Below are 57,135 nucleotides of genomic sequence, written 5' to 3'. Positions count from 1 at the left end.
TTTATTGGGCATGTAGGTCAGGTTGCAATTCAAGATCCTGCATTTTCACCAGTATTCATTATGCCGACCAATGCACCAGGTGTGAAATTATTATGCCGTATGTCAAATGAATACCGAGCTGCTGTTTTAGGTAGTCCTTTTGATTATCCACTATCAAGCCGATTGGATGAAAACGATGCGATTCTAGTGATGGATAATGTGTTTATTCCATGGGAAGACGTATTTATCCACAATGATTTAAAGCAAGCAAATGCATATAACATTGGTTCTGGCTATTTAGAGCGCGCATCTTTACATGGTTGTACACGTTTTGCGGTCAAATTAGATTTTTTAGTGGGCACCTTGGCTAAAGCATTAGAAATTACAGGAGCTGAAAAATTTCATGGTGTGATGTCGCAAATGGGTGAGGTGATTGCTTGGCGTAATACATTCTGGGCCCTATCTGATGCGATGGCAAAAAGTGCACAACCTTGGAATGGCATGATTCGCCCAGATCCACATCATGCTGGTGCATATCGTGTAATGAATCAGTTGGCTATGCCAAAAATCAAAAACATTATCGAGCAGATCGTTGCTAGTGGACTAATTTATCTTAACTCACATGCAGATGATTTCAAGTGTCCAGAAATTCGTCCTTACTTAGATACTTATGTACGTGGTTCAAATGGTAAAGATGCTATTGAACGTGTGAAAGTCATGAAGATGTTGTGGGATGCAATTGGCACTGAGTTTGGCGCTCGTCATGAATTGTATGAGATTAACTATATCGGTAGTAATGATGTCACACGTCAAACCAATTTATTTGCAGCACAGGGTACAGGATTACTCGACTTCTGTAAGGACTTTGCACAAAAAGCTATGGATGAATATGACATTAATGGTTGGACTGTTCCGGATTTAATTAATCCAGATGATGTCAGCATTTTGAAAAAGAAGTAAGCCAAGCATTTGACTGTATAGAGGGATATAACAATGACAGTAGCGAATTTACAGGTGACAACTTTGGGCGAAATGGTGAACATCATTCAAGAAAAGCAAACTGCGGTGGATTTTAGCTCACGGGATTTTCGCAACGCAATGGGGAAATTTGCAACAGGTGTGGTGGTTATTTCATCTTTTCATGATGGCCAACCTCATGCAATGACTGCGAATGCATTTATGTCAGGCTCTTTAGATCCTGCGTTGGTTTTGGTTTCAGTAGACAATAAAGCTACCTCACATCAAAAAATCAGCTTAAGTGAGTCATTTGGAATCAGTATTTTATCTGAAGATCAAATTAACGTCAGTAATCACTTTGCTGGAAAAATCAATGAGAACTTTAGTCCGGAGTTTGACTATTTGAATGGATTCCCTGTGATTAAAGATGCATCTGTTCAGCTCGTGACAAAACTGCAATTTGTATATCCATGTGGTGATCACACTTTATTTGTTGGTCTTGTGGTGAATTTAAAGCAACAGGAAGGGAATAAACCTTTGGTTTTTCACACGGGAAAATATTCAAAAATTGAGAGCTGAGTGCTGTTACGGAGAATGGACTCGACATGGCAAAACCAATAGAAATTGCACAAGTGACCTATGCTGCTCCTGATCTTTCATTGATGCAGCAGTTTATGACAGATTTTGGTCTAGAGTGTGTGGAAAAAACAGATCAAGTGTTGTACATGCGTGGCAGTGGTGAACAACATCATATTCATGTAACACATAAAGCAGAGAAACAATGCTTTATTGGTGCATCAATTGAAGTTGCCTGCATGGAAGATCTTGAAGCTTTAGCAAAGCTAGAAGGTTCCTCAACTGTTAAGGAGTCGACAGAGCCAGGTGGTGGCTATGAAGTAGTGATGTATATGCCAGATGGCTTTGAAATAAAAGCGATTTGGGGGCGCAAAAAGCATAATGATATTACAGAAAGAAAAGCGTTTGATTTCAATCATGCACATGCTAAGCCGCGCTGCAATGAAAGTATTCGTGTTAAATGTAAGCCTGCTCAGGCCATCAAGCTCGGTCATTTTGTGCTGCATGTAAGTAATCATGATGAATCAGTTAGATGGTTAGAAGAGCGTTTTGATTTACTACATTCAGACTACTTTGCGCCACCAGGTGAAGAAGGTCCGATAGTGGGAACTTTCTTACGCTTTAATCATGAAAATGAAAAGGTTGATCATCATGCAATTCTAATATTGCAATCAGATTGGATTGGAGTGCATCACTGTTCATTTGAAGTCATTGATCTTGATGCTGTGATGACTTCGCATGATTACTTGTTGTCCAAGGGCTATCAACTTGATTGTGGTGTTGGGCGACATATGTTGGGTAGTCAAATTTTTGATTACTGGAAAGATCCATTTGGTTTCCGTGTTGAGCATTATACCGATGGGGATGTGTTGGATCAGCATGCAGTGCCAACTGTCTTTAATGGTACTGCAACTGAAACAACACAATGGGGCATGGCACCTACGCTGGAATTCTTCCAGTAGGAGAAACAATGAATATCGAATTAAAGGGCCTGACACGCGAAAAACTCATGCGTGTTGGTACGGCGAATATTGCCAACGTTTTGCTTAAGCGTGGTTTTAAGAATGTCATGATGCATGGAATTTTGCCGATTAACCCAGAGCAAAAACAGCTCGTAGGTCCTGCATATACACTCCGTTTTATTCCGGCACGTGAAGACTTGGATAATATGACTAATTATGCTCGTGAAGATAACAAACATCGCCGAGCAATTGAAGAATGTCCTGCAGGTTCAGTACTTGTGATTGATGCTTTTGGTTGTACCAAAGCATCGAGCATGGGTGACATGATGGCAACACGTTTGAAATATAGAAATGTATCCGGCGTGGTGACAGATGGGGGGTATAGGGACTCTCCAGCAATTCATTCTATAGGCTTACCTTGTTTTCAGAAACATAATGCACCGCCTGCAACCCCTATTGCATTGCACCCAATTAGCTTAAATGAACCTGTTGGTTGTGGTGGTGTGGCCGTATATCCCGGTGACATTATTGTTGGTGATGGAGATGGGGTTGTTGTGATTCCTCAGCATCTTGTTGACGAGGTGGCTGATGAAGCATTAGATGCTGTCGAATATGAAGAATTTGCGGCGATTCAAATTCAAAAAGGACGCTCTATTTTTGAAGTATTTCCTGCGACTTCTGATAGTCGGGCTGAATATGAATCGTGGAAAAAACAAAATAAATAGGGAGCAGACTAAATGAAAATTAATGCTGATACGTTTAAAAGTCTAGAGATCTTGTTGAATACTGCCGAGATTAAAGATGAAGACTGGATTGATTTCCCAGAATACGGCTTTCGCCAATATTTCTTGTGGAAGAACTTAGAAACAGGCGCGACGATTGCTCTCTTGGAATATCAACCAGGTGGGAAAATTCCTGTGAAGCATACTCATGCCTCTAACCAATTTATGTTTTGTTTAGAAGGTGAATATGAATACACGGATGTAGGAATGACTTTAACCCCAGGCTCTTTTTACATGAATCCCAAAGATAACCCACATGGTCCAACGTTGGCGCATAAATTCAGTCGATTAATAGAAATTTATGATGGCCCTCATTACTACGAAAAACCCGTGTTTCATACAGATGAGACTATCGGTGAATTTGTAAAAAAATAAAGTAAAAGGTAAAGGATAATTAAGCATGAATGTATTACAACAAATTAAAAAAGAAAACCAATTGTTTGATACTCAAAAAGTGTTAGAAGCTTTTGGGCTGGATCAAACTCATCCAGGATCTTATGGTCTGAAGTCTGGGTGGTCATCGGTTGAAGGCCGTGATGTAGTCAAAGCAATTTGCCCTGCTGATAATGAAGTAGTTGGACAAATTGCGAGTTCATCTGCGCAAGATTATGAAGAAATTATTGAGCAAGCTTTAGTTTTTCAAAAGAAATGGCGCATGGTGCCTGCTCCTAGACGTGGAGAACTGGTTAATCGTATTGGTCAACTGGTAGAGGCCAACATGGATGCCTTGGCTGGAATCGTTGCCTTAGATACAGGCAAATCCCTGATGGAAGCCAAAGGTGAATTAAAAGAAGTTGTAGACATGGCGACTTTGGCAGCAGGTCAATCTCGTATGATGTATGGTTATACTCAACAGTCTCAACGTACCAAGCATCGTATGTATGATCAATGGTTACCATTAGGAATCGTTGGTGTCATTAGTGCATATAATTTCCCAGCTGCAGTATGGGCGCAAAATGGATTTTTGGCTGCAATTGGAGGAAATGTCGTTGTATGGAAACCAAGTCCGAAAGTACCACTGACTGCAATTGCGATGCAAAAGCTTGCGAATCAGGCTATGCAGGAAATGAATTTAGAAGGCGTATTCACGCTCTTTATTCCGGGTGAAAATGAAATAGCTGAATTATTGATACGTGATACACGTGTCAACATGATTTCATTTACTGGCTCAACTGGTGTAGGTAAAAAGGTAGCTCATATTGTGGGTTCGACCCTAGGCCGTAAATATATGCTTGAATGTTCAGGTAATAATGGTTGTATCGTGGATGAAACAGCAGACCTGAAACTCGCCGCGCGTGCAATTACATTTGGTGCTGTGGGCACTACAGGACAACGCTGTACTAGCACGCGTAGAATTATTGCACACCGCAGTATTATCAATGAATTAACAGATTTATTAAAACAAGCTTTTGACCAAATTAAGATTGGTGACCCGCGTGATCTTGATACTGTAGTAGGACCCTTAATTGATGCTGGTGCAGTACAAGATTATGAATGCACAATTCAACGTGCAGTCGAGTTGGGTGGGAAAGTAATCTATGGAGGGCACCGAATTGAACGACCTGGACTATATGTACAGCCATGTTTGATCACTGATGTAAAGCCTGAATGGGATTGTGTGCAACATGAAACTTTCGCGCCGATTGTTTTTGTTATGGCCTATGATGACTTGGAAGAAGCGATTGAGATTCATAATGGTGTGGCACAAGGATTGGCTTCGGGAATTCACAGTTCAAATTTGAGCAACATTGAATTGTTCTTGTCTGCTGCAGGCAGTGACTGTGGAATTGTACGTGTCAATATGGGTACGACAGGCGCAGATGTCGGTGCAGCCTTTGGTGGTGAAAAGGAAACAGGAGGTGGACGTACTGCAGGATCTGATGCATGGAAAGGTTATGTACGTCGTCAAAGTGTTTGTATTAACTGGGGCAAAGAAACCGCTTGGGATTCAAGAATTACACTTTAAAACAGAGAAAAATAGGATATTAAAATGTTAAAAGAACGCATTATTTCTGAGAATGTTAAAGAACCAGCACCAGGGATGTGGTCTAACTGCTTAAAAGTAGGGAACCAAGTTTATATTTCTGGGATGACAGCTCGACAAGCAGATGGTGAAACTGTACTAGGTGAAGAATATGAGCAGTCACAGGTAATCTTTCAAAAGATTAAAGATTTAATCGAAGCAGCAGGCGGTACGATGGATCACATTGTTAAAATGACAATCTTTGTGACCAATATTGCCAATAATAAAGCTGTATGGAAAGCGCGCCAAGAGTTTTTTACAGGTGATTTTCCTGCTTGTACTTTGGTTGAAGTGAAATCACTAGCTAAACCTGAAATCCTTTTAGAAATTGAAGCTATTGCAATTTTGAACTGAGTTTCTTTTTGGGGAGGGGGATCTCTCCTCCCTTTTTTTTAGTAGGATCAGATCATGACACAGAATACAATATTTCCACTAAAACAGCATTCATTAGTACCTATCGCAGGACACTCACAGAAATTTCCGATTAATCGTATTTTCTGTGTTGGGCGTAACTATATGGCGCATGCAGCAGAAATGGGAATAAGCATTGATAAAAGCACTCAGCAACCGTTTTATTTCTTGAAAGATTCATCTACCTATGTTCCATCTGGAAGTAAAATTCAATATCCATGTAAAACCCAGAATTATCATCATGAAATTGAGTTAGTTTTAGCCATCGGTCGTGCTGGTAAAAATATTCAAGCAAAAGATGCTTTTGAATACATTTATGGTTATGGCTGTGGTTTAGATATGACACGACGTGATATACAACTCAAAGCACGTGATGAAGGTAAACCATGGGATTTCGGTAAGAACTTCCCAGAATCAGCTGTAATGTCAGAACTTGTACGAGCTGAAGATATTCATGTGGATGTTAATCAAGTAGATATTACATTAACTGTGAATGGTAAGACGGTACAGCACTCTAATACCCAGCATTTTATTTGGAATATTGGCGAGATTATCGAAGACCTTTCTAGCTATTATGAATTGCAACCAGGCGACCTTATTTTTACAGGTACACCTGAAGGTGTTGGACCAGTAGTTCCTGGGGATTTATTAGAAGGAGCCGTTGCAGGGATCGCCAATATAAAATTAGAAATTTGCTAAATCAATATCAGAATAAGAGTCCACACTCGTGGGCTCTTATTGATCAAAATGTGGATATTTAGGATCAAATAAGTCTATATGAGTTAGAAAAATGGAAATTATAAATCGATTTTATCATACATATGAAAGCGATTTAAATGCAGTTAGGGAAAATGGACTATTCTTACAATATGTGGAAAAACAAGATTATATTATTGCAAGAGCTGCAATTTATCAAAATCCAAGAGCCATTAAATTTCTTAGACACCAATTTGTAGACTTGTGCATCTATGCTGTGTCACAAAATGGAGATCTTATACAATATGTTCATGATAAAACTGATGAAATTTGTTTATCAGCAGTAAAAAAAGAAGGCTTGGCATTACGGCATATAGATAATCAGACGGTATCGATTTGTTTAGAAGCAGTTCGACAAAATGGTTTTGCGCTTAAGTATGTTAAAAACCAAACATTTGAAATTTGCAGAAAAGCAATTTTAGCAAATGCACATGCACTTAAATATGTGAAAAACAAAACCAAAGAATTGGTGAACCTCGCACTGAAGCGGGATGGGTTAGCTTTGGAGTGGGTGTTTGATCAATCTGATGAAAATATTTTTATAGCGATTTCTTCAAATCCAATGTCTATTCAATTTGTATTGAATCCAAGTGAAGCATTATGTCTATTCGCAGTTAAAAAAAGGCCATATGCAATTCAATATATCCAGAAACCTAGTGACCAAGTGTGGGAATTGGCAATATTGCAGAAGCCTAATGTGATACGTTTTTTAAACTATTATAATGAAAGTATTATTAAGTTGGCGATTTCAAAGAATCCAGATTCTATGAAATATATTAAAAAAGAATTTTTGAATTATTTAAAATTAATAAGTGAATAAAAAATATAGATTTAAATTGTGAGATTATAAATCTCACAATTTAGAGTTTTTTGAATGGTGAATTGTATTTTTATAAACTGTATCTTCGAGAATCTTAATAATATTTTTTTGTGATGGGGTAAGATTTCTTTCTGTATACCAAACTAAACCAATATCTATATAAATGTTTTTCATTTCAAGTGGAAGAATATCAACTAAATTGGCTTTCTTAAAATATTCTGCTACTTGTCTAGATAAAAAACCGATAGACTCAGTTTCTTGTAATACGCCAATGTTAGTTAATGTTGATAAGGATTCTACATATCTTTTGGAGATGTTAACGTGATTGAATAATAAGAACTCTTCGATGACAGTACGTGTGGTCGCAAACTCAGGCGGTAGTACCATTGGATAGTCAGATAAATCGCTCCAATTTAGATTCATTTTTTTTGTTAGAGGATGTTTGTTTTTTACAACTACAACGATTGGGTCTTTATATAAGTGCTTGGTTCTAAACTCAATTCCTAAAGGTTTCGCAGTCAAATTACCAATAATAATATCTAATTCGCCTGTGCGTAAAAGAGAAAGTAAAACATCAGAACTTCCTTCTCGGGCACTAATGCTAGTTGAAATCATTTCGTTTTCAACGCGTGCAATAAAATTAGGTAATATTGAAAGTGAAGCTGCTGGCAAAATGCCAATTGAAATTCGTGTTGCACGCCCCTCACTAATGGCGACTAATTCATCACGAGCAGATGCAATCTCGTTTAAAATCTTTTTTGCATGCTTGACTAAACAAATCCCTGCTTCTGTCGGTAACATGCCTCTTGTAGTTCGATCAAATAATTTGACATTTAACCCTTCTTCAAAATCAGCTAAGGTTTTTGAAATTGCAGGTTGAGTAACATTTAAATAATTAGCTGCTTTACCAATATGACGAATTTCATCTAATGTTACCAGTAATTGTAAATGTCTCAATTTTAAATTAGATCGGAGATATTGATCTATTTTTGCCATTATTTTCCCTAATTTAGAATTCTATATTTAACTTGATCATAGATTAAATTTTTCTATGAGTAAATGTTATTTATATCCTTTTTATTATAAATATAAAATTAAATCTAAATAGACATGATTGTATTTTTAGTCAAAATGAAATTTCACTATCAATAATCATGGACGTATTATGAATTTTAATAATAGACATAAAATTTTGAAAAAAATCCTTCTTGGTTTAAGTCTTTCTATTGCGAGCACCCAAATTTTTGCAAATTTTTGGCAGACAAACCATTTTGGAGCAACGTGGAGTAACCAATATAACGAGCCTGCGAATCCAGATGACGTTTCGAAAACTATATTAAATTATACACACTTGAGTGGAGATAATTTTGGTCGCAACCTATTGGTCGCTAATTTGTATCTTTCCGATGATAAAGATCCTAAGGCAAATGGAAAAGATGGTGCAACTGAATACTACGTATTTTACCGTAGATATTTGTCATACAATGCTTTCTTTCCAGACTCTGCCTTAAATAATGAAATAGTTCGTGACATGAACCTCACTTTACGTGTCGATAAAGGGTTAAAAAATTCGGCACTAGAGCCAAATCCCACTAAAGCACGTGTTGGTTTAAGTGCGGATCTGAAAGTTCCAAAAGGATATCTTGAAATAGGTGCTGATTGGTACTATGAAAGTGCTAATAATAATTTCACAGGTGGGCGTTTCGCATTTGACCCAACTTATGCAGTTTGGACGAGTTTTGGTTTACCTGTTGGTGAAAAAGGTTTTGTTGATGGCTTTGTAGATTTTATTGGTGCAAGTGGACCAGGATATTTCAATGAAGAAGCTAAGCCTTCAACGATGGTACAAATTAATTATTTATACGATGTTGGTGCCAAATCAGGTTTGAAAGTTGGTGTGGGGTATGAGTATTGGCGTAATAAATATTTAATTGATAGTCAAAAAGATGCATTTAATCATGCAACACATAGTGTACCTTATGTCATCGCACGTTATTCTTTTTAAGCTTTATTCATAAACGAGGGTAATGATCTAAAAATGTACGATCTTCATATTTAAAGATCCTTGATCTTAGATTCTCTAAGTAAGTATGTGCTGAACCTCATCGCTAAGTTTTAACGGGGGGGGCGGCGAGGAAGGAACTCTTCTATTTGGGTCACTTTATATGGGTAGCTCTTTAAGCATATCACCTAAATAGGCATACTGATCCCATTGCTGTCCCACAATTTTTCACAAGAGGAAGCTCATTTGAGCTTCCTCTTGTTTTATGGGTATTTTATTGGGTGAAAATAAAGCTTTTAAATGAATAGCCACCAAAATTCTAGACACACATAACCATCTTTGGACTGCCACCACTCTCCTAGACAAATTTCGTCTATTCTTTTTGCATAGGAGAGAACATTATGAGTGGACAACGATACACCCCAGAATTTAAAGAAGAAGCTGTTAAATTGATTACTGAACGTGGATATTCTGTCACTGATGTGGCAGAACGTTTAGGTGTATCACAGCACAGCATTTATAAATGGCTAAAGGCCGTACAGCCTTTACGCAACAACCCTGATGAACATGAACTACTCGAAGCAAAGAAAGAGATCCTTCGTCTTAAAAGTCAGCTTAAGCAAACTGAAGAAGAGCGGGATATCTTAAAAAAGGCCGCAAGGTACTTTGCAAGCCTGCCCGAGTAAAGTATCAGTTTATCCTTGAGTACAGCCATCAATTTAAGATTAAGACGATGTGTCGGGTTCTTAAGATTGCTCGTGCTGGCTATTATGCCTGGCTACATGAACCCGAATCAGGCAAAACAATTGAAGACAAACGGTTATTACAACTGATCCGTTCTTCTTATGATGCCAGTTATGGTATCTATGGTTATCGTCGCATCACGCTGGATCTTAAAGAGCTAGGTGAAAGCTGTGGACCGAATCGTGTGCTGAAGATCATGAAGAACAATGGCATTGCCGCTGTTCGAGGATATAAGAAGCATAAAAGCTATGGTCGTGGTCGTCCTCAGATTGTGCCACCTAACCATTTAAATCGAGAATTTGTTGTAAACACACCTGATACCTCGTGGGTGACTGATATTACCTACATCCGCACTTGGCAAGGCTGGTTATATCTGGCTGTGGTTCTCGATTTATATTCAAGGAAAGTCATCGGTTGGTCAATGAAACCTACGCTTGCCAAGGATATCGTTTTGGATGCCCTTTTAATGGCGGTATGGCGACGCAGACCCAATGAACCTGTGATCATACACTCAGACCAAGGCTCACAATACAGTAGCGGAGACTGGCAGAAATTCTGTCAGAAGCATAATTTAGTTCCGAGTATGAGTCGTCGTGGAAACTGTTGGGACAATGCTGTTGCTGAATCCTTTTTTAGCAGCTTAAAGAAGGAAAGAATTAAAAAGAGGATCTATAAAACACGAGAAATGGCGCGTGCAGATGTATTTGATTATATCGAGATGTTTTACAATCGAATCAGGCGTCATTCGCATCTCGATGGGATGAGTCCAGAAGCCTTTGAGGCAGCTTCAAAATGAGGCCGTCTCGTGTCTAGGATACTGGGAGCAGTCCAGACATTTTAATTCATGAAGTTTTAAGTGATAAAGGTAATCAGCGCTTATCTAAAGATTGGCAAAAATATATGCTCGATGCGCATACAACAACTACGCAACTCGCAAAAATCGCAAACATTATTAAACCAAAGAAACTCGTGCTCAATCACGCAATTTTCTTTGGTGAAAGTGAAGAGTCATTAATTAAAGAAGTGACTGACCATTACAAAGGCGAAGTAATTCTTGCTGAAGACAGCATGGTTATTGAATAATCTCATGGACCACATGATTTACTCAGTGCTGAGCACTGAGTAAATCTCACAAAAGAAAGTTACCACACTTTATTTTCACCTGATAAATCGCGGTAATTCTTCCTAAAAATAATAGGTTCTAAAATTAGAAATTATATTTTTAACCTCCGGAAGATCTTGCTTCTATGAAAAAGATTTTGTGTTAAATTTGGTTGGGGGCTTGTCTAAACCCAAATTTTTGATATTTTTGTCTGAGCTACCGTATAAGCTTTGCTAAATACCTAGTACAACCTGATATGGTTTAAACCCCTCCAGTACAGCTTCGGCAACCAACTGAATGAAAGGCTCAGTTTTTCTATAAGCCATCCATTGATCTAACGCTTCATAGTAGGCTAAGCGATTTTCGACTGTAATAACGCAAGGAGGGTATCCAGCTTTGAGCAACTCAAGGTTCATCAAAAGACGCGATGTACGTCCATTGCCATCAATGAATGGATGGATGCCTACAAAATCCGCATGTACTTTAGCTGCACGTTCAATGGGATGAAGCTTATGTGCCTCTGAGTTGTACCAATCGACTAGCTGAGTCATTTTGTCATTGAGCAATGTATAGTCCGGTGGTGTAGTTGTAGCACCTGAAATCAATACGTTTTGCTGGCGATATCGGCCAGCATTATCATCATCAATATTCTTTAAAATGAGTTGATGGATATTGCGAATTTGCCATTCAGAAAAAGGTTCTTCCTTTCTAATAATGTCTTCAACGTAATAAATGGCATTTCTATGGTTAATTGCCTCGAAGTGCTCTCGTAAAGCTTTTCCACCGACAGTAATGCCTTCTAGTACAACTTTTGTTTCTAATAGAGTAAGTGTATTGCCTTCAATAGCATTGGAATGATAAGTCCATCGTACAATAAGGTCTTCTTGTAAATTTTTTACTATCGCAGGTGATAGGGGACGATGCTGATCTAATTTATTTTTTAAATCATCAATAATTTCAAACATTACCTTGTCCCTGAATGTGTCTAAAAGAATGATACATCAAAAAAGAATATTGAAGAAACGATATGTTATATCATTACTATTTATGGTGCTTTTAATATTGATATAATCAGTACACCATTTCAAATCCTGAATTAGGATTTGAACAAGATTTCTAAGTGATTCAATACACTAAATCTGATCTGGGTCAAAATTTGGTCAATAAATTTCAAATTAGCAATTTGAAAAAAGTAAATAATATTTATACGGTATTTTTTACGGTAAAGCTCAATGGTCTTTTGTTTTTATCAATATAAAACAATATGATAGCAGCAGAGTTCGGTGCGCGCTGAGCGCACCATCTTCTTCTTGTTTAACTACATCCGATACAATCTAAAGAATATTAAAGATTCAAACTTATCCCATGAAATTATCTGATGATGTCTAAAGGCATGGGAAGATACCCTAAATTTTTATGATTACGATATTATCCCGTTCCTTGCAAAAATATACCGTAAAAAATATGCTTAAATGAGTTATTACTCTTACAGAATCAAAACTCAAGCAGTGGGAATAAAAAAGTATTTCTAAAAATTCAATACCCCTTTTTTGTCATTCTCTTGATTATCATTATATCGTATATTATTTAAATCTAACGTACTGTTATTAAAACGTATCAAGGGAAATGAGTGGAATTAAAACAGTTTAAATACTTTGTCTCGATCGTTGAATCTGGGAGTCTGGGCAAAGCTGCAAATAAATTAGATGTAGGAACATCTGCGCTCAGCCAACAAATCACAAAATTAGAAGATGAACTCTGCACAAGACTGTTGCAAAGAACATCTTTAGGGGTCACACCAACGCCAGCAGGACTCGCATTTTATAAACAGGCACAATTGGTACTTCGACATTCACAATATGCGGTTGAAGCCGCGCATTCATCTCGTTTAACCGGTCATGTCAGTGTGGGTTTTTCCCCGAGTATTGCATCTGTGCTTGGTATTCCATTTATCAAACTGATGGATGAGCGTTATCCCGATATTAAAGTACATTTGATCGAAAGTTTATCGGGAAATTTGGCCAATTTAATTAATTTACGTCAGCTCGATATCGCGATTATTTTTACTAATGATGTGGCGGAGCAGTGGGCCATTCAACCCTTACTGAAAGAACAGATGTATTTAATGCTAAACCCTGAGTTGTTAAAGCAACATGGCATGGGGACGTGTTTACAGAGTCAAATGATTGACTATGAGCAGGTACAAAAATTGCCTTTGGTCTTGCCGAGTCCACGACATGGTCTGAGAAAGTTTTTGGCACAAAAAATTGATTTATCCAATGTGGTCTATGAAGTCGATGGCTTACATCTGCTCATGAACTGTGTCAGTCATGGCAATGTGGCCACTATTCAGCCGGGCAGTGCCTATTTTCAGCATTTACGTGAGCATTTATGCTTATTAAAAATCATCAATCCCGATCTCGAACGGGTAAATTATTTGGTCAGTTTGGCAGAAGATGAGCTGTCACCGGCCAGTCTAGCGGTTAAAGTGGCCATTAAATCCTGTATTAAGCAATTGATTCGTGAGGATTTATGGCCTAGTGCAGAGTTGTTAGACTTTTAGCCTATTTAATTTTACTAAATACCTATTTAACCCTAGCCCGTTACCTGGATTTCCCTTTTCGAATTACATTGTCGCAAATTCGAAAGGGAAGACATCGAATGCATGATGTAATTGTGATTGGTGGTGGGAATGCTGCCTTATGTGCTGCGTTAACAGCGAGAGAGGCTGGCGCATCGGTATTGCTTTTGGAAGCAGCGCCTAAAGAATGGCGAGGCGGAAACTCCCAGCACACACGTAACCTAAGATGTATGCATAACGAGCCTCAAGATGTTCTTGTAGATGCATATCCTGAAGAAGAATATTGGCAAGATCTACTGAAAGTGACCGCAGGGAAAACCAATGAACACCTTGCGCGCTTAGTCATTCGTTCAACTGCAACCTGTCGTGACTGGATGCGTAAACATGGGGTGAATTTCCAGCCACCACTTTCGGGTGCATTGCATGTTGCGCGAACCAATGCCTTCTTTATGGGTGGTGGTAAGGCGTTAGTGAATGCGTATTTCCGCAGTGCACAAGATATGGGTGTTGAAATTCGTTACAACACCAAAATCATTGATTTAGAAATTGAAAATGGTGTCTTTAAAGCGGCGATTGCTGAAGATGGTACGCGCTTTGAAGGAGCATCTTGTGTCTTGGCCGCAGGTGGTTTTGAGTCAAATCGCGAATGGTTGAAAGAAGCATGGGGTCAAAACGAAAATGGTGAATGGCCTGCCGACAACTTCATTATTCGAGGTACGCGCTTTAACCAAGGTAATCTGCTGAAATTTATGATTGACCAAGGTGCAGATATTATCGGCGATCCATCACAATCACACTGCGTAGCAGTAGATGCGCGTGCGCCATTGTATGACGGTGGCATCTGTACCCGTATTGACTGCGTGTCTTTGGGTATTGTGGTGAATAAAAATGCACAGCGTTTCTATGATGAGGGCGAGGACTTCTGGCCGAAACGCTATGCCATTTGGGGTCGCCTCGTTGCGAAACAACCAAATCAAATTGCTTACTCGATTATTGACTCTAAATCTGTGGGTCGCTTCATGCCACCTGTGTTTGAAGGCACAAAGGCAGACACCATTGAAGAGCTGGCAGAGAAGCTGAATCTGGATGTTGCGACCTTAAGCAAAACGGTACAGGAATATAACCAAGCCTGTGTCAACGGTGAGTTTAATCATACGGTTTTAGATAACTGTCACACAGAAAATCTAACGCCTGCGAAAACCCATTGGGCGGTGCCATTAAATCAACCGCCGTTCTTTGCGTATGCATTACGACCTGGGATTACCTTTACCTATTTAGGTCTGAAAGTTGAAGATGATGCAGCAGTACGCTTTAACGACAAAGCAAGTCCAAACTTATATGTGGCTGGAGAAATGATGGCCGGTAACGTTTTAGGACAGGGTTATACCGCAGGCGTGGGTATGTCGATCGGGACAACGTTTGGTCGAATTGCAGGTCGCAACGCGGCTAAAGCTGCATTCAAACAGGGAGTTTAAAAATGAATGCAAATGTAAAAAATATCATTCCTGTTGTGCAGCTGACCGACAATGAAGAACAAGTCAAACAAGCCTTACAAATTTGTAATGCTTGTCGCTACTGTGAAACGTTTTGTGCTGTCTTCCCAGCCATGACCAAACGTTTGGAATTTACCCAAGCGGACATTCACTATATGGCAAACCTTTGTCATAACTGTGGTGCATGTCTACATGCTTGCCAATATGCACCGCCACACGAATTTGGCGTGAATATTCCACAAGCGATGGCGCAAGTGCGTTTAGAAACCTACCAAGAGTTCGCTGTACCTGCTGCATTTGGTTCAATTTATAAGAAAACTGGCATTCCATTGGTTTCTGCAATGTCCGTATTGTTCTTCTTATTGATGTTGGCGGGCGTGTGGATGAATGGCACAGATCTGTTTGGTCAATACCAAGGCAATTTCTATGCAATCTTCCCGCATAACTTCTTGGCAGTATTGTTCGGCTCAGTCTTTATAGTCGCATTCATTCTACTCGGTTTAGGGATTGCGAAATTCTGGAAGCAAACCTCGAAAATTATTCCTGAAGGCGTGGCACAGCCCGATATTTTACAGGCCTCTAAAAACGTCCTGACTTTAAAATATTTAGATGGGGGACATGGTAAAGGCTGTAATGAAGAAGATGACCGATATACGCAAATTCGTCGTGTCTTCCATCATTTCACCATGTATGGCTTCTTACTTTGCTTCGCTGCGACGAGTGTTGCGACACTTTATCACTACTTCTTAGGTTTACAGGCACCGTATGCCTATACCAGTTTGCCAGTCATTCTAGGCACCTTGGGTGGTATTGGTCTGATTGTTGGTCCTGCCGGTTTGTTGTATCTGAATATTAAACGTCATCCACTGCATGGTGATGTCAAACAAAAACCAATGGATCGTGGCTTTATCTTTTTACTTCTCTTAATCAGTGTAACCGGTCTATTGCTACTGGCGTTCCGTGATACGTCTGCGATGGCACTGCTTCTGATTATTCACCTTGCAACCGTAATGACATTCTTCTTGACGATTCCATTTGGCAAGTTCGCACATGGTTTCTACCGTAGTGCTGCCTTGTTGAAGTTTGCGGTTGAAGAACGTATTGCCAAGCATCGAGCTAAAGCAAAGTAAACACCCAAACCAACCGATGACCTTTTTGGTCTAGGTCGGTCTTAGGTAAACATGGACATACATCAACAAATAATTCAGCAATAAGGATAGTTTGCTATGAAAAAATTGAAATGGTTAGTACTAGCATGTGCCAGCGTGACACTGGTGGGTTGTGGTACAGGAAATGCATCAAAAGAACCAGGTCAGCCAAAACGTGCAGAATGTATTGCACCTGCTAAGCCAGGTGGTGGTTTTGACATGACCTGTAAATTGTTGCAATCAGGCTTTAAAGAAACTGCGGTCATGACGGATCCAATGCGTGTGACCTACATGCCAGGTGGAGTGGGTGCAGTGGCTTATAACAAGATTGTGAACAATGATCCTGCCAACAACAATGCTGTGATTGCCTTTTCAACAGGGTCATTGTTGAACTTAGCACAAGGTAAATTTGGTAATTTCACTGAAAAAGATGTGAAGTGGTTGTCGGGTATTGCTGTTGACTATGGCTTGGTTGCAGTACATAAAGATTCGCCGCTGAAGACCTTAGATGACCTGATGAAAGCACTACGTGAAAATCCTAAGAAATTGAGCTTTGGTGGTGCAGGCAGTGTCGGTGGTCAAGACTGGATGCAAACCGCAATTTTAGCTAAAAAAGCAGGCATTAATCCTGCCGATATGAGTTACGTGGCCCTAGAGGGTGGTGGTGAAGTTTTGACTTCACTGTTAGGCCAGCATATTCAAGTCGGTGTAGGTAATGTCAGTGAAGTAGGTTCACACTTACAAGCAGGTTCAATTCGCGTATTGGCAGTTTTCTCTAAAGATCGTTTAGAAGGGAAATTTGCAAACTTACCAACAGCGATTGAACAAGGTTATGACCTTGAATGGCCTGTGATCCGTGGTTTCTACATGGGACCTAAAGTAAGTGATGAGGCGTATGGCTGGTGGAAAAATGCCTTTGATAAAATGATGGCAGATCAGAAGTTTGATGCGGTACGTGAAAATCAAGATCTATTACCATTCGAAATGACAGGCAAAGAAATTCAAGCCTATGTCTACAAGCAAACGAATGAAATGCGTCAATTATCGGAAGAATACAAATTATCAAAATAACAAACAGACTGAGTTAGGACCCAGGTTCTAACTCAGTATTTGTTTAGAGGGAAGATGATGAAATCTGAACGCATTCTTACAGCCATCATTGCAGTTATTGGATTGGGGTTATTAATCTACGCTTGGAACTTTGAAGCACCGATTTCTTATGACCCTGTTGGGCCAAAAGCCTTTCCAATCTTGTTAATGGGGTTAATCACCTTTAGTGCTGTGTATTTAACGGTTCGTCCGGCCATTATGTTTGAACCTGTTGAACTCGGTTGGACCAAGCATTTGCTCGGTAAATTGGTGATGTGTGCTTTAGCACTTACCATCTACGCGGTCATCTTTGAGTTCTTCGGCTTTGTGATTGCCACACTGTTGGTGACCATAGCATTGGGCAAACTTTTTGGTGGGAAAACAATTCCAACGGTGATCACAGGTGTGGTACTGAGTTTCAGTACGTATTACCTGTTTGATCGCGTACTGGATGTTCCATTACCACTTGGATTCTTCGGTTAAGGATAACACCCATGGATGTATTAAATTTTCTCATGATGGGTTTTGAGGTTGCCTTACAACCTCAAAATTTATTGATTGCTTTTATTGGTGCGTTTATTGGAACTGTAGTCGGTCTATTGCCTGGCTTAGGTCCAATTAATGGCGTGGCGATCCTTTTACCGTTTGCGTATGCCTTAGGTTTACCTGTAGATAGCGCGCTGATTTTATTGGCAGCGGTGTATTTGGGCTGTGAATACGGTGGCCGTATTTCTGCAATTTTGCTGAATGTTCCTGGTGATGCCGGTGCGATTATGACCACCTTGGATGGTTATCCATTGTCACAACAAGGTAAAGCAGGTATTGCATTATCACTGTCCTCCGTCAGTTCCTTTATTGGAAGTACCATTGCATTTATCGGGATCGTATTATTTGCACCAATTTTGGCGAAGTGGGCGGTTTCTTTTGGTCCTGCAGAATATTTCGCCTTGATGGTCTTTGCGATTGTCTGTCTGACAGGTCTAGTGAGTACGCAACCGTTTAAAACCTTAATTATGGCATTGATGGGTCTTGCACTCTCAACCGTAGGTATGGATGCGATCACAGGGGTTTATCGTTTTACCTTTGATAGCGTCGGTTTAAGTGATGGTATTGCTTTCACAACTGTGGTGATTGGTCTATTCAGTATCAGTGAAATTCTACTGTTACTTGAGCGTACCACTTTAGGTAAAGTTGTTTTAGAACAAGGTAAACGTTCTTTATTTAACTTTAAAGAATTCATGAGTACGATTGGTACCATGATCCGTGGTTCACTCCTTGGCTTCTTCTCAGGGATTTTGCCAGGTGCAGGTGCGAGTGTTGCCAGTGCAATGGCGTATACCACTGAACGTAAAATGGCAAAAGACGGCACTAAGTTTGGTAAAGGTGACTTACGTGGTCTGGCAGCACCAGAAAGTGCCAACAACGCAGCGGCTTGTGGTTCATTCGTTCCAATGTTGACGCTTGGTGTTCCAGGTTCGGGTACAACAGCAGTCATGATGGGTGCCTTGACGATGTATAATATCACCCCAGGTCCTCAATTATTTGCTGAACAACCGACACTGGTATGGGCACTGATTGCATCGCTAATGATTGGTAACATCATTCTCTTGGTGTTGAACTTACCCTTGGTTGGCTTCTTTGCACGCTTGTTAAGTATTCCGAGCTATATCCTGATTCCAATTATTGCAACAGTAAGTTTCGTGGGTGTTTATGCGATCCATAGCACGATCTTTGACTTATTACTGTGCATGGGCTTAGGTATTATTGGTTACATCTTACGTAAGTTTGATTTCCCACTTGCACCACTGATTCTCGGTTTTGTATTGGGCGAGCTTATGGAATCGAATTTGCGCCGTGCATTGTCGATTTCTCAAGGTGAACTTAGCATCTTGTGGAGCAGTGGTATCAGCATGGGTCTTTGGACAATGTCAGCACTTCTGTTAATCCTTCCATTTGTACGTAAGTACTTATTTATCAAAAAAAATCGAGCTTAACTTAACTTGACAACAATAATGATCAGCCTGTGCTGATCATTATTGATTAGGACTATGAAAACGATAATATTAAATGCCAAAGGATTGGCTATTGCTCTGATTGGGGCAGTTCTCGCGAATTATCTGCATATTCCTTTGCCATGGCTGCTTGGGCCATTGCTGGCTGCATTATTCATGGGAAGTATCGGAAAGCCATTGTCCTGCCATCCTCACTGGCGCAAAGGAGGGCAGATCATTATTGGCATGGCACTCGGTTTATATTTTACCCCAGCCTTGGTACAAGCAATTTCTGCGTATTGGGGTTTTATTCTGCTCGGTATTCTGTGGTCGCTAGTACTTGGTACCATGCTGGCAGTGTTGCAATATCGGATCAATGCACTGGACTGGGCTACCGCATGGTTTTCTTCCGCGATTGGTAGTGCCAGTGAAATGGTCAATATTGCCGAGCAATACAATGCCCAAGTCGATAAAGTAGTGGCTGCACACAGTCTGCGGATTGTGATTCTGGTAGTGCTTATACCGATTTTTATGGGACTGTATTTTCAGGTTGAATGGTCTGATCTGATCGTGCTGGATACTGAACGTTATGGATTAGTTCAGGTTCTGCTACTTTTCTTACTGGCTGTATTTGCCGGCATAATCTTTCAATATTTCAATCTACTTAATGCCTGGATTTTAGGTCCACTAACGATCATTGGTCTTTTTTCATTTTTTGGCATTTTACAATTTCGCTTTCCAGAATGGTTTATTGCCTTGGGTCAACTTTTTATTGGCTGGTCATTAGGCAGTAAGTTTCCATTCAGTTTCTTAAAAAACAGTAAAAAATTTATCGGGCTGACTGTTCTATTCAACTTATTGGCATTGGTATTGTCCATTATTTTTGCCTTGTTGTTGATTCGCTTTAGCCATGCCGATGCCCAGATTCTGATTCTAGGGCTATCTCCTGGTGGAATTGCGGAAATGTCCTTAATGGCAAAAGCCTTGGGACTAGCTGTGCCGATTGTGGTGGCATTTCAACTCTCTCGACTCATTTTTGTCATTCTCACCACCCGTTATTTTTATCGTTTAAGTCGAAGATTATTTTTTTAGATATTGCTTGGATTAAATCAGTGGAGCACGCATGAATAGCAGTGTTTATGAAAGAATTTCTTATGCAGATAGTCTGTATAGAGTACAAAAAGATGGCTTATTTTTAAAATTTATTTCAAGTCAAAATGAAGAGATATGTTTTGAAGCCATTAAAAATAATCCGAGAGCATTAAAATACGTACAGTATCAAAATGAAGAGATGTGTCTTCATGCGGTTTCGAATTGTGGTGACTTACTTAAATATGTGCATGAGCGGACTGAATTAATCTGTCTAGAAGCCTTAAAAAATGAAGGCTTAGCCATTCGATATATTGATACACCCAGCTTAGAGATGTGCATGACTGCGGTGCAACAAAATGGTTTTGCACTGAAATATATACGTCAGCAAACTGAAAAAATGTGTCAACTGGCGGTGAAAAATAACCCATATGCGATTCGTTATGTGCAAAATAAAACAGAAGAAATCTGTCTTATCGCTGTGAAAAATGATGGCAAGACCTTGCAATATATTCATCAACAAACAGAACAGATCTGTGAGATTGCGATTCAATCCAATGCTGAAGCAATACGCTATGTCCATCAGCCGAATCCAAATATGCTCAAATCAGCAATTAAAAAACGTCCCTATAGCATTCAATTTATAGGCGAAGAGCATGAAGACTTATGGAAATATGCCATCAATAAAAATACAGCCGTCATTAAATATTTAAAAAATTACAATGAAAAAATTATGGCGTATGCCATTCAGAAAAATCCAACCTCGATTAAATATATTCAAGAGCCTTCTGAATATTTATGCAAACTCGCAATCTCTTTGGATTATGAATCCATAGCCGTCTTTAAGAATCCAAAAGAAAGTATCTGTTTATTTGCGCTGTCTAAATCAAAAGATGCGATTCATTTTATCAAGAAAAAATATTTGACCGAGAGTCTTAAAAATAAGCTTCTCGGGATGTATGGAGGTGTGATTTAAAAAAACATTCAAAGTTCAATACGGATATCATTTACAAAGGACAGACATGAAAATCAAACATCTTAGTTATACAATTTTATTTGCAAGTTTATATGCGACGGGCACACATGCTGAACAAGCGACACAAGCTGAACTACAGCAACTTAAATCAGAAGTTGCGGAGTTAAGAGCCATTTTAAATCAAGCTCAACCCGTGAAACAAAATGTACAAGCACCAGTAGATCCAAAGTCAACACCATTTAGCAATTGGCAATCGAAATCAGGCGCATCGGTAAACTTATACGGATTTATTCGTGGGGATATGGCCTATCAATTTGAAGGTGGGAAAAATATTTTTAACAGTCCTCACACGGTTGCTTTAGAAGGATCAGCCGATAAGCATTTAACTGAAGATCGTTTCGATACGACTTTAACCACGACCCGTATTGGTCTAGATTTCAGTACCCCTGTAGATGATGAAACTTTAAAAGGGAAAATTGAAATTGATTTTAGGGGCGGAGACAAAAAGGACACGGTTCGTTTGCGTCATGTTTATATGACGTATGGCGATTGGCTTGTCGGTCAAACCACGTCAACTTTCTTGTCAACAGAAACAGCACCAGAAATGCTCGATTTTAATACAGCATTGGGTGGCGGTACGACACGTAATCCAATGGTACGTTACTCAGGTCAGTTGAGTGAGGGCAATCAGTATTTCGTCAGCTTAGAAAAAGGTAATGATGAAAACCGTTTACCTTTATTGGCAACCAAACTTAAGCATGATTTATCCAATGGTCAAGGCTATGTGACTGCACGTGGATTAGTACAAGAAGTTCGTGTGCGTGATCTTGATGACAAAACTGAATTAGGTTGGGGCGCTGCACTTGGACTTCGCTATAAACTCGCTGAGCCATTGACCTTGAATGCCAATTATTCACATGTTTCAGGCGACAATAAAATTTTATTGGCAAGTTCTGATAATAGTCGTTATTTGACCGATCAAGCGGAGATTGAGCTCATTGATTTTGACGCATTCCAAATCGGGATGACTTACAAAATCAATCCAAAACTCAGAAGTACTGTGGGTTATGGAACGCTGGTCTATGATGACAACAACGATAAAGCCAATAAAAAGTTGCAACAGGGCTGGGTGAATATGATGTATAACCCAGTGAAACCAATCACTTTGGGTGTTGAATATGTTCAGGGTGAACGCAAAACCATGAATGATCAAAAGGGTGATGACAGTCGTTTAGAAATGATGGTTCGTTATAACTTCTAAGTCAAAATAACCATTTTTCAAGTCGAAGCGAGCGGGGGAGATTTCATTCGCTTTGACACTTTCTTTCACATGATTTATAAATTCAACCTGCTCATCTCTATTCAATCAGTTTAGAGATTCGGTAAATCTTCCCATTGATTTGACTTTGAAAGCACATGTCAAAGTTAGGACGAATAAGTTCACCATCGACATCAATATACTGTATATATGCCAGTGGTGAATGGCTGATGGAAGGAGGGTTCTGTAGTGTTGCTTGAATATGATAAGCAACTCCATACTGATCCTGAACACTGATATTTTTTTGAATCATCGTATAAATCCTTAAATAATCATTTTTCTATATAGACTGGATGTTGGTTGATACGCTGACTTAATTTGAACAATTGATGACATGTGTCATAAAAACTTCGACCATCTAAATTTAAATCCACGATAGTGCCTGATTGAAGTAAAACTCTTTTACCGACTTCAATATTTTTAAAACCTTGACGTGTATTTTGCTGTTTATTTAAAGGAATAAGAGAAACCAGGATTTCAGTGCCATTGGCTGCTTTAGCAATTAAATTATTAAATTGATTCATTGTATTACCTATTATTTTAATGTTTCTTCTATTTTTGAAAATAGAATAAAACCAGGGATTTAAAAAAGGAGAGGCAGCCTGATTGCAGGCTCCCTCTGATGAATGTTGTCGATTAAAGAGCGACAATATTCACAGCATTCGGGCCTTTTTGACCTTCAACGATGCTGAAAGAAACCTGTTGGCCTTCAATTAAAGTTTTGAAACCTGAACCGCTAATTTCACGGAAATGAGCAAAAACATCTGGGCCTGATTCTTGTTGAATAAAGCCAAAACCTTTAGTTTCGTTGAACCATTTTACTGTGCCAGTAACTGTATTAGACATAAAATAACCTTTTGAATTTTAATATTTTTCAAATTTAAAACGAAAATATGATGAAAATAGGAAAGAATTGAAATGATAATCTGAAAAAACGAATGCTTATAAATAATTAAAAACGACGAAACTTAAAGAAAATAGAATAACAATACTTTGTATTTGATAGTCATCATACAGCTTATATCAAAATATTCAATAAAAATTTAAAATATTATATAAATAAATTATAAGAGGTTGCTTATTAATACTCTTATTAAGACAGTTCAACATATAAGAAAGTGAATATCTAAACTGTGATCGCGTAGGTATTAGAAAATTGAACCAGCTATAAGCTTAAAGATTTGAAAACAAAAAGAGCTATCTGCAAAATTCATTCATAAAAGTTGAGGCAAGAATTTTCTTATAAGAACTTTATTACTCTTAAAAGTATTTAAAGCTGCTTCTCAGCATTTCATCCAATACAGACCTTTCCTTAAGCATTAACTGATCTATACACGGTGTCACAAAGCGCTACAAATTCCACCTATGGCCCATAGTATTTTAGTAGGGCGCCTAATAAGTGATATAACTCCTTTGAATGTGAGTGAAAAATCGCCGTTATTTAAATAATAGAAGATAAAAAACAAAAGCTTAAAGCCAAATTTGTTTTTTATCAAAAGGGTAATAATAAGGAAGTCACATGAAAGAGACCAAGAGTGAGCTAGCAGGTACTGATCGTCCGGATTTGAAAAATCATAATGAGAAAAATGCCCAGCTTGATGCGTATCGCCGTGATGCAACCGGGCAGGCTCTGACCACCAACCAAGGGGTGAAAATTTCTGATAACCAGAATAGCCTGAAAGCTGGTACACGTGGTGGGACCTTGCTGGAAGACTTTATATTTCAGGAAAAAATGACCCATTTTGATCATGAGCGTATTCCTGAGCGTATTGTGCATGCCCGTGGTGTTGCGGCACATGGTGTATTTAAGGCTTATCCTAGTAATGAGCGTTTTACCAAGGCTGGATTTCTGACCGATACGGAGCGCGAGACGCCTATGTTTGTGCGCTTTTCTACTGTACAGGGCCCACGAGGTTCAGCAGATACAGTACGTGATATTCGTGGTTTCGCGATGAAATTCTATACTCAGGAAGGGGTATATGACCTGGTGGGAAATAACGCACCAGTATTCTTTATACAGGATGGAATCAAGTTCCCGGATTTCGTGCATGCCATGAAACCTGAACCACATACAGAGATTCCTACTGCACAGACCGCGCATGATACATTCTGGGATTTCGTTTCTCTGGTGCCTGAAACTGCCCATGCGGTGATGTGGGCAATGTCTGACCGTGCTATTCCACGTAACTTACGCTCAATTCAGGGCTTTGGTGTCAATACTTTCCGTATGATTAATGCGGATGGTGAAGCAGTCTTTGTCAAATTTCACTGGACACCAAAACAAGGTCTGACCCAATTGACCTGGGACGAGGCACAAAAACTGGCAGGCCGTGATCCGGATTTTCACCGCCGTGATTTATATGATGCAATTGAGTCAGGCAACTATCCGGAATGGGAACTAGGTGTGCAGATCGTACCTGAAGCCGATGAGCACAAGTTTGATTTTGACTTGCTGGATGCGACCAAACTCATTCCTGAAGAGCTTGTACCAGTTACACCAATAGGTAGCTTTGTACTCAACCGCAATGTTGAGAACTTCTTTGCAGAAACCGAGCAGGTGGCATTCTGTCCGGCACATATTGTTCCAGGGATTGATTTCTCGAATGACCCGCTGCTACAGGCACGTGTGTTCTCCTATACCGATACTCAACTGATTCGTCTGGGTGGGCCGAACTTCCACCAGATTCCAATCAACCAGCCAGTTTGCCCGTTCCACAATAATCAGCGTGATGGTTACCATCAGCGTGCGATCCACCGTGGACAGGCATCTTATGAACCAAATTCGATTGACAATAACTGGCCAACGGAAACTACACCAGCAGCATTGAATGGCGGTTTCGAAAGTTATGCAGAACGTATTGATGGACGTAAGATTCGTGAGCGTAGTCCATCATTCAGTGATCACTTTACTCAGGCACGATTGTATTACCGCAGTCTGACACCATATGAGCAACGTCATGTGGTAAATGCTTATGTTTTTGAGCTGAGCAAGGTGCAACGTTTGTATATTCGTGAACGTGAAGTGCTAGAAATTCTGTGCAATATCGATCTGGATCTGGCTCAGCAGGTAGCAACCAAACTCGGTATCGTCATTCCGCCTGAAAAACTGAATGTGGAATTGCCGCAAGTGACACCATCTAAACGCATTTCTCTAGAGGCTTTCCCGGCACCAGATATCAAGGGCAAGAAAATTGCTGTTTTGGTACATGACAAGGTGAATCAGTCGAATGTGGATGCAGTATTGGCTTGGGCAAAAGAGGAAAGTGCCATTGCTGAGGTACTCGCTCCGACACCTGCACCTGTATTAAGCAGTAATGGTGCAGAAGTAATGGCAGATGGTATGCAGCGAGGTGAGCCATCAGTGCTTTATGATGCCGTTGTCATGGTGGATGGTGATAACTATGATCTGGTTCTGAAAGATGGTGCAGCGAAGCATTACATTATTGAAGCTTATGTGCACTTAAAACCAATTGTACTCTTGGGTGAAAAAGCTGACCTGATCAATACTTTAGGCCTGGTTGCTGATGAAGGTATGCTTTCACATCAAGACTTCAAATCAGTTGCTATGGAATTAAAGCAACTGATGATGAAACACCGTGTTTGGGCGCGTGAGCCAGTATCAGAAATGATTCCGGGTTAAAACATTCAAACCATAAAAACTCCCTCAATAGAGGGAGTTTTTATTTGAGACTTATATTTTGCATTAATCGGATGATATCGACATTTGTCTATTTTTAATTTTAGAAAGACTCGTTTATGTTTCAGCAAGCGGCCAGCGGCGGTTTACCGAATTACCTGCATTGTTGTAATGAATGACTTTGGCATAATTCCCCACAGCGGTAGCATTTTCAGGAATATCTTTGGTGACCACACTACCTGCACCGATCGTGGCATTGTTGCCAATTTTGACATCATCAATAATGCAGACATTCGGTCCAATATAAACATTATCTCCGATATAGGCGGCCTGTTTGCCACCATTGGCACCAATGGTCGTAAATTGCGACAGATTCACATTATTGCCAATGACTGTAGTGGGGTTGACCACCAAAGGTCCACCATGGCCGATATATAATCCATAACCGATTTTTGTGCTGCAATGAATGTCGATGCCGTATTTCTTTTTCTTATAATAAAAAATAGGGTAGGCCAATTTCGCAATAAATGATTGGGCAGAAGCCAGGCGCAACCAGAAGCTGAAATTAAAGCCGCGGTTAAACAGATAATTTTTAATGAGAGATTTTGCTGAAGTATTACCGCAATAGCGATACAGATCACTGAGAATAAGTTGCCAGATCATGACTGAGCATCGAATAGAAGAAACAGCGTATTTTGCGCTGAAATGAATAAATTCGGAAGTCTGCAAGCCTAGCGGATTTAAAAAAAATCACAATGCAAAAATTGTATGAATCTACTTTTAGAAATGTAATCAAGGCTTGCACCGACATTAGGTGTAGCCTATATTAAGCTTACGGTAGGTCAAAAAACCATGCGACGCTACCAATAAGTTGGACGGATCAATGACAGTTAGTTGAGCTCGAACTTTGGTTCAGGCAATAAATCTAGCACTAGCCATCCAACACAGAGCCCGCAGCGATGCGGGCTTTTTAATGCCAGGCTAAATTTTTAATACTGTTTAATTTTATTTGCAGAATACACATAAATATCAGACTATTCAGCTGATTCGGCATTACATCCCATACCAAAAAAATATCTTGCTAAAAAATCTTACATTTTCATTTGGAAGCCTTTTAAATAAGTATGTTATAAGAATTCAGACGACTAAAATTAATAAATCCAATTTAAAGGGAGGGCACCGCAATGACAGAAGACATGATTGATGTGCAAGTAAAAAATCAGTATGGAAAAATCCTTGATGTAAAAGCATTATTGCGTGCTGGTGCCCAGCATAGTGATTCATCCCAACGCTTAGACCAACAAGTCGAATATATCGTGGTGGATGACGAAATTATCCGACCAACGATTGAACTGCTATTTGCTAGTGAACATACCGACTGTATTTACCGTATTTTAAATCCCAAATAGGGACTGATTTTTTAAAGTAGAAATATAAAAGCGATAGCTCATCTAAGGATGAGCTATTTTTTTAAATCATATTTTCAGACGAGCTGATTAAAAATAAATGCCAGCAGATGATAACGGACTAAGGGATGAGGATCGGATACTTCGCGACTATTTATACGGATTTGTTGGAGTACCTGCCCTAGGTCATGTTTCTGTACAAGAACATATTCTTTAGACAGAGGATCGGGTTGAAGCCTGAGCTGACGATTTTGAGACTTTAAATTAAAAGCATTCAGGCATTGATCTATGCTAGGATAAAGCTGAAATAGGGCTAGGGCTTGAGTGTTATGTTGATGAGCATATCGCATAATTTAGATTCTATTCTTAGTTGTTATTATGCACCTAGCTTAACGCGATTTTTAACTAGATGCCTGAATAGGAGATAGTTCAAGCATCTAGTTAATCACTTGTGAATATAAGCTTAAATTTAAAAACTTTTCAGGATGACATTTACATCATAACGACCAAATTCTTCCAGGATCTGCTGAAGCGTTTGTTGTCCCAGTGCATCTGAAGCTGCAATTTGTACTTCCTGGTTGGTCTGGCTGTCAAAGCATTCAATCGTCTGAATCAACCATTGATGTTCATAGGCAGTTTTTTCAATCAGTATGCGACGTGGTTGCAGCGCATCACTGATCTGGCGTGGCAATACATAAGTGATTGCCAACTGAATATGTTCTAGTTCATCGGCAGCACTGATAAAAGTAATAACCCAGTTTCCCACCTTGCTCAGTTGCATGGGATTATCAAAGGCATCAAATTCTAAATAATATTGCATCTACAGAACCAAAACTGATTGAAATAGACTGTATATGGCGGTCTCTTGATGTTTTTTGCTATTCTGCTTAAGTCGGAAACTTTCTATGGCTCAAGGTTGGTAGATTAAAATATTGAATATAATGAATAACATAATATTAAAATTAAGTACTCTTTAAGTAAATAAAACAATCATTTAAGAGTTTAAAAGACTAAATTTTCACTCAGAATTTTGCTGGATTTTTTCATAGCTAAAATTAATTTGCTGCAGCTTCTGATGCAACTCGTGTGGATGAATGCGACTTTCTTGTAATGACGTCAGCCATTGGATCTGACAGAGTTTTAAGCTGGATAAATCCTGTGCCTGTAAAATATTATGGATTTGCTGTTTCGCTAATAATCCGCAATATTTTTGCAGTGTTACTACCATCATCTCTTTAAGGTCTGTAAAAGAAAGTGCTTCAAGGGCAGGTGGATGAATAGTGGTTGATTCATTTAGATTTTTAGAGGGCTCTGGCACAGCTTCAATACTGGATAATTCCTGATGAACTGCAACAGGCTCAATCGTATTGAAAATTTTTTGATTCATTGATGGAGACGGTGTGGAATTTAGCGGGCGATGAATTTCAGTGTGGGCTAAATCAATTTTGTGATCTGCTTGTACATCTGTCTGATTTTCATGGTTAGATGGCGCAACTGCAGTTGGAATAATTAAACCCATTTCACACAATTGATCTAATAATTCAGGACGAGCGAGGTGCTTTCTGAAGCTTTCATTTAATAAGTCAAAATCTTCACTACCAATTAATACCAGTAATTGACGTTGGCGTGCTGTCAGAGTCAATGACCGATCCTGCAGCACATTGATACCACGTTGAGTCTTCTGAAAATGCAGCATACCTTAACCTGTCAGCACTAAAAATTAAGGTTGAGCATAATCTTTGAAAATTACAATAATATGAAGAATATATAAAAAAACTGGGACTGTTCTATGCCATTACAAGTTGACAATCGCCGTATTTTCCAATGCTTTACGTAGATAAGGATCCAGATCTTCCTGACGAAGCAGCCATTGAACATAGTCAGCAGGCAGTTCGGCAATCGCTGTACCACGGTGCTTACCAAAATTGATGGTACGTGGAATACGCGCATCTTCAGAAGCTTCATAAAGTTCTTCAATACTGCTGATTTTCAGGTGATGCACAATATGCATCAGGATATTCGCTGTCAGAATAATATCCATATCTGCACGATGCGCTTTACGGATCATTTCACGGGCACGGTCGCTGCCTCGCGTGATCATATAGATCAGGGCAGAGATATTGTGTGCTTCAGCATCTGGCCATACGCGACGAGCCAAAGCGAGTGTGCAAATAGCTTTAATATTGGATGAATCTACATCGCATTTTTCTAAGGCGCGAATATCATAATCAATATTATGACCAATGATATAAGTAGTTTCTTGCGGAAGTTCAAAGCTGCTGTAATGTGGCTGTCCTTCCAGATCTGATTCCAGAATATGATGCACAGCCATGGCTGCAAAAGAAATCGGCTCATCACAGCGATAGAGCTGGTCAAACAGTCGGCTTTTATCCAGGCTGATTTTATGATCCAGGATATCTACAGGCGCATACGCAATTTCAATCGGCTGACCGTTTAGTGTATGGGTTTCAGTGTCGAGAATGATGGCCTGCATGGACGTGTACCAGATAAGAGAAGAAAGACAGTTAATATGAACTATAAAGGACGGAAAAGATTGACTACAAGTCCAAGAATTATAATTTATTATGCAAAAATGAAGATCAAACCATCTTTTTTGATTTTTCTGACAGTTTTAACCCGATTTTTTTTAATACGACAGAGGGATGGTCATATAAATAATAAAAGGGAATAGCTTTAGGTGAAATACTGCTTTGCTGCTTAGTAGGAATAGCAAACACAGATTAAATTTATTCCAAACATTTAAAAAGTGGTGTGAATAAAGAGTTTGGCGATTCTGGAGCATTCAGTACGCTGAGAGAAAAGCTATTGTTAAATGGTATTCGGAGTTCTAAGACTATCTTTAAGAAAAACAATTTATTTTAGGTATTTATCTATAATTTTTTATACAACTGATCGTTTCCTAAACTCAAAAAAAAGGAGCTTAGTCTAGGAAGAAATAAAGCGTAGACAGCATTCATCAACTAAAAAACATACTATGTATATTATAAAGTTAAAGTAACTAAAATGTTCACAAACAATTCAATAATTTGATTTTACTGTATTTGGCGCAATTTTCCGAAGAAATGAATTAAATTTATGGAAAACTGGGTAAAGTTCCTAGTCGAAAATGTCAAAGTTCATGCTACAATACGCGCCAATCTTAGCACGGCTTAAAAGCCCTAATTTAATAGGACCTCGCTAATGTTTGCCAATATCTCTATTGCTGAATTTGATCCAGAAATCGCTCAAGCAATCTCTAACGAAGATGCTCGCCAAGAAGCGCACATCGAGTTGATCGCTTCTGAAAACTATTGCTCTCCAGCAGTAATGGAAGCTCAAGGATCAAAACTCACTAACAAATATGCAGAAGGCTACCCAGGCAAACGCTACTATGGCGGTTGTGAATATGTAGATGTCATTGAACAATTGGCCATTGACCGTGCTAAAGAGCTTTTTGGTGCTGATTACGCTAACGTTCAGCCACATGCTGGTTCTCAGGCAAACTCTGCAGTTTACCTGGCGCTTCTTAACCCAGGCGACACAGTATTGGGTATGAGCCTGGCTCACGGTGGTCACTTGACTCACGGTGCGAAAGTAAGCTTCTCTGGTAAAACTTATAACGCGATTCAATACGGTCTAAACCCGGAAACTGGTGAGATCGATTACGAAGAAGTGGAACGTTTAGCTGTAGAACACAAACCACGTATGATCGTGGCTGGTTTCTCTGCGTACAGCCAAATCGTTGATTGGCAGCGTTTCCGTGAAATCGCGGACAAAGTTGGCGCTTACCTGTTTGTTGATATGGCTCACGTAGCTGGTCTGGTTGCTGCTGGTGTTTACCCAAGCCCAGTTCAAATTGCTGACGTAACAACGACAACGACTCACAAAACACTTCGTGGTCCACGTTCTGGTCTGATCCTTGCGAAAGCAAACGAAGAGATTGAGAAAAAACTTCAATCAGCTGTATTCCCAGGTAACCAAGGTGGTCCTTTAGTTCACGCAGTAGCGGCTAAAGCGATTTGCTTTAAAGAAGCAATGGCGCCTGAATACAAAGCTTACCAACAACAAGTTGTGAAAAACGCGCAAGCAATGGCTGAAGTTCTAATCGAACGCGGTTATGACGTTGTTTCTGGTGGTACGAAAAACCACCTGTTCTTGTTGTCTTTAATCAAACAAGGCGATATCACAGGTAAAGACGCTGATGCTTGGTTAGGTGCTGCTCACATCACTGTGAACAAAAACTCTGTACCAAATGACCCACGTTCTCCATTCGTAACTTCTGGTATCCGTATTGGTACACCAGCAGTAACTACGCGTGGTTTTGGTGAAGCAGAAGTACGTGAACTTGCTGGCTGGATCGCTGACATCCTGGACAGCAAAGGTGACGAAGCTGTGATCGCTGCGGTTAAAGAAAAAGTTGCAGCTGTATGTGCAAAATTCCCTGTATATGCTAAATAATTTTAGCTGAAGCAGAAAAAAGCTCCCGATATGGGAGTTTTTTTTATCCTTGAATTTTCAATTCAATACATGAAATAGCTTAGTAACTTAACCATCAATCGTTATCAGGAAAATCAGGAATTCTGCTTTAACAAATCGTTCTTTAAAGCCGGAATACTGTAGAGTAATCATATTGATCTATGGCTTGCTAATATCGGTAATTAAAAATAAAGCGCTGAACGTCTTCACTGATACTGGTCTCCGTTTCCATATTTGAAAAATGCTTGAGTACATAATCCATTGGAAACATGATCTGTCCATGAAGCTCAATGCCATAATAATATTGCGAACTGGCAAATTCGGTACCTGGCGTTAAAGACATCATTTTGAGTTCTTCAAGACTCAGCCAATGTTCGCTACAGCCCAATTCAGAACTGATAAAATAGCCGACCTGACTGGTGATCAAGAGTACAGTATTCAGTTTTTGAACGGTCTTGTGAAAGTCACTTGCCAAAGTTCCTAAATGTTTCTTAAATGCCTGAAAAAACTGACCAAGACGATGCAAACTTTCTGGAGTATTATCAAAGTTAATCGTCTGTAATGTCTGACTGACATAAAAGGTACGTTCAGAATCCGGATGATGCAGCTGAACACGCAGACCTTGCATGAAATCCGTGATACTGTATGTTGAGGTAGATTGTGCAACCGCCATCTTATTCTTCTTTTTATTTCGTTGTTATAGTTTTAAATATATTGCAAATATTTTTTAAATCAAGAATTTAATTTTAATCTATTTATGAAGATTCATTGAATTGCCCGATCAGGAGAGAGTGCATGCAAAAAACCAAGCTTATTTTGTCGGAACAGGATCTAAACCGTCTGGAGACTATGCTTGAGAATCAACCCAAACTGACTCCAACCATGCAGCAGCTAGAGGATGAGCTGGCACGGGCAGAGGTGGTTAAACCCCAAGATATTCCTGCCAATATAGTTACCATGCATGCACGCGCCTTGGTCACCATTGCTAATCAGACCAAAGAGATTATGCTGGTCTATCCGCATGAATTTAAGGGCGAGCCAGGACAGCTGAATATTGTAGCGCCTGTTGGTGCCGCGATTCTCGGGTTGGCTGAAGGGCAAACGATTGAATGGCCGCAACCGGACGGTGAAATAATGAAAGTCAAAATAGAAAAGGTGTTGTATCAGCCAGAACGTGAAGGGGACTATTTATAAAGTCGTTCTGATCTCTTGCATAATAGAAAAGCCCCATATCAAGGGGTTTTTCTATTTGGTTTTGATGTTTTGTAATTCTATTAAGATAACTCAAGCTTAAATCCAACAATATCTTCAAATTAATATGAAAAATTCTATGACTTAAAGGCATTCCTTTGCAAAATGCTACATGTTATGTTGAAGTAAAACACGTACTATAAAAATCGGTTCAACTGAGTTTAAAGGGTTATGTCACAAATAGATGTTTTGATCCCGATCCAGGATATTGCAGCAGATCCGAGTGAGATTTTAAGCATCAAGCGTAATGAGCTTGTCCCTTTGCTCAGCGATCAGTACAGGTTGAATCACTATGCCGATCAGCTGATTCAGGCCCAGGCAGTCCTTTTAAATGGGGTTGATCCACAACTCACGCAACAGCTCAGTCAGACCATTGAGAAGATTATTCAGGCGCTGGCAGATTCCAGGAAATATCTGAAGCAGCGTAAGTTCAATGCCTTGCAAAAATGGCTGGGAATTGATCTGGATTATGGCTCCAGTCAGGTTGAGTATTATAAAAATCTGGATCGCTTGCTGGATCAGGCCAGTCATCTCAGCCGTAAACTACAGATTGAAATTCAGAAATCCCAGTCACGTTTTCAACAGCTGACCGGGTTACGTGAACAGATGGCCAAATATATTCTGGCTGCAGAAGAATTCCTGCGGGAATATCCGCAGTTTGTAAAAAACCAGCATCCACTGGATAATTTCTCAGAACGTCTATCCAAGAAAATTCATACTTTAAAAACCCTGCAAGCCAGTAATGATATTGCCATTACTCAGATGCAGCTGTCTCAACAGCTTTCCTTTAGCCTGCTGGACCGGTTTAAGGAAGCACAGCAGGTACTGATTCCTGCCTGGCAATATCATGTCAAACAAAGCAACAGTAAACACTCGACAAGTGATCTGGAAAAACTTGATAATAGTCGGGAAAAGCTAATTAAAACGTTAAGAAAATCGCTCGAGAAACCCTCGAAAATATAACAAGATAAGGTGAACTATGACCAATCCTGATACTGTGAATCTGCCTGTCAAAAAAGAGAATGAAATTGCTGAACAGAAATTTCAGCAAATGGACCTGAAGGAATTGGGCTTGCAGCCTGAGGATTTTCAGGAAGTACTGGCAGTGCGCAAGGAATTGCAGGAAATGAGTCATAATGCCGTGGCAGAATACGGCAAGAATATTGCCAGTAAAACTGCGACCTATACTGATGAACTACTCAATCTGGTTCAGAACCGAGACCTAGATACAACCGGCCAGAAACTGAATCAGGTGGTTCAGGTGGCACAGCAACTGAATGCCTCCAGTATTCTAAGTAAAAACAAAACCTCAGGTTTCTTTGGTAATCTGCTTAACAAGTTCAAAGGTGCTAAACAGAACTTTGATAGCCATTTTAATACCACCAAAGAACAGATTGATGTACTGGTCAAAGAAATTGAGACTTCTCAATCTGGCCTGAAAGCACGCGTATCGACTTTAGATAAAATGTTTGATGGCGTGCAGGATGAATACAAACAGCTGGGTATTCATATTGCGGCAGGGCGTATCCGTGAACATGAATTACAGCAGGATATTGCTGCGCTGACAGCATTACCCCAAGATCAGACCACCACGCAGAAAATTTATGATCTGAATCATCTGGCCAATAATCTGGAAAAGCGGATCAGTGATTTGCAGGTATTACAGCAATCCGCGATGCAGACCTTGCCTATGATTCGCATTATTCAGTCCAATAATCTGATGCTGGTCGACAAGTTCTATGCCATTAAAAATATTACCTTACCAGCCTGGAAAAACCAGATCAGCCTGGCGATTTCTCTGCATGAACAAAAGAACAGTGTTCAACTTGCCAACAGTATTGATGATGCGACCAATGAGTTACTGCGCCGTAATGCTGATCTGTTGCATCAGAACTCCATCGACACGGCTCGTGCCAACCAGCGTTCAGTCATTGACATAGAAACACTTGAACATGTCCAGAATACCCTTATTAATACAGTTAATGATGTGATTCAGATTCAGAAAGAAGGCATGCAGAAACGCACTGAGGCAACAGCACGTTTAAAAGCTTTGCAAGATAATCTGAATTATCTGGTCATCGAATCGAGTGCAGACAGGTCGGAATAATCTTTAAGACCTGTCCCCGGATCTATTAGAGGAGTCAGGTTTGCCACCATTAGATGAGTATGCTGTAAATCCTCGCGAGATTGAGCAGGGCGTCGTTGCACTAAAAAAGCGTCAGAACCGTCTGACTTTACTTGGTGTAACGACTACCACCGTTGCTATTGCATCCTTGATTGGCCTGTTTCTACATCAGGAACTGGTCTATGGGTTCTTCGGACTCAGTACCGAAGTGCAGCAATTGCATCTACCGGTCAGTGTCGATGCCAATTTAGCCAGTATTGGTGATAGTCCAGACTATTTCTTTAGCCTATTAAGCTGGTTTGGCTGGCTGATTTTGAAATTGTTTGCTTCCTTCATCGGTGCATTCTTTGTCGTACACTTCCTGAAAAAAATCCGTTATTTCTATGTTCGCTTTCAGTCCTTTGTGATGAAATTTGTAGGCTGGCTGATTGCTTTTATCCTGATCTGGGGTGGACTGAGCTATTGGCAGCATGACCTGAATGGTGATCATGATGATGCATATCAAAAGGCGGTGTATTACGACAGCAATATTAATGACAGTGATATTGCCCGTTATTTAACGGATGCGGAAGATGTTAAAGCACCGGTGAAATCTTATTTGCTCGCCCAGACCGCTTTATTGCATGAACCAGCCGATTTATCAGCAGCCCGACCGCATGTTCTGCGACTGATTGAAGCAGAGAAAAGCGACAGACAATTTGAGCAATATGGTTTCAAGGCGGAGCAGTTGTGGACCATGCAACAGCAAGTCTATGGCAAGACCATGACTCCGGCAGCTGAATCGGTCAGTACTCAGGTACAACAAGCCAATCAGTTGACCGATATTGTTCAGGTGGTCATCAGTATTATAGTGGCTGTATCTGTGGTGATGAGTTTGATGTTCTTTGCATTGGCCAATGCCATTAAAAAACGTTCATTGCGGATTGAACAGCGGTTGCATTAAACCGATCAAGCTCCAGTCATGGAGCTTTTTTCATGGATTTATCTTTGTTGCGCGAAGTGGGTGAAACAAAGCTATTTAATGAAATAGCGATACGTCAATTTATTGAAATTATATTGAAAATAGCTCAATAATCTAAAAAAACGATCATTTGTATAAAAACAAACTGTTTTACCTGTATTTTGATTTATCCTATTATTCTTTCATCGAATAAATATTTACTCCTTTGGAGACGTTAGCTATGTTAGATCAAAATACAACAGCTCAGTTAAAAACCCTTTTAGAACGCCTTGAAGGTCCAATCGAACTGGTTGCAACGATAGATGCTTCGGATAAATCTGCAAAAATCAAAGAACTTGTAGAGGAAATCGCTGCACTGTCTGATTTGGTGACTGCCCGTTTTGATGGTACCAACAAACGTGCACCAAGCTTTGGTGTGGCAAAAGCCGGTGAAGAACCACGTGTGTACTTCGCAGGTCTGCCAATGGGTCATGAGTTCACTTCGCTGATTCTGGCATTGCTGCAAACTTCGGGTTATGCACCGAAAGTATCGAATGAAGTTCTTGAGTCGATCAAAGGTCTAGGAATCAAGTCTGACTTTGATGTGTTTGTCTCTTTAAGCTGTCATAACTGTCCGGATGTGGTTCAGGCACTCAACCTGATTGCGATCTATAATCCAGGCACAACAGCAACCATGATCGATGGTGCTTTCTTCCAGGAAGAAGTGGAAGAACGTAAAATCATGGCGGTACCAATGGTGTTCCAGGACAATGAACACATCGGTCAGGGTCGTATGACTTTGGAAGAAATCGTGGCGAAACTGGATACCGACTCTGCTGCCAAAGATGCGGAAAAGCTGAATGCCAAAGAAGCATTTGATGTACTGATTGTCGGTGGTGGTCCTGCGGGGAATACCTCTGCCATCTATGCAGCACGTAAAGGCATCCGTACCGGGATCGTGGCTGAACGCATGGGCGGTCAGGTCATGGATACCATGGATATTGAGAACTTCACATCAGTGCAAAAGACTCAAGGTCCTAAGTTTGCTGCCGAGATGGAAGCACACGTCCGTGAATACGGTGTCGACATCATGAACCTGCAACGTGTATCTGACATCAAAGGTGCGGATGAAACTGCCAACGGTCTGGTTGAAGTGACCTTGGAAAATGGTGCCAAACTTGAATCAAAAACCGTGATTCTGTCGACTGGAGCACGCTGGAGAGAGATGAATGTTCCAGGTGAGCAGGAATATAAAACCCGTGGTGTTGCGTACTGTCCACACTGTGACGGCCCACTATTCAAAGGCAAACGTGTTGCGGTGATTGGTGGTGGTAACTCGGGTGTAGAAGCTGCAATCGACCTTGCTGGTATTGTTGAGCATGTCACCCTGGTGGAATTTGATACCAAGCTACGTGCGGATCAGGTACTGCAGGACAAATTGAACAGCTTGCCAAATACCACGGTGATCAAGAATGCGTTATCAACAGAAGTGGTTGGTGATGGTTCACAGGTGACGGCTCTTAAATACAAAGACCGCGCGACTGATGAAGAACATACGGTTGAACTGGCAGGGATCTTTGTACAGATCGGTTTGTTACCAAACACGGATTTCTTAAAAGAAACTGCTGTTGAACTTTCCAACCGTGGCGAGATCGTCATCAATGACCGCAACGAAACCAATGTGAAAGGTGTATTTGCTGCCGGTGACTGTACCACAGTACCTTACAAGCAGATCATCATTGCAACGGGTGAAGGCGCGAAAGCATCCCTATCTGCATTTGATTACATCATTCGTTCGGGTCAGTAATAAAGGAAAGCACCTGGGTTCCCCAAAACCCAGGTGCTAGAACATCAATCGACTCTCTTTCTTATTTCCTTTTTACAGGAACTCCGGACGCTAACACCAGAGTTCCTTTTTTTATATTTGCGTTCCTTTATTTTAGATCAGCCAAAAGCATCCCCAATTGCTTCTGGCTGTTCTTTTCCTCTGCGCTGTTTTTGTTTTTAATTATTATTATGCCTTCCCCAAGGTTGTGCTTTTGATGAGCATAAAACATGCCACCTTTTAGTTTTATTTAAGAGCTGAATAAATTCAGTCCCTTAAATTTCTCCATCAATTGTTCTTTTGTCTCCACATGTTCCGGATGAGGCACAATGCACTCAATTGGACACACAGATACGCAGGTTTGATGATCATAAAAACCGACACATTCCGTACAGCGATTGACATCAATTTCGTAGATCTTGTCGCCTTCATAAATGGCATCATTCGGACACTCAGGCAGACACATGTCGCAGTTGATGCATTTATCTGTGATCAAGAGTGCCATTTTAGCCTGCCTGATAAGCGAGTGAAGATGCGGAAATATCAGCAGTCGATGTCGGTAAGTTACGGATCAGCAGGGCATAACTCATATCCACATCTGCTGGAATCGGAATTTCGACGATATGACCTGAACCTTTGGCATCTTCAATCTGATTGCCTTTACGGTCTTTGATTTCAGTCAAAGTAAAAGTAATGTTGCCCTTTGTGGTCATCAGTTCCAGTGAATCGCCGACTACAAAGCGGTTTTTCACATCAATCTTGATGTAATCACCATTGCGTTCCAGCACTTCACCACAGAAAATTTGATGATCAAAACTGGAAGAACCATTTTCATAGTTCTGATATTCACTATGTACATGGCGGCGCAGGAAACCTTCGGTATAACCACGGTTTGCCAGACCTTCTAACTGAGTCATTAAAGATGGATCAAATGGTTTACCAGCCAGTGCATCATCAATAGCTTTACGATAGATCTGTGCGGTGCGCGCGCAGTAGAAATAAGATTTCGTCCGACCTTCAATTTTCAGTGAATGCACACCGACTTTGGTCAGGCGTTCTACATGCTGAACTGCACGAAGGTCTTTGGAATTCATGAAATAGGTGCCATGTTCATCTTCTTCAGCTGCAAACATATCTTCATCGTTACGCTGCAGTAGAACCGGCTCGTCAAACTGGTGTTGCGCTACTTTATGGCTTTCATCCATATCTTTGGAGCAGCAGCCTGAATCCAGACTTTTCACTGGAATCACATCACCTGTGACATCTTCTTTGGCATCCAAAACTTTGTATTCCCAGCGACAGGCATTAGTGCAGGCACCTTGGTTGGCATCACGTCTATTCATATAACCAGACAGCATGCAGCGCCCGGAGTAGGCCATGCACAGCGCACCATGCACGAAGACTTCAATCTCCATATCTGGTACTTGCTGTTTGATTTCTTCAATTTCTTCAATCGACAGCTCACGTGACAAAATCACGCGAGTAAGTCCCATATTCTTCCAGAATTTTACTGTTGCCCAGTTTACCGCATTGGCTTGTACAGACAGGTGAATGTCCATATGTGGAAAATGTTCACGGACCAGCATGATCAGGCCTGGATCAGACATGATCAGTGCATCCGGTTGCATCGCCACTACAGGTTCAAGATCACGGATAAAGTTTTTCAGCTTGGAGTTATGTGGCTGGATATTCACCACCACATAGAATTTTTTGCCAAGATCATGTGCTTCTTTAATACCTATGGCCAGATTGTCATGATCAAATTCATTATTACGAACACGCAGGCTATAACGCGGCTGGCCGGCATAGACTGCATCTGCACCATAAGCAAAAGCATAGCGCATGTTTTTCAGTGAGCCAGCAGGTGAGAGAAGTTCAGTAACAGGGGTTATACTCATGATCAAATCGAAAGACATATAAAAAGTACGGCTTTTATTTTATTCATCTAAAAACAAGATTCAACCAAGTAAATCACTCGGAAATCATGGTTTTTGTTGATATTTTCAACATTATCTAATAGGTAAAACTGAAATAATAGGCAGTTTATTGACCTTCAATTTCAGACCGTTCCAAGGTTTTCAGGATCTGACAATGGTTAATCGTAGTCGGCGTATTACAGCTATTTCTTAGCTCGGAAAGCTGAGTTTTAAAAGCTGCTAATTCTTTCATTTTAATGGTAATATTCTGTAGATGCTGGTCAATGATATTGTTGACTACTGTACAGTTCTGCTCGGGATTTTGCTCCAGTTCGATCAAGGTCTCAATTTCCTTTAAGGACATATCCAGGTCACGACAGCGCTTGATAAAAATCAGCCTTTTAAGCGCTTCATTATCAAAATAACGATACTGATTATTTGCTCGAAAATTCGGCTTAATCAATCCTTTTTTCTCATAAAAACGCACTGTGTCTGTACTTAAATGTGACTTTTTGGCGATCTGTGAAATCAGATACAAAGACATATACACCTCGGGCTTGACCTTGGAGTTACTCCATAGTTTCTAATCACTGTATCGTATTTCGTATAAAAATACATCGGAGAATAATATGGTCTGTAGCTGTAGTCATGAACCGGCACCCATCAAGCCAAACAGCAAGTTTAGAATGGCTTTATGGATTGCCTTATGGATTAACCTCAGCATGTTTCTGGTAGAGCTGGTCGGTGGAGCCTATGCTCATTCTTCAGCTTTATGGGCCGACTCGCTAGATTTCTTTGGGGATGCAGTGAATTATGGGATTTCACTGGCTGTATTAGGTGCAAGCCTGTACTGGCGAGCCACTGTAGCCTTAATTAAGGGCCTGACCATGGCAGTCTTTGGTCTGGTGGTGATGGGGAAAGTTATCTATGCCTACCTGCTCGGTATTCCTCCTGAAGCCATCACGATGGGGATTATCGGAGCAATCGCTTTACTGGCCAATGTGATTACGGCTGTAATTCTTTATGCTTTCCGCGATGGAGATTCAAACATGAAGTCTGTGTGGCTGTGTAGCCGAAATGATGCAATTGGCAACGTAGCAGTCATATTTGCGGCCATTGGCGTATTTGGAACCGGCAGTTTATGGCCCGATATGATTGTAGCCATGATTATGGCTAGTCTGGGATTAACTGCAGGGTATCAGGTGGTGAAGCAGGCATTACAAGAACGTCGTACAACTGCATGATAAAAATTAATGCTAAATAAAAAAACCGGGCATAAACGCCCGGTTTTTTAGATTCAAGGAATCTTATTTTTCAACGAATGCACGTTCAATCACGTAATCGCCTAGAACACCCATACGTGGAGATTCTTTCAGACCGTGTTGGTCAAGAAGGGCAGCAACGTCATCAAGGAATGCTGGACTACCGCATAGCATTGCGCGGTCAGTTTCAGGGTTGAAACGTGGCAGACCGATTTTCTCGAACAATTGACCAGATTCAATTGCAGTCGTTACACGACCTTGAGTATGGAAATCTTCACGAGTTACCGTTGGGTAGTAAACTAGTTTCTCTTTCGCACCCAACTCACCAAAGAATTCGTGGTTTGGAATTTCGTTCAGAATCAAATCTTGATAAGCCAGTTCTGAAATGAAACGCGTACCGTGAACAACGATAATTTTTTCAAAACGTTCATAAGTTTCCGGATCACGAATCACAGAAAGGAAAGGGGCAAGACCAGTACCAGAAGAAAGCAGGTACAGGTTTTTACCAGGATTCAAGTCATCCAGAACCAGTGTGCCTGTTGGCTTGCGAGACACTAAAATCTCATCACCAACTTTTACTTTTTGTAGAATAGAAGTAAGTGGACCATCTGGAACTTTAATCGAGAAGAATTCCAGTTCTTCTTCATAGTTTGCACTTGCAATTGAATATGCACGCATTAAAGGCTTGCCATTGACCTCAAGGCCGATCATCACAAACTGACCGTTTTTAAAACGTAATGCAGTATCACGAGTCGTTTTAAAAGAGAATAATGTGTCATTCCAATGGTGGACGTGAGTAATCTTTTCGACGTTAAAAGCAGCCATTAAAGGTCTCAATAAGTTATCAAATTAGAACAGGTTGCTATTCTAAACCAAATTCATTCTCGATAAACTGAATATATTTAATTGAGCTTATCAGAAAAAGTGATTATGAAAGAACTGACTATACCTGTAATTGGTATAATGAAATCTCCTTATAAAGAAAAATTTGGTATTCCTCGTCAGCCCAATCTGGTGGAAGTGGAGTCTTATATTGAAATGCAGGGTCCTTATAATGATCTGCTGGCTTTTGAGGGGATTGAGGAGTTCAGTCATTTATGGCTGCTCTGGCAGTTTCATGACAATAAAAACCAGGAAAACAGCAAGTTCCGTCCACAGGTACGTCCACCACGTTTAGGTGGAAATCAGAAAATAGGGGTGTTCGCGACACGTAGTATGTATCGTCCTTCACCCATTGGTTTATCCGTGGTAAAGCTTAAAGAAGTGCAAAAAGTCGGCAAAACAGTCCGTGTTTATGTGACGGGCAGTGACCTTTTAGATGGCACTCCGATTGTCGATATTAAACCTTATATTCACTATTCCGATGCTGTGATAGATGCGCAAAGCGGTTATGCTCAGGAAGAGCCGGTACGTAAATATGTGGTTTGGTCAGAACAGGCAGAGCTGGAAAGAAATCAGTTAGTCAAAATGAAAGGCCTTTCGGAACAGATCATTCAGGAACTGGCAGAGGTTTTATCCCTTAATCCGCGTCCAGCCTATCAGGCGGATCCGGAGCGAATTTACGGTATGCGCTTTGCAGATTTCAATATCAAATTTATTGTCAATCAAACTTCTGTCCTGATTGTCGAGATTGAGTGATGGCTAAAGGGTTACGGTACTTATTACTTTATTTGCTCAAATGATTCTAAAGCTTTAGGGTCCACCATAAAATCCCGATCAAAACTGCCATATGCAGGATCTGCACCGGTACAAAATACATAGCATATTTGAATCCGCCTGACAGGGCGGCATTTACGGATTTTGCTAAAGCATGGGCTGCAAGGCCTATCAGTAGGGCCTGAATCAGCCGTGTATTGCTCGGGTCGCCCTGAATCACGACACTGGCCATAGCGGCATGGATCTCAAATAGTGAAGCCAGTAGAGTGCCTGCCAGCAAGCCGGCATCGCCAAGTACTAATTCCAAGCCATAAATCGCAGCCTGAATTAGCGTCAATGTGACAGCAATAATGACCGCTTCTTTTAGGCTGAAAATCCGGCTATCTTCTTCTTTTTCATAATTTTCTGGTGGTTTGGCTTTTCGCAACAATAGAAATGCACAGGTAGTCAGAATGGCCATTGCAACTAAAGAAGGAAGCAAAAGAATTTTAAGCCAGCTAAAAGATACTCCTCCGACCACAATGAACAGTAGCAATAAAGTCGAAATACAGGACATCAGTGCGGCACCGGCATTGGATCGGGCATCCATCTCACCTTTACGGACCTGTAGACCCAATTGGGCGATTGTCGCTGTGCTAGAAACAAAACCAGAAGCAATGGATGAAAGCATCAGGGCATTTTTTGTAGAAAGTAAGCGTTTGGCAATATGCGCCAGCGCTTGTACCACTAGAATTAAAGTTAGGAGTTTCAAAATCAGGTAGGGATTAAGCACCTTGCCCCACAGCGGTGTATCGGGTGTCAAAGGTAAACCAATCAATACCAAGGCCAGTAATAGCAAACCATCACGGAACTCAGCTTCAGTAATCCATTTTCCGGCAATGTTGTGCATAGAATGTTTGGCCATCAGGATCACGGTGATGAGTATTGCAATTCCGGCAGCCAGCGAAATATTCCACAGACAGATTGCTCCGATAAAATAGGTCATCACAAATGCGAGTTCGGTGGTAATACCAGGATCATCCGGCTGATTGCGGATAGAGGAAATCACCATGCCACCAATAATCAACGCGCCTACCAAACCGGTGATCATTCCGAATAGAAAGCAGATGGCTCCCAATAAGGCACAGATGGCAAATGAACGTAAGCCAGCAAAGCTGGGTTGTTGCTCCCGCTGTTTATGCCGCTCTCGTTCCAGGCCTATCAATAGGCCACAGCCTAATGCTGAAGTCAGGATAGTGAGCAGTTCCTGAAAGGAACTGTCATTCATAGGCACTGCGCTAAAATCCATATCCGGCCTCAGCTGTGAATAAGTAATTATTTTAAAAAGCTATCTCTAAAATATAGGCGATAAGCTAAAGGACGAACAAGAGAAAAAATGTGCGAGATAAGATAGTAGAAGAGAGCGGCTATATTCAAGATTTACCTCAGGCAGCAGAAACAGGCAGATGACACAGCAGGATAATGCGAAAAATAGCAAAAACTTGTTATAGTGAAGGCAAGTTTGGGGACCTATAACAATGAAATTTGACTTTGAAATTGATACCGCGTGGTGTCTGGAGCAACTTTTTAAAGACGGTAAGATTACTGACCGTGACCGTATGCTGATACAGACGACGCATCGTCAGCGTGAGCAGCTGAAATGGCATCCTTTACAGTGGATTGCCAATTTTAATCTGGTTGACCGTTCTCATCCCCAAAGCACACTTACCCTAAACCGTTTATGTCAGTGGCTGTCGGAAAAAACGAATCTGCCATTTTATATTATTGACCCTTTAAAAGCCGATGTTCAGGCACTTACTACGGTGATGTCACAGGAATATGCCTTGCGTAACCGTATTCTTGCTGTTGAAATCCAGCCAGACAAAATCCTGATTGCTACCGATCAGCCTTATAAAATGGAATGGGTGTCGAATCTACAGCAGAATATCAGCCCGCGCCGTATTGAACGGGTGCTACTGAATCCGGAACAGTTGCAGCGATATATTGTCGAGTATTATCAGGTTAGTCGCGCAGTCAGTGGATCACAAAAATCCTCGGCTTATGACCGTGAAAATAAGGGTGTAGAAGCACTTTTACAGTTAGGTGATTCGCAGAATCCGGATGCCAATGACCAGCATATTATCAAGCTGGTGGATTGGGTGCTGCAATTTGCTTTTGAGCAGGGTGCCAGTGATATTCATATGGAACCACGCAAAGATACCGGGAAAATCCGTTTCCGTATTGATGGTGTGCTGCATACCATTTATAAAATGCCAGCCAATACGCTTACTGCCGTGATTTCACGTATTAAAATTCTGGGCCGGATGAATGTGGCAGAAAAGCGCAAGCCGCAGGATGGCCGTCTAAAAACCCGTACGCCTAAAGGACAGGAAACGGAACTGCGTTTATCGACCTTACCCACCGCTTTTGGTGAAAAACTGGTAATGCGTATTTTCGATCCGGAAGTATTGGTACGCAGTTTCCAGCAACTGGGTTTTGAAGGCCACTTGCTGAATGAATGGAACACGCTGACCAGTCATAGTCATGGCATCATTCTGGTGACTGGGCCTACAGGCTCGGGTAAAACGACTACGCTGTATTCAACTTTAAAGCAGCTGGCGACCGAAGAGGTCAATGTCTGTACCATTGAAGATCCGATCGAGATGCTGGAGCCAAGCTTTAACCAGATGCAGGTGAATACTGGGATTGATCTGGGCTTTGCCGATGGTGTACGGGCATTAATGCGTCAGGATCCAGATATCATCATGGTCGGTGAGATTCGTGATCAGGATACTGCCAATATGGCCATTCAGGCTGCCTTGACAGGTCACCTGGTTTTATCCACGCTCCATACCAATGATGCACCGTCGAGTTTAACCCGTCTGCATGATCTGGGTGTACAACCGTTCCTGACTGCTGCAACGATTCTCGGTGTATTGGCTCAGCGTCTGGTACGTAAATTGTGTCCACACTGCAAAGCAGAAGGCTTTATGGATGAGCAGGAATGGCAGCATTTAGCAGCAGATTATCCATTGGCCCGTCCAGAATTTGTGTTCCGTCCAGTAGGTTGTGAGGAATGTCGTCATACGGGTTATAAAGGGCGTATAGGGATCTATGAATTTATGCCACTGAGTTTGGCAACCAAACAGCTGATTGGCGCAGATGCCAACTTGAACCAGTTACGTGCTCAGGCGAAAAAAGAAGGTGTAGAGCCACTTAGAATTGCGGGCGCACGAAAAGTCATTGAAGGTGTCACTACGCTAGAAGAAGTACTACGTGTAGTGCCATTGAATTAACTTTTAAAACACATTTTTGAAAATGAAGTTTTCTTAAGATTCAATTCATCTTCAGCTGTTTTAATAGCTTCATCGAAACAAGACAGCCTAAAAGGTACTGAATATGAAAAATATGACCAAAGCATTTGTAGCAGTGGCACTTATTGGTTCAGCAACAACTGCGACTATGGCAGAAAGTACAGTAAACCAAAGCGCTTTTGCCAAAACCGTAACTGTAAAACAAGCACTCACCATGAAAGATGACAGCAAGGTACAGATCAAAGGTCATGTGGTGAAATCAGTAGGCGACGAAAAATATCAGTTCCGTGACAACACAGGCAGCATCAATGTCGAAATTGATGATGAGTTATGGCAAGGCAAACCGATTTCTGCAAAAACATCAGTAACCATTATTGGTGAAGTAGATATCGATTACAAACCAGCGAAACGTGTTGAAATCGACGTTGATGAAGTGCGTTTCAATTAAGGCATTGGCGATAGCCGAATGACCTGACTAGAGAAAACCACATGCAATATTACAAAAAGCATGTGGTTTTTTTTGTTTAAAATTCATGATTATATGTTGAAAATAAGGGAGAATTCAGCATGCGTATTCTTTTGGCGGAAGATGATGCCTCACAGGCAGAAAGCATTCAGACCTGGCTGGAAATGGATGGCTATGTAATTGACTGGGTTGAACGTGGGGACCATGCCATTCTGGCGCTTGAACAGCATCAGTATGACTGTGTGTTACTGGATCGTGGTTTACCGCGAGCCAGTGGGGATCAGATTCTGACGACGCTACGTAAACTGCAGCAAGATACGCCAGTTATTTTTATTACTGCTCGAGACAGTATTGATGACCGGGTAGAAGGACTTGATTTAGGTGCCAATGATTATCTGGTCAAACCTTTTAGCCTGGAAGAATTGTCTGCACGAATTCGCGCCCAGATCCGCTTGCAGCAAAAAAATCTGAGCCATGTGCTGACTTGGGAAGACCTGCAGCTGGATATACAGGCTAAAACTCTGATTAAAGCAGGTGAAGTGGTGAACTTAACGGCCAAAGAGTTTCAGATTTTGCATAAATTGATGCAAAAGCCAGAGCATGTAGTGACCCGGGAACAGCTGGAAGAATCTCTCTATGCCTGGGGGGATGAAATTGAGAGTAATGCCATCGAGGTTTTTATTTATCAACTGCGCAAGAAAATTGGCAGTCAGATGATCAAGACCATACGTGGGCTGGGTTATCGTATGCATAAAGCTGAGGGATAGGTCAATTATGGCTCAAAGGATTTCACTGCAACACAAGCTGATCAAGAATGCCATGTATAGCTCCATTTTGGCGGGCTGTCTGGCCTGGTTGTTATTACTGGGCATTTCTGGCTATCAGTCTATGCAGATTCATGATGAACTGATGGAAGATATTGCGGAACTTTTACTTGGCGATGTGACTCAGTCCCAAGGTCACAATGTAGATGATATCAGTGAAGAGTTTGAGATCCAGTATCGACTTTGGCTGGATCAGGACCAGCTAACCACTTCCGAAAAGAACAATCTGTTGCAACATCAGTTACGTCATCAATCAGGGCTGCATTTTCAGTTTGAAGATGGACAGTTATTAAGAACTTTGATAGTTGAAGATAACGGGCTTAAAGTTCAGGTCATACAGCCAGTATCTATACGCTTTGAACAGATCTGGAATAGTATTTTAGGTTTTGGTTTAATCCTTCTAATATTATGGCTGGTGAAATGGTTGTTACTACATCTATTGATTAAGCGTCAGTTAAAGCCACTTAACCGGATTTCACAGGATATTGCCTCCAAATCCGCCCAGGATCTAAGTCCAGTTCAATCACCCGAACCGCAAATTGCTGAGCTACAACCCATCGTCAGTCAGTTAAACCGGATGCTGGCGCGGGTAGAGCAGTCCTTGAGTGCAGAACAGCGCTTTACTGCAGATGCTTCGCATGAACTCCGCTCACCCTTATCAGCGATTCAAATGCGCCTGCAGGTGTTAAAACGCAAATATCAGACTCATGAGACATTGTCTCAGGATCTGGCGCAGATTCAGAAAGATGTCAGTCGTGGTACTCAGATTCTGGAAAACCTCTTACTGCTGGCTCGACTGGACCCTGAACAAAATCATAACCTGCCACAACAAAAGGTGGATTTGCCTGAGCTTATTCAGGATGCTTTAAAAACACTCACGCCATTCGTAGAAGAGAAACAGCTGGACCTAAAACTTGAGCTAAATCCTGCTGATATTTCAGGGAATGCCGAGCTAATTTTCAGTTGCCTGCGAAACCTGATCGACAATGCCATCAAATATACGCCGTCTGCAGGTACAATTTTGATCCAGTGCCAGCATCAGGCGGATAAAACAGAAGTGGTGATTGAAAATTCAGGAGAGGGAATTTCTGAGGAAACTTTACAGCGACTGGGGGAGCGTTTTTATCGCGCTTTGGGCACTAAAACCCAAGGATCAGGTCTGGGATTATCCATCTGCCAGAAAATCATGCAATTGCATCATGGTGATATTCAATTTATGGCTTCTGATCTGGGCGGGTTAAAAGTCGTATTGCGCTTTTAGATCTAGAGTCAGGAAATAGTCCAAATAAGAAAAAAAAGCAGTACGCGCTGATTCATACTGCTGATGACCACGTTTATTATTGTGTGAGTTATTTTATTTATTTAGTGAGAATGAGACGATTATTTCGGGTCAAGCGTAGGCGGTATTCTTCACCGGCATGCATGATGCGAATTTCACGTCCGAGAGCAAACAGGTTATTTGAATGCAGCATTGGTAATGCATGATGAGCGTCATTGTTACGTGTAAACAGGCTAAAAGGTGCGTTCATTCCATCGACTCCGTGGTATGTGCTTGGATTGATTTAAATGATAATTATTATCGAATAGAGCTGTCAACGCTTAAATTTGCAATTCCTAAAAAATCCGCTATCACTTACAATTTGTAATATTTCCAGCCAGTTTATCTTCGTATGTCCAAAGTAAATATTCATGTCGCGATTGCCTTGTTATTTCACCAAAATCAGGTTCTGGTTGGCTGGCGGGAAGCGAAACAGCATCAGGGAAATAAACATGAATTCCCTGGCGGCAAAGTAGAAGAAGGTGAAACACCGCTGCAAGCCTGCCGTCGTGAGATCCAGGAAGAAGTCGGTATTGATATCGAGCTTTGGCATTCTTTCGATTTTATTTGTCATGAATATGAAGATGTGATTGTGCATCTGCATTTATTCCATGCCAGTGTAGCTGAAGCACAGTTAGCCCAGATTCAGCAACCCTGGAAGTGGTATAGCCGCGAGCAGTTACAGCAGCTGAATTTTCCGAAAGCCAATGCGGTGATTTTAAAAAAACTGTTATGGCCACAGATGATTAAAATCAGCAGTGATCTGGCAGATCTGCATCAGCTCGACAAAGTGCAAATGCTGTATTGGCGAGTTGACGCCAACGCAGAACATGCCGAGAAATTGGCAACCCTGCTAGCAGAACAATTATCCCAATTGATTATTAATCATGACTTATATCTGCTGCTGGATGAACAACAGCAACAGAGTATTCAGACTTTACATCTTAAACAGGCACAGTTGAATCAACTAAGTACAAGTGATCTGGTTATAGGGAAACGCTATATTGCTGCGTGTCATGATCAGGCATCTGCACAACGGGCAGAACAGCTGGGTTGTGAAGCAATTTTTCTGAGTCCTGTGCTGCCAACAGCAACTCATACAGAAGTAGAGCCACTGGGATGGACTGCCTTTGAGCAGATTGCCAAACAGATTCAGATTCCTGTGTATGCACTTGGTGGAATCAACAAAGAAGATTTGAGTCTGGCTCAATCCCATCATGCTTACGGGATCGCAGGCATTCGCGGGATATAAGTAAGTTAATTACTAAAAGTAATGGTTGCTTAAAGAGCGCTTAATGCCTTCTGTGCTTTTTGAATGGTTTGTGGATTCTTTTGCAGCTGACCTGCTTTGAGAATCACCCGCCAGAGCTGCTTTTTCATGGCATTACTTTGTGCATAGCTAAGGCCGCGCTGCGCAAACGCTTGCGCATTGGCGGGTTTATTCTTGCGGTTCGCCAGCATCCCTAAATACAGATAGGTTTCAGGAGACTGCGGTGCCAGTCGCTGTGCCTGTGTAACATAAGCTTCAGCCTGATCAAACTTTTGTGCTTTATACGCTGTCTGAGTCTGCTGCATCAATTTCTTGAAAGCAGGTAACTGACGGCCATCATCAAACTGCTGTGGTTTAGGTTTCTGCTGCGGCACGACCACTTTTTGACGTTTGATTTCAGGATGATCATAAGGCGTAATCACTACACCATCAGATTTCTGCACCCGTGGTTTTTCAGGTGCAGGCTTGGCTGGAGCAGATGGTTCCTGCTGTATGGACTGACAACCGACTAAAGCAACTAAAATTGAACCAATCAGGATTTTTTGAAACATATATCTCACTCAATTAGGGTGAATAACTACCGCTTGAGATAATACGTGTATTTTGTGAAGAATCACGTTGGTTTTCCGTTTCAGTTTCTTCAATCCAGATCCCAATTTCATCACTTTGATCATCAGAATCTTGAGGTTCTTCTGAATCAATCGTATGTGGGGCAGGGGCATAATGCGATGCGCCACAAGCAGTCGCCTGATTTGGCATGCTGTGACGAGTCAACGGAATATACATGGCACCTTCACAGCCTTGAGCAGACAAATGACCTGTCGCGCGATCGACCCATTGCCATTGTACCTCACCTGGTTGATGCAGATTCACTGGCTTCTGGCGTAGCTGCTTCATGACACTGGTCCATACCGGTAGCGCACCAGAGGACCCGGTCAAACCAGTAATCTTATTGTCATCCAGACCTAACCAGACCACAGCTAGGTAATTACCAGAATAGCCTGCGAACCATGAGTCACGGGTATCATTGGTTGTCCCTGATTTACCAGCCAGACCAAGATTGCGTGGCAGGGTATTATAAGCAGATTGGCCGGTACCGCTGCTCATGACCTGCTGTAAACCGTTGTTCAGGATATAGGCATAAGCCGGATCAATGGTCGGCTGAACCGTCAAGCCATAGCGATCGACCAGACGACCATTGGCATCGACCACTGAACGAATGGCTTTGACCGGATATTTAAAACCGCCAGTCGCGAAATTGCCATACAGACTCATCACTTCCATAGGTGACATATCTACCGCACCCAGATAAATGGAAGGGTAGGACGGAATATCAGAAGTCACACCAAATTTCTTCAGATGATTGATAAAGGTCGACATACCGAATTCCTGCGCCAAACGTACCGCGGACAGGTTATAGGAATTTGCCAGTGCCTGAGACATTGGAACCACACCATGTGGGCGGCCACTATAGTTTTTTGGTGTCCAGTTCTTACCATCACTTTTAATACTTAGTTCGCTATCTTCGATCGGGCTGCCCCAATGATAACGGTTCGATTCAATCGCGGTCAGGTAAATCACAGGCTTTAATAATGACCCGACCTGACGTTTGGCATCCAGGGCGCGGTTAAAGCCAGTAAAGTCCTGGGTCGAACCAACTGCGGCAACCAGTTCACCATTTTCTGGATGAGTGACCAGCACCGCACCTTGCAGATCTTTTAAGCGTTTCGGATTTGATCTGCTTAAGTTCGCCACTGTATTTTTGAAGCTTTGCTGAATACGGGTCTGTGCCAATGGATCTAAAGTGGTAAAGATGCGTAGGCCCTGATTGGTAATGTCGCCTTCCTGATATTCGGTACGCAACTGACGACGCACAATATCCAGGAAGTCAGGAAAACGTGCCGGACCCAGGGTTGGTTTTGTAATGACATTGAGAGGGCGTGCCTTCTCGGTTTCGTATTGGTCTTGAGTCAGATAACCCATGACCAGCATATTGTTCAGCACAATATCACGACGTCTTTTCGCCGATTCAGGGTTACGCCATGGGTTATATAGGGAAGGACCTTGTACCAGACCAACCAAAAATGCCTGTTGGGCAATATTTAATTCGCGCAGCGGTAGACCAAAGTAGAATTGGGAAGCCAGACCATAACCATTAATAGAATAATTGCCGTTTTGACCCAGGTTCACTTCATTTAAATACGCTTCTAGAATTTCATCTTTGTCATAATGTAATTCAATCAGCATCGCCATAAAGGCTTCATTGACTTTACGCTTGATGGTGCGTTCTGGCGTCAGATAGAAGTTCTTAACCAGCTGTTGCGTCAAAGTTGAACCGCCCTGACGGGTACCACCGGTGACATTACTGACCACTGCTCGCGCCAGGCCACGGATAGAAACACCATGGTGACGGTAGAAATTACGGTCTTCAGTGGCAATCAGAGCTTCAATCAAAGGTTTAGGTACTTTATTGAGTTTAATCAGCACCCGGTCTTCATTATGCTGTGGGTAAATCCCGCCAATTAATAAAGGTTCCAAACGGGCAATCCCGGACGTAGAGGGCTTAGTCGCACTCACATCAGTAATCTGTTCGCCATTGAAGCTGACTTTCAAAATCTGTTCAGGCTCAACCCGGTCACCAAAATCAAAACCACGGGTATGTACATATAAAGTATCACCAGAAGTCACATAACTTCCGGACTTGGTATAGCTTTCAGCACTCTTATATCCGAGCAGTTTAAGCTCTTCCTGAAGATCCTGTTGGCTGACAGGTGCATTGACATAGATTTCCATCGGACGCGCAAAGACTTTCGCAGGAATGTCCCAGCGCTGGCCTTCAAATTTGTCACGTACAATATTATCCAGACGAATCAGATAGATACTAAAGGCAACAAATGCAGAAATGACCAAAACGGAAAAGATTAAGGCAATAAACCCCAAACCACGTTCATACTTCATAAATGATGATAAGAGTCTGTAAAATTCTGCTAATCATGCGAAGCTTTTAGGGAATTTGCAATATTTAAAGAGAAATTGATTAAAAAATGTCAATTAAAAAATACACTTAGTCTGCAGAATATTATTTCTGACTTGTTCTACTTATACATAAAAACAAGGGAAAATTGTCAACGAGCCAGAGCTTAATGCTATTATAGTGACGATTCGTAGCGGAGCGACGAGACTGGTGCTAATTTCACATAAGACATTTCGAAATATCGGGTTAGTAGGACGTCCTGATAAATCTTCAGTAGTTGAAACCTTATGTCTTATTCATGATCATTTGTTGAACTTGGGCCTGCATCCTGTGTTTGATGCAGATACCGCTGCATTGGTACCTTATGAAAATACTCAGACGGTAAGCCGCGCCTTGCTTGGTGAGGTGGTCGATCTGGTTATTGTGGTTGGTGGTGATGGTTCATTGCTCCATGCTGCCCGGGCACTGGTCAAATATAATATTCCTGTCATCGGTGTGAACCGTGGCCGCTTGGGCTTCCTGACGGATATCAAGCCAACAGAAGTCATTTTTAAGCTGGATCAGGTACTCAAAGGTGAGTTTCAGCTTGAACGACGTTTCCTGTTAGAACTGGAAATCCGTTCTAAAGGAGAAATCATTCATGATGCGATTGCTTTGAATGATGTCGTGCTTCATTCTGGTAAATCGGTGCACATGATCGACTTTGAGCTGAATATTGATGGACAATATGTCTATCGTCAGCATAGTGATGGTCTGATCGTATCGACACCAACAGGCTCAACTGCTTATGCACTGTCTGGTGGTGGTCCAATTGTGCATCCAAGCATGGATGCGATTGTGCTGGTACCTATGCATCCGCATACCCTGTCATCTCGACCGATTGTGGTCGGAGGGCATAGCGAAATTAAGCTGGTGATTCGTAAAAATCGCGTGATGCCGATGGTCAGTGCCGATGGACAGCACAGCGTCTCTTTGAATGTGGGAGATACTGTCCACATTCGCAAGCACCCATTTAAACTGCAACTCTTACATCCACCGGGTTATGACTTCTATATGGCGTGTCGAACCAAACTCGGCTGGAACCAAGACTTTGATTATCAGAATCGGGATTAAATCATGAATATTGAACAAATGCTTTCTATGCTCAATCCTGAGATTGTAGACCGACTGCGTACTGCGATTGAAATTGGTAAATGGCCGAACGGTGTGGCATTGACGGAAGAGCAGCGTCAGACGTGTATGCAAGCCGTGTATGCCTGGGAAATTAAACATCTGCCTGAAACTGAACGTAGTGGTTATATCGACCGCGGTACCAAAGAAGAAGGTGAAGAATGTGATGATGATCATCACAAGAATGAACCGGAATTCAGACCCATTCGTTTCGTTTAATTGAAACCAAAAAGACCACAAACGTGGTCTTTTTAATGTCTGAAATAATTGATTTTTTTCAAACCGAAAGACGGGTATTCCAGAGTTCTTTAGCTTTCTGCATCGCTGCTTCATAAGTGTCACATTTGCCCATGGTATATAGCGCAATACCGATAGTTTCAACCACTGCGGTTTCGCCATACTCATGCGAACGTTGACCATCCCAGACTTCTTTAAATACAGCCAGATTCAGCTCTTCTTCAATCGGACTGCGATTGTCTGTCAGTTTAGGCAGTTCGTGTTCATACAGCTCGCCATTCTTGATGCCGCAGATCAAAGTTTTGGCATCAGGGTTGCGTTCAAACTCGCCACCTTCACCTTTAATCACAGCACTATTTTGATAACCGAGCTGAAAAGCGGCACGCTGGTGTGAACCACGATAAGCCGGATGGAAAATGGCCTGTAAAGTCGCTTTGGCATTGAATGGATTAATCAGGCGCGCCAAAGTATGAATAGGCGAGCGTAAACCCATCACATTACGTAGTCCGATCAGTTCAGCCAGGATAGGTGAAATCACATCCAGAGGCAGATAAGCAAAATGTCTTTCTTCCAGCCGCTGTTCCACTTCAACATCACTCTGACAAATAGAATAGCCTAAGTATTCTAATACCTGTTCGGTATACACCCGATTCAAAGTATGCCCAGCTGCACCATGCATGACAATATTGTAGCCATGCTTGGCCAGGGTGAGGGCAGACAGGATAAACCATGGATAATGCTTGCGCTTGCCAGCATAAGATGACCAGTCCAAGTCTACATCCAGAGCTTTAAAATTAAGCTGATCTCGGGTTGCCTGAACAAAACCTGCCAGTTCTTCGACGGATTCTTCTTTTACGCGCAGTAGCATCAGGAAGGCACCTAGCTGTACATCCAGCACTTCATTTTTCAGGATCATACTGAAGGCTTGATAGGCCTCATCATAGCTGAGCGAGCGTGCACCATTCTTTCCTTTACCAACAATACGAATAAACTGGGCAAAAGGATGTTCGGCATCTTTATAAATATTTCGCTTTGTGGTCATGGGCATAGATCAATCATGTTCATCAAGTATTGGCATATTTTACGCTGATATTGGTATTTCACTGCCTTATTTTGCAGGATTATTATAGGTTAATAAGACTATAGTCTAAGACATATTGTTTATTATTTAATCAAATTTAACATTTGAGCTGGAACAAAAGTTGAAAAAATGGTTAAAATTTCTCTTGATTCTTTGTGTTTGCTTCATCTCCTGATCAATGCACTAACTTCTGCTGAAGAGCGGTGTTCCTGTAATTGTTAAACGTACATACACAATCTATTTTCGGTATCAGATTAATTTCTTGATACGTAAGCACTTTTTTGTTTAAGGCAATGAAGTATTGGATGCTTATTTTCTTAAATAAGTGAAAACTGAATATTGCTTCTTGTTAGAAGTATATTGTGAACTAAGGTCATGGCTAAAAAAACCTATTTATAAGTCATTTTATTTTCAAGTGATTGTTGCCATTATTGCCGGTATCCTTGTGGGTCACTTCTCACCAAGTGGTACACAAATTATCAATGGTGTTGAGCAATATGTTCCTGGTTTGGGCGAGCAGCTAAAACCATTGGGTGATGGCTTTATCTGCCTGATCAAAATGATTATCGCACCAGTAATTTTCTGTACTGTGGTGAGTGGTATTGCCGGTATGGAAAGTATGAAGTCTGTCGGCAAGACAGGTGGTATTGCTTTACTGTACTTTGAAATCGTATCGACGATTGCTTTAGTCATCGGTCTGCTTGTGATCAATATTGCCAAACCTGGTGTTGGTATGAACGTTGATCCAGCAACTCTGGATACGGAAGGGATCTCGAAATATGTTGCATCAGGTGAGTCACAATCGACCATCGATTTCTTCATGAATATCATTCCAAACACGGTAGTGGGTGCATTTGCTGAAGGGGAAATCCTTCAGGTACTGCTATTTGCTCTCCTGTTTGGTTTTGCCCTGCATCAGCTTGGAGATAATGGTAAGCCAGTACTGAAGTTCATTGACCAGATTTCACATGTATTCTTTAACATCGTGAACATGATCATGAAGCTTGCGCCTATTGGTGCGTTCGGTGCCATGGCATTTACGATCGGTAAATATGGTATCGGTACACTGGCGCAGCTGGGTCAATTGATTCTGTGCTTCTATATCACCTGTATCCTGTTTATTTTCATTATTCTTGGTTCGATTGCACGTTTCACTGGCTTCAGCATCATGAAGATGATTCGTTTGATTCGCGAAGAATTGCTAATTGT

General features: G+C 41.1%; 58 protein-coding genes (2 of these 58 only partly in view). 39 read left to right on the top strand and 19 right to left on the bottom strand.

Features of this window, described 5'->3' with window-relative positions; genetic code table 11:
* The 9 genes from IHE35_RS09540 to IHE35_RS09500 form a co-directional block, all read left to right on the top strand.
* On the top strand, positions 1-939 hold the 3' portion of the coding sequence (locus tag IHE35_RS09540; RefSeq protein WP_242787177.1) for a 4-hydroxyphenylacetate 3-hydroxylase family protein. 621 nt of this gene lie to the left of the window's left edge; only the last 939 of its 1,560 coding nucleotides appear in the window; its start codon lies beyond the left edge, outside the window; its stop codon occupies positions 937-939.
* A 33-nt stretch (positions 940-972) separates the two neighbouring features.
* A complete protein-coding gene (locus IHE35_RS09535; protein ID WP_242787176.1) occupies positions 973-1,515 on the top strand; it encodes a flavin reductase family protein in 543 nt (180 codons plus the stop codon).
* 26 nt (positions 1,516-1,541) lie between these two features.
* Positions 1,542-2,474 carry a VOC family protein gene (locus IHE35_RS09530; RefSeq protein WP_242787175.1) on the top strand — a complete coding sequence of 311 codons (933 nt, stop codon included), beginning with the start codon at positions 1,542-1,544 and terminating at the stop codon, positions 2,472-2,474.
* Positions 2,475-2,482: 8 nt separating this feature from the next.
* Positions 2,483-3,199 carry a ribonuclease activity regulator RraA gene (locus IHE35_RS09525; RefSeq protein ID WP_242787174.1) on the top strand — a complete coding sequence of 239 codons (717 nt, stop codon included), beginning with the start codon at positions 2,483-2,485 and terminating at the stop codon, positions 3,197-3,199.
* A 12-nt stretch (positions 3,200-3,211) separates the two neighbouring features.
* Positions 3,212-3,631, top strand: coding sequence for a cupin domain-containing protein (locus IHE35_RS09520; protein ID WP_242787173.1), 420 nt, complete (start codon positions 3,212-3,214; stop codon positions 3,629-3,631).
* A gap of 25 nt (positions 3,632-3,656) precedes the next feature.
* Entirely contained in the window at positions 3,657-5,222 is a 1,566-nt protein-coding gene (locus IHE35_RS09515) for an aldehyde dehydrogenase family protein (RefSeq protein ID WP_242787172.1), read from the top strand.
* A 24-nt stretch (positions 5,223-5,246) separates the two neighbouring features.
* Positions 5,247-5,633, top strand: a complete 387-nt coding sequence (locus IHE35_RS09510) for a RidA family protein (protein ID WP_242787171.1) — start codon at positions 5,247-5,249, stop codon at positions 5,631-5,633.
* A gap of 54 nt (positions 5,634-5,687) precedes the next feature.
* Entirely contained in the window at positions 5,688-6,389 is a 702-nt protein-coding gene (locus IHE35_RS09505) for a fumarylacetoacetate hydrolase family protein (RefSeq protein ID WP_242787170.1), read from the top strand.
* A 91-nt stretch (positions 6,390-6,480) separates the two neighbouring features.
* Positions 6,481-7,266 (top strand): DUF4116 domain-containing protein, encoded by a 786-nt coding sequence (locus tag IHE35_RS09500; protein ID WP_242787169.1) that lies wholly within the window; start codon positions 6,481-6,483, stop codon positions 7,264-7,266.
* 33 nt (positions 7,267-7,299) lie between these two features.
* Here IHE35_RS09500 and IHE35_RS09495 read toward each other — a convergent pair whose 3' ends face one another.
* Entirely contained in the window at positions 7,300-8,262 is a 963-nt protein-coding gene (locus IHE35_RS09495; RefSeq protein WP_242787168.1) for a LysR substrate-binding domain-containing protein, read from the bottom strand.
* A gap of 169 nt (positions 8,263-8,431) precedes the next feature.
* On the opposite strand from IHE35_RS09495, the gene IHE35_RS09490 reads away from it, so the two are divergent.
* The 3 genes from IHE35_RS09490 (at position 8,432) to IHE35_RS09480 (ending at position 11,095) form a co-directional block, all read left to right on the top strand.
* A complete protein-coding gene (locus tag IHE35_RS09490) occupies positions 8,432-9,271 on the top strand; it encodes a hypothetical protein (protein ID WP_242787167.1) in 840 nt (279 codons plus the stop codon).
* 398 nt (positions 9,272-9,669) lie between these two features.
* Positions 9,670-10,808, top strand: a protein-coding gene (locus IHE35_RS09485) for an IS3 family transposase (RefSeq protein ID WP_242787166.1) whose coding sequence is annotated in 2 segments (ribosomal slippage) — positions 9,670-9,928 and positions 9,928-10,808 — 1,140 coding nt in all. Because the reading frame shifts where the segments join, the coding sequence is not laid out codon by codon here.
* 104 nt (positions 10,809-10,912) lie between these two features.
* Positions 10,913-11,095, top strand: a complete 183-nt coding sequence (locus IHE35_RS09480; protein ID WP_242787165.1) for a hypothetical protein — start codon at positions 10,913-10,915, stop codon at positions 11,093-11,095.
* 252 nt (positions 11,096-11,347) lie between these two features.
* On the opposite strand, the gene IHE35_RS09475 is transcribed toward IHE35_RS09480, so the two are convergent.
* Positions 11,348-12,079, bottom strand: a complete 732-nt coding sequence (locus IHE35_RS09475) for a Fic family protein (RefSeq protein WP_242787164.1) — start codon at positions 12,077-12,079, stop codon at positions 11,348-11,350.
* A 665-nt stretch (positions 12,080-12,744) separates the two neighbouring features.
* On the opposite strand from IHE35_RS09475, the gene IHE35_RS09470 reads away from it, so the two are divergent.
* From IHE35_RS09470 to IHE35_RS09430, 9 genes are all read left to right on the top strand, one after another.
* On the top strand, positions 12,745-13,677 hold the full coding sequence (locus tag IHE35_RS09470; RefSeq protein WP_242787163.1) for a LysR family transcriptional regulator: 933 nt from the start codon (positions 12,745-12,747) through the stop codon (positions 13,675-13,677).
* A 98-nt stretch (positions 13,678-13,775) separates the two neighbouring features.
* Positions 13,776-15,170 (top strand): FAD-dependent tricarballylate dehydrogenase TcuA, encoded by a 1,395-nt coding sequence (gene tcuA / locus IHE35_RS09465; RefSeq protein WP_242787162.1) that lies wholly within the window; start codon positions 13,776-13,778, stop codon positions 15,168-15,170.
* Positions 15,171-15,172: 2 nt separating this feature from the next.
* Complete coding sequence (gene tcuB, locus IHE35_RS09460) at positions 15,173-16,318, top strand: tricarballylate utilization 4Fe-4S protein TcuB (protein ID WP_242787161.1); 1,146 nt, start codon at positions 15,173-15,175, stop codon at positions 16,316-16,318.
* 96 nt (positions 16,319-16,414) lie between these two features.
* On the top strand, positions 16,415-17,407 hold the full coding sequence (locus IHE35_RS09455; RefSeq protein WP_242787160.1) for a tripartite tricarboxylate transporter substrate binding protein: 993 nt from the start codon (positions 16,415-16,417) through the stop codon (positions 17,405-17,407).
* Between the two features lie 54 nt (positions 17,408-17,461).
* On the top strand, positions 17,462-17,908 hold the full coding sequence (locus IHE35_RS09450) for a tripartite tricarboxylate transporter TctB family protein (protein WP_242787159.1): 447 nt from the start codon (positions 17,462-17,464) through the stop codon (positions 17,906-17,908).
* Between the two features lie 11 nt (positions 17,909-17,919).
* A complete protein-coding gene (locus tag IHE35_RS09445) occupies positions 17,920-19,419 on the top strand; it encodes a tripartite tricarboxylate transporter permease (protein WP_242787158.1) in 1,500 nt (499 codons plus the stop codon).
* Between the two features lie 54 nt (positions 19,420-19,473).
* Entirely contained in the window at positions 19,474-20,508 is a 1,035-nt protein-coding gene (locus IHE35_RS09440; protein ID WP_242787157.1) for an AbrB family transcriptional regulator, read from the top strand.
* 31 nt (positions 20,509-20,539) lie between these two features.
* The gene (locus tag IHE35_RS09435) at positions 20,540-21,481 is read left to right on the top strand and encodes a DUF4116 domain-containing protein (RefSeq protein WP_242787156.1); all 942 of its coding nucleotides are present in this window, start codon (positions 20,540-20,542) and stop codon (positions 21,479-21,481) included.
* A 46-nt stretch (positions 21,482-21,527) separates the two neighbouring features.
* Entirely contained in the window at positions 21,528-22,742 is a 1,215-nt protein-coding gene (locus IHE35_RS09430; RefSeq protein ID WP_242787155.1) for a DcaP family trimeric outer membrane transporter, read from the top strand.
* Between the two features lie 97 nt (positions 22,743-22,839).
* Here the strand turns inward: IHE35_RS09430 and IHE35_RS09425 are convergent, their stop codons facing one another.
* From IHE35_RS09425 to IHE35_RS09415, 3 genes are all read right to left on the bottom strand, one after another.
* On the bottom strand, positions 22,840-23,052 hold the full coding sequence (locus IHE35_RS09425) for a hypothetical protein (protein WP_242787154.1): 213 nt from the start codon (positions 23,050-23,052) through the stop codon (positions 22,840-22,842).
* 19 nt (positions 23,053-23,071) lie between these two features.
* Positions 23,072-23,323: a hypothetical protein gene (locus IHE35_RS09420; RefSeq protein WP_242787153.1), complete on the bottom strand. Its 252-nt coding sequence runs from the start codon at positions 23,321-23,323 to the stop codon at positions 23,072-23,074.
* Positions 23,324-23,435: 112 nt separating this feature from the next.
* Positions 23,436-23,645 (bottom strand): cold-shock protein, encoded by a 210-nt coding sequence (locus IHE35_RS09415; RefSeq protein ID WP_242787152.1) that lies wholly within the window; start codon positions 23,643-23,645, stop codon positions 23,436-23,438.
* Between the two features lie 673 nt (positions 23,646-24,318).
* On the opposite strand from IHE35_RS09415, the gene katE reads away from it, so the two are divergent.
* A complete protein-coding gene (katE, locus tag IHE35_RS09410) occupies positions 24,319-26,439 on the top strand; it encodes a catalase HPII (RefSeq protein ID WP_242787151.1) in 2,121 nt (706 codons plus the stop codon).
* 114 nt (positions 26,440-26,553) lie between these two features.
* On the opposite strand, the gene IHE35_RS09405 is transcribed toward katE, so the two are convergent.
* Entirely contained in the window at positions 26,554-27,099 is a 546-nt protein-coding gene (locus tag IHE35_RS09405; protein WP_242787150.1) for a serine O-acetyltransferase, read from the bottom strand.
* 521 nt (positions 27,100-27,620) lie between these two features.
* Between IHE35_RS09405 and IHE35_RS09400 the strand changes: the two genes are divergently transcribed.
* Positions 27,621-27,845, top strand: coding sequence for a hypothetical protein (locus IHE35_RS09400; RefSeq protein ID WP_242787149.1), 225 nt, complete (start codon positions 27,621-27,623; stop codon positions 27,843-27,845).
* Positions 27,846-28,311: 466 nt separating this feature from the next.
* Here IHE35_RS09400 and IHE35_RS09395 read toward each other — a convergent pair whose 3' ends face one another.
* The 3 genes from IHE35_RS09395 to IHE35_RS09385 form a co-directional block, all read right to left on the bottom strand.
* A complete protein-coding gene (locus IHE35_RS09395) occupies positions 28,312-28,662 on the bottom strand; it encodes a hypothetical protein (protein WP_242787148.1) in 351 nt (116 codons plus the stop codon).
* 198 nt (positions 28,663-28,860) lie between these two features.
* Entirely contained in the window at positions 28,861-29,538 is a 678-nt protein-coding gene (locus IHE35_RS09390; RefSeq protein WP_242787147.1) for a hypothetical protein, read from the bottom strand.
* A 99-nt stretch (positions 29,539-29,637) separates the two neighbouring features.
* Positions 29,638-30,336 (bottom strand): 3'-5' exonuclease, encoded by a 699-nt coding sequence (locus IHE35_RS09385; RefSeq protein ID WP_242787146.1) that lies wholly within the window; start codon positions 30,334-30,336, stop codon positions 29,638-29,640.
* A 707-nt stretch (positions 30,337-31,043) separates the two neighbouring features.
* On the opposite strand from IHE35_RS09385, the gene glyA reads away from it, so the two are divergent.
* Positions 31,044-32,300 carry a serine hydroxymethyltransferase gene (glyA, locus tag IHE35_RS09380; protein WP_242787145.1) on the top strand — a complete coding sequence of 419 codons (1,257 nt, stop codon included), beginning with the start codon at positions 31,044-31,046 and terminating at the stop codon, positions 32,298-32,300.
* A 187-nt stretch (positions 32,301-32,487) separates the two neighbouring features.
* Here the strand turns inward: glyA and IHE35_RS09375 are convergent, their stop codons facing one another.
* Positions 32,488-32,991, bottom strand: coding sequence for a hypothetical protein (locus IHE35_RS09375; protein ID WP_242787144.1), 504 nt, complete (start codon positions 32,989-32,991; stop codon positions 32,488-32,490).
* 122 nt (positions 32,992-33,113) lie between these two features.
* Here IHE35_RS09375 and rnk point away from each other — a divergent pair, with 122 nt between their 5' ends.
* From rnk to ahpF, 5 genes are all read left to right on the top strand, one after another.
* Positions 33,114-33,512 carry a nucleoside diphosphate kinase regulator gene (gene rnk, locus IHE35_RS09370; protein WP_242787143.1) on the top strand — a complete coding sequence of 133 codons (399 nt, stop codon included), beginning with the start codon at positions 33,114-33,116 and terminating at the stop codon, positions 33,510-33,512.
* Positions 33,513-33,740: 228 nt separating this feature from the next.
* Positions 33,741-34,532 carry a tellurium resistance protein gene (locus tag IHE35_RS09365; protein WP_242787142.1) on the top strand — a complete coding sequence of 264 codons (792 nt, stop codon included), beginning with the start codon at positions 33,741-33,743 and terminating at the stop codon, positions 34,530-34,532.
* Positions 34,533-34,548: 16 nt separating this feature from the next.
* Positions 34,549-35,676, top strand: a complete 1,128-nt coding sequence (locus tag IHE35_RS09360; protein WP_242787141.1) for a toxic anion resistance protein — start codon at positions 34,549-34,551, stop codon at positions 35,674-35,676.
* Positions 35,677-35,716: 40 nt separating this feature from the next.
* Positions 35,717-36,637 (top strand): hypothetical protein, encoded by a 921-nt coding sequence (locus IHE35_RS09355; RefSeq protein ID WP_242787140.1) that lies wholly within the window; start codon positions 35,717-35,719, stop codon positions 36,635-36,637.
* A 238-nt stretch (positions 36,638-36,875) separates the two neighbouring features.
* Positions 36,876-38,441 (top strand): alkyl hydroperoxide reductase subunit F, encoded by a 1,566-nt coding sequence (gene ahpF, locus IHE35_RS09350; RefSeq protein ID WP_242787139.1) that lies wholly within the window; start codon positions 36,876-36,878, stop codon positions 38,439-38,441.
* A gap of 268 nt (positions 38,442-38,709) precedes the next feature.
* Here the strand turns inward: ahpF and IHE35_RS09345 are convergent, their stop codons facing one another.
* The 3 genes from IHE35_RS09345 to IHE35_RS09335 all read right to left on the bottom strand — a co-directional run bounded on the left by IHE35_RS09345 (position 38,710) and on the right by IHE35_RS09335 (position 40,919).
* Positions 38,710-38,964: a YfhL family 4Fe-4S dicluster ferredoxin gene (locus IHE35_RS09345; RefSeq protein ID WP_242787138.1), complete on the bottom strand. Its 255-nt coding sequence runs from the start codon at positions 38,962-38,964 to the stop codon at positions 38,710-38,712.
* Position 38,965: 1 nt separating this feature from the next.
* On the bottom strand, positions 38,966-40,375 hold the full coding sequence (gene yegQ, locus IHE35_RS09340; protein ID WP_242787137.1) for a tRNA 5-hydroxyuridine modification protein YegQ: 1,410 nt from the start codon (positions 40,373-40,375) through the stop codon (positions 38,966-38,968).
* A gap of 127 nt (positions 40,376-40,502) precedes the next feature.
* Complete coding sequence (locus IHE35_RS09335) at positions 40,503-40,919, bottom strand: Cd(II)/Pb(II)-responsive transcriptional regulator (RefSeq protein WP_242787136.1); 417 nt, start codon at positions 40,917-40,919, stop codon at positions 40,503-40,505.
* Between the two features lie 85 nt (positions 40,920-41,004).
* Here IHE35_RS09335 and IHE35_RS09330 point away from each other — a divergent pair, with 85 nt between their 5' ends.
* A complete protein-coding gene (locus IHE35_RS09330) occupies positions 41,005-41,619 on the top strand; it encodes a cation transporter (RefSeq protein WP_242787135.1) in 615 nt (204 codons plus the stop codon).
* A gap of 63 nt (positions 41,620-41,682) precedes the next feature.
* On the opposite strand, the gene IHE35_RS09325 is transcribed toward IHE35_RS09330, so the two are convergent.
* Positions 41,683-42,462, bottom strand: a complete 780-nt coding sequence (locus IHE35_RS09325) for a ferredoxin--NADP reductase (RefSeq protein WP_242787134.1) — start codon at positions 42,460-42,462, stop codon at positions 41,683-41,685.
* A gap of 105 nt (positions 42,463-42,567) precedes the next feature.
* On the opposite strand from IHE35_RS09325, the gene tsaA reads away from it, so the two are divergent.
* Positions 42,568-43,275, top strand: a complete 708-nt coding sequence (gene tsaA / locus IHE35_RS09320; RefSeq protein WP_242787133.1) for a tRNA (N6-threonylcarbamoyladenosine(37)-N6)-methyltransferase TrmO — start codon at positions 42,568-42,570, stop codon at positions 43,273-43,275.
* A gap of 46 nt (positions 43,276-43,321) precedes the next feature.
* On the opposite strand, the gene IHE35_RS09315 is transcribed toward tsaA, so the two are convergent.
* The gene (locus IHE35_RS09315; RefSeq protein WP_242787132.1) at positions 43,322-44,581 is read right to left on the bottom strand and encodes an MgtC/SapB family protein; all 1,260 of its coding nucleotides are present in this window, start codon (positions 44,579-44,581) and stop codon (positions 43,322-43,324) included.
* Positions 44,582-44,810: 229 nt separating this feature from the next.
* Here IHE35_RS09315 and IHE35_RS09310 point away from each other — a divergent pair, with 229 nt between their 5' ends.
* The 4 genes from IHE35_RS09310 to IHE35_RS09295 all read left to right on the top strand — a co-directional run bounded on the left by IHE35_RS09310 (position 44,811) and on the right by IHE35_RS09295 (position 49,137).
* The gene (locus tag IHE35_RS09310) at positions 44,811-46,568 is read left to right on the top strand and encodes a GspE/PulE family protein (RefSeq protein WP_242787131.1); all 1,758 of its coding nucleotides are present in this window, start codon (positions 44,811-44,813) and stop codon (positions 46,566-46,568) included.
* Between the two features lie 103 nt (positions 46,569-46,671).
* Complete coding sequence (locus tag IHE35_RS09305) at positions 46,672-47,034, top strand: NirD/YgiW/YdeI family stress tolerance protein (RefSeq protein ID WP_076753802.1); 363 nt, start codon at positions 46,672-46,674, stop codon at positions 47,032-47,034.
* Between the two features lie 119 nt (positions 47,035-47,153).
* Positions 47,154-47,819, top strand: coding sequence for a response regulator transcription factor (locus IHE35_RS09300; RefSeq protein WP_242787130.1), 666 nt, complete (start codon positions 47,154-47,156; stop codon positions 47,817-47,819).
* A 7-nt stretch (positions 47,820-47,826) separates the two neighbouring features.
* Entirely contained in the window at positions 47,827-49,137 is a 1,311-nt protein-coding gene (locus IHE35_RS09295) for an ATP-binding protein (protein ID WP_242787129.1), read from the top strand.
* A gap of 97 nt (positions 49,138-49,234) precedes the next feature.
* Here IHE35_RS09295 and IHE35_RS09290 read toward each other — a convergent pair whose 3' ends face one another.
* Entirely contained in the window at positions 49,235-49,405 is a 171-nt protein-coding gene (locus IHE35_RS09290; protein ID WP_004815360.1) for a hemin uptake protein HemP, read from the bottom strand.
* A gap of 141 nt (positions 49,406-49,546) precedes the next feature.
* Between IHE35_RS09290 and IHE35_RS09285 the strand changes: the two genes are divergently transcribed.
* Positions 49,547-50,446 (top strand): thiamine phosphate synthase, encoded by a 900-nt coding sequence (locus tag IHE35_RS09285; RefSeq protein WP_242787128.1) that lies wholly within the window; start codon positions 49,547-49,549, stop codon positions 50,444-50,446.
* 29 nt (positions 50,447-50,475) lie between these two features.
* Here the strand turns inward: IHE35_RS09285 and IHE35_RS09280 are convergent, their stop codons facing one another.
* Both IHE35_RS09280 and mrcB read right to left on the bottom strand, forming a co-directional pair.
* Positions 50,476-51,015: a tetratricopeptide repeat protein gene (locus tag IHE35_RS09280; RefSeq protein WP_242787127.1), complete on the bottom strand. Its 540-nt coding sequence runs from the start codon at positions 51,013-51,015 to the stop codon at positions 50,476-50,478.
* A gap of 13 nt (positions 51,016-51,028) precedes the next feature.
* A complete protein-coding gene (gene mrcB / locus IHE35_RS09275) occupies positions 51,029-53,422 on the bottom strand; it encodes a penicillin-binding protein 1B (RefSeq protein WP_242787126.1) in 2,394 nt (797 codons plus the stop codon).
* Positions 53,423-53,648: 226 nt separating this feature from the next.
* Between mrcB and IHE35_RS09270 the strand changes: the two genes are divergently transcribed.
* Positions 53,649-54,551 carry an NAD(+) kinase gene (locus tag IHE35_RS09270; RefSeq protein WP_242789989.1) on the top strand — a complete coding sequence of 301 codons (903 nt, stop codon included), beginning with the start codon at positions 53,649-53,651 and terminating at the stop codon, positions 54,549-54,551.
* A 3-nt stretch (positions 54,552-54,554) separates the two neighbouring features.
* Positions 54,555-54,827 (top strand): DUF1315 family protein, encoded by a 273-nt coding sequence (locus IHE35_RS09265; RefSeq protein WP_004815365.1) that lies wholly within the window; start codon positions 54,555-54,557, stop codon positions 54,825-54,827.
* A 58-nt stretch (positions 54,828-54,885) separates the two neighbouring features.
* Here IHE35_RS09265 and IHE35_RS09260 read toward each other — a convergent pair whose 3' ends face one another.
* On the bottom strand, positions 54,886-55,887 hold the full coding sequence (locus IHE35_RS09260) for a glycosyl transferase family protein (RefSeq protein WP_242787125.1): 1,002 nt from the start codon (positions 55,885-55,887) through the stop codon (positions 54,886-54,888).
* Between the two features lie 385 nt (positions 55,888-56,272).
* Here IHE35_RS09260 and IHE35_RS09255 point away from each other — a divergent pair, with 385 nt between their 5' ends.
* Positions 56,273-57,135, top strand: partial view of a dicarboxylate/amino acid:cation symporter gene (locus tag IHE35_RS09255; RefSeq protein WP_242787124.1) — the 5' portion only. It continues 511 nt past the right edge of the window; only the first 863 of its 1,374 coding nucleotides appear in the window; it begins with the start codon at positions 56,273-56,275; the stop codon falls past the right edge of the window.

The sequence above is a fragment of the Acinetobacter sp. ASP199 genome, from assembly GCF_022700675.1.
Classification (GTDB): Bacteria; Pseudomonadota; Gammaproteobacteria; order Pseudomonadales; family Moraxellaceae; genus Acinetobacter.
Note: the sequence above shows the minus strand (reverse complement) of the source record. Positions and strands in the feature narration are given on the sequence as shown.

What these genes read in the sequence shown, in the direction of transcription:
- IHE35_RS09535 (WP_242787176.1), top strand. Translation starts at nt 973, where the DNA reads ATGACAGTAGCGAATTTACAGGTGACAACTTTGGGCGAAATGGTGAAC.
- IHE35_RS09530 (WP_242787175.1), top strand. Translation starts at nt 1,542, where the DNA reads ATGGCAAAACCAATAGAAATTGCACAAGTGACCTATGCTGCTCCTGAT.
- IHE35_RS09525 (WP_242787174.1), top strand. Translation starts at nt 2,483, where the DNA reads ATGAATATCGAATTAAAGGGCCTGACACGCGAAAAACTCATGCGTGTT.
- IHE35_RS09520 (WP_242787173.1), top strand. Translation starts at nt 3,212, where the DNA reads ATGAAAATTAATGCTGATACGTTTAAAAGTCTAGAGATCTTGTTGAAT.
- IHE35_RS09515 (WP_242787172.1), top strand. Translation starts at nt 3,657, where the DNA reads ATGAATGTATTACAACAAATTAAAAAAGAAAACCAATTGTTTGATACT.
- IHE35_RS09510 (WP_242787171.1), top strand. Translation starts at nt 5,247, where the DNA reads ATGTTAAAAGAACGCATTATTTCTGAGAATGTTAAAGAACCAGCACCA.
- IHE35_RS09505 (WP_242787170.1), top strand. Translation starts at nt 5,688, where the DNA reads ATGACACAGAATACAATATTTCCACTAAAACAGCATTCATTAGTACCT.
- IHE35_RS09500 (WP_242787169.1), top strand. Translation starts at nt 6,481, where the DNA reads ATGGAAATTATAAATCGATTTTATCATACATATGAAAGCGATTTAAAT.
- IHE35_RS09495 (WP_242787168.1), bottom strand. Translation starts at nt 8,262, where the DNA reads ATGGCAAAAATAGATCAATATCTCCGATCTAATTTAAAATTGAGACAT.
- IHE35_RS09490 (WP_242787167.1), top strand. Translation starts at nt 8,432, where the DNA reads ATGAATTTTAATAATAGACATAAAATTTTGAAAAAAATCCTTCTTGGT.
- IHE35_RS09480 (WP_242787165.1), top strand. Translation starts at nt 10,913, where the DNA reads ATGCTCGATGCGCATACAACAACTACGCAACTCGCAAAAATCGCAAAC.
- IHE35_RS09475 (WP_242787164.1), bottom strand. Translation starts at nt 12,079, where the DNA reads ATGTTTGAAATTATTGATGATTTAAAAAATAAATTAGATCAGCATCGT.
- tcuA (WP_242787162.1), top strand. Translation starts at nt 13,776, where the DNA reads ATGCATGATGTAATTGTGATTGGTGGTGGGAATGCTGCCTTATGTGCT.
- tcuB (WP_242787161.1), top strand. Translation starts at nt 15,173, where the DNA reads ATGAATGCAAATGTAAAAAATATCATTCCTGTTGTGCAGCTGACCGAC.
- IHE35_RS09455 (WP_242787160.1), top strand. Translation starts at nt 16,415, where the DNA reads ATGAAAAAATTGAAATGGTTAGTACTAGCATGTGCCAGCGTGACACTG.
- IHE35_RS09450 (WP_242787159.1), top strand. Translation starts at nt 17,462, where the DNA reads ATGATGAAATCTGAACGCATTCTTACAGCCATCATTGCAGTTATTGGA.
- IHE35_RS09445 (WP_242787158.1), top strand. Translation starts at nt 17,920, where the DNA reads ATGGATGTATTAAATTTTCTCATGATGGGTTTTGAGGTTGCCTTACAA.
- IHE35_RS09440 (WP_242787157.1), top strand. Translation starts at nt 19,474, where the DNA reads ATGAAAACGATAATATTAAATGCCAAAGGATTGGCTATTGCTCTGATT.
- IHE35_RS09435 (WP_242787156.1), top strand. Translation starts at nt 20,540, where the DNA reads ATGAATAGCAGTGTTTATGAAAGAATTTCTTATGCAGATAGTCTGTAT.
- IHE35_RS09430 (WP_242787155.1), top strand. Translation starts at nt 21,528, where the DNA reads ATGAAAATCAAACATCTTAGTTATACAATTTTATTTGCAAGTTTATAT.
- IHE35_RS09425 (WP_242787154.1), bottom strand. Translation starts at nt 23,052, where the DNA reads ATGATTCAAAAAAATATCAGTGTTCAGGATCAGTATGGAGTTGCTTAT.
- IHE35_RS09420 (WP_242787153.1), bottom strand. Translation starts at nt 23,323, where the DNA reads ATGAATCAATTTAATAATTTAATTGCTAAAGCAGCCAATGGCACTGAA.
- IHE35_RS09415 (WP_242787152.1), bottom strand. Translation starts at nt 23,645, where the DNA reads ATGTCTAATACAGTTACTGGCACAGTAAAATGGTTCAACGAAACTAAA.
- katE (WP_242787151.1), top strand. Translation starts at nt 24,319, where the DNA reads ATGAAAGAGACCAAGAGTGAGCTAGCAGGTACTGATCGTCCGGATTTG.
- IHE35_RS09405 (WP_242787150.1), bottom strand. Translation starts at nt 27,099, where the DNA reads ATGATCTGGCAACTTATTCTCAGTGATCTGTATCGCTATTGCGGTAAT.
- IHE35_RS09400 (WP_242787149.1), top strand. Translation starts at nt 27,621, where the DNA reads ATGACAGAAGACATGATTGATGTGCAAGTAAAAAATCAGTATGGAAAA.
- IHE35_RS09395 (WP_242787148.1), bottom strand. Translation starts at nt 28,662, where the DNA reads ATGCAATATTATTTAGAATTTGATGCCTTTGATAATCCCATGCAACTG.
- IHE35_RS09390 (WP_242787147.1), bottom strand. Translation starts at nt 29,538, where the DNA reads ATGCTGCATTTTCAGAAGACTCAACGTGGTATCAATGTGCTGCAGGAT.
- IHE35_RS09385 (WP_242787146.1), bottom strand. Translation starts at nt 30,336, where the DNA reads ATGCAGGCCATCATTCTCGACACTGAAACCCATACACTAAACGGTCAG.
- glyA (WP_242787145.1), top strand. Translation starts at nt 31,044, where the DNA reads ATGTTTGCCAATATCTCTATTGCTGAATTTGATCCAGAAATCGCTCAA.
- IHE35_RS09375 (WP_242787144.1), bottom strand. Translation starts at nt 32,991, where the DNA reads ATGGCGGTTGCACAATCTACCTCAACATACAGTATCACGGATTTCATG.
- rnk (WP_242787143.1), top strand. Translation starts at nt 33,114, where the DNA reads ATGCAAAAAACCAAGCTTATTTTGTCGGAACAGGATCTAAACCGTCTG.
- IHE35_RS09365 (WP_242787142.1), top strand. Translation starts at nt 33,741, where the DNA reads ATGTCACAAATAGATGTTTTGATCCCGATCCAGGATATTGCAGCAGAT.
- IHE35_RS09360 (WP_242787141.1), top strand. Translation starts at nt 34,549, where the DNA reads ATGACCAATCCTGATACTGTGAATCTGCCTGTCAAAAAAGAGAATGAA.
- ahpF (WP_242787139.1), top strand. Translation starts at nt 36,876, where the DNA reads ATGTTAGATCAAAATACAACAGCTCAGTTAAAAACCCTTTTAGAACGC.
- IHE35_RS09345 (WP_242787138.1), bottom strand. Translation starts at nt 38,964, where the DNA reads ATGGCACTCTTGATCACAGATAAATGCATCAACTGCGACATGTGTCTG.
- yegQ (WP_242787137.1), bottom strand. Translation starts at nt 40,375, where the DNA reads ATGTCTTTCGATTTGATCATGAGTATAACCCCTGTTACTGAACTTCTC.
- IHE35_RS09335 (WP_242787136.1), bottom strand. Translation starts at nt 40,919, where the DNA reads ATGTCTTTGTATCTGATTTCACAGATCGCCAAAAAGTCACATTTAAGT.
- IHE35_RS09330 (WP_242787135.1), top strand. Translation starts at nt 41,005, where the DNA reads ATGGTCTGTAGCTGTAGTCATGAACCGGCACCCATCAAGCCAAACAGC.
- IHE35_RS09325 (WP_242787134.1), bottom strand. Translation starts at nt 42,462, where the DNA reads ATGGCTGCTTTTAACGTCGAAAAGATTACTCACGTCCACCATTGGAAT.
- tsaA (WP_242787133.1), top strand. Translation starts at nt 42,568, where the DNA reads ATGAAAGAACTGACTATACCTGTAATTGGTATAATGAAATCTCCTTAT.
- IHE35_RS09315 (WP_242787132.1), bottom strand. Translation starts at nt 44,581, where the DNA reads ATGGATTTTAGCGCAGTGCCTATGAATGACAGTTCCTTTCAGGAACTG.
- IHE35_RS09310 (WP_242787131.1), top strand. Translation starts at nt 44,811, where the DNA reads ATGAAATTTGACTTTGAAATTGATACCGCGTGGTGTCTGGAGCAACTT.
- IHE35_RS09305 (WP_076753802.1), top strand. Translation starts at nt 46,672, where the DNA reads ATGAAAAATATGACCAAAGCATTTGTAGCAGTGGCACTTATTGGTTCA.
- IHE35_RS09300 (WP_242787130.1), top strand. Translation starts at nt 47,154, where the DNA reads ATGCGTATTCTTTTGGCGGAAGATGATGCCTCACAGGCAGAAAGCATT.
- IHE35_RS09295 (WP_242787129.1), top strand. Translation starts at nt 47,827, where the DNA reads ATGGCTCAAAGGATTTCACTGCAACACAAGCTGATCAAGAATGCCATG.
- IHE35_RS09290 (WP_004815360.1), bottom strand. Translation starts at nt 49,405, where the DNA reads ATGAACGCACCTTTTAGCCTGTTTACACGTAACAATGACGCTCATCAT.
- IHE35_RS09285 (WP_242787128.1), top strand. Translation starts at nt 49,547, where the DNA reads ATGTCCAAAGTAAATATTCATGTCGCGATTGCCTTGTTATTTCACCAA.
- IHE35_RS09280 (WP_242787127.1), bottom strand. Translation starts at nt 51,015, where the DNA reads ATGTTTCAAAAAATCCTGATTGGTTCAATTTTAGTTGCTTTAGTCGGT.
- mrcB (WP_242787126.1), bottom strand. Translation starts at nt 53,422, where the DNA reads ATGAAGTATGAACGTGGTTTGGGGTTTATTGCCTTAATCTTTTCCGTT.
- IHE35_RS09265 (WP_004815365.1), top strand. Translation starts at nt 54,555, where the DNA reads ATGAATATTGAACAAATGCTTTCTATGCTCAATCCTGAGATTGTAGAC.
- IHE35_RS09260 (WP_242787125.1), bottom strand. Translation starts at nt 55,887, where the DNA reads ATGACCACAAAGCGAAATATTTATAAAGATGCCGAACATCCTTTTGCC.